Annotated in this window: 44 protein-coding genes and 1 tRNA gene; 42 read left to right on the top strand and 3 right to left on the bottom strand. The window is 64.5% G+C overall.

Annotated features, from left to right (window positions below):
- Nucleotides 1–401, bottom strand: a 401-nt coding sequence (locus tag H5T73_11820) for a helix-turn-helix domain containing protein (GenBank protein MBC7248446.1), incomplete at its 3' end; no start/stop codon positions are given.
- A gap of 253 nt (nt 402–654) precedes the next feature.
- Here H5T73_11820 and lepA point away from each other — a divergent pair.
- The 19 genes from lepA to H5T73_11915 all read left to right on the top strand — a co-directional run bounded on the left by lepA (nt 655) and on the right by H5T73_11915 (nt 18,262).
- Nucleotides 655–2,469, top strand: coding sequence for an elongation factor 4 (gene lepA, locus H5T73_11825; protein MBC7248447.1), 1,815 nt, complete (start codon nt 655–657; stop codon nt 2,467–2,469).
- Complete coding sequence (gene hemW, locus H5T73_11830) at nt 2,466–3,569, top strand: radical SAM family heme chaperone HemW (protein ID MBC7248448.1); 1,104 nt, start codon at nt 2,466–2,468, stop codon at nt 3,567–3,569. Before lepA ends, hemW begins: the two co-directional genes overlap by 4 nt.
- A 78-nt stretch (nt 3,570–3,647) precedes the next feature.
- Complete coding sequence (hrcA, locus tag H5T73_11835; protein ID MBC7248449.1) at nt 3,648–4,676, top strand: heat-inducible transcription repressor HrcA; 1,029 nt, start codon at nt 3,648–3,650, stop codon at nt 4,674–4,676.
- A gap of 21 nt (nt 4,677–4,697) precedes the next feature.
- A complete protein-coding gene (gene dnaJ / locus H5T73_11840) occupies nt 4,698–5,807 on the top strand; it encodes a molecular chaperone DnaJ (GenBank protein MBC7248450.1) in 1,110 nt (369 codons plus the stop codon).
- A complete protein-coding gene (locus H5T73_11845; protein ID MBC7248451.1) occupies nt 5,804–6,526 on the top strand; it encodes a 16S rRNA (uracil(1498)-N(3))-methyltransferase in 723 nt (240 codons plus the stop codon). Before dnaJ ends, H5T73_11845 begins: the two co-directional genes overlap by 4 nt.
- Nucleotides 6,527–6,535: 9 nt before the next feature.
- Nucleotides 6,536–7,816 carry a MiaB/RimO family radical SAM methylthiotransferase gene (locus H5T73_11850; protein ID MBC7248452.1) on the top strand — a complete coding sequence of 427 codons (1,281 nt, stop codon included), beginning with the start codon at nt 6,536–6,538 and terminating at the stop codon, nt 7,814–7,816.
- A gap of 41 nt (nt 7,817–7,857) precedes the next feature.
- Nucleotides 7,858–8,202 carry a histidine triad nucleotide-binding protein gene (locus tag H5T73_11855; protein ID MBC7248453.1) on the top strand — a complete coding sequence of 115 codons (345 nt, stop codon included), beginning with the start codon at nt 7,858–7,860 and terminating at the stop codon, nt 8,200–8,202.
- A gap of 96 nt (nt 8,203–8,298) precedes the next feature.
- The gene (locus H5T73_11860; protein ID MBC7248454.1) at nt 8,299–9,261 is read left to right on the top strand and encodes a PhoH family protein; all 963 of its coding nucleotides are present in this window, start codon (nt 8,299–8,301) and stop codon (nt 9,259–9,261) included.
- 96 nt (nt 9,262–9,357) lie between these two features.
- Nucleotides 9,358–11,466: an HDIG domain-containing protein gene (locus H5T73_11865; protein MBC7248455.1), complete on the top strand. Its 2,109-nt coding sequence runs from the start codon at nt 9,358–9,360 to the stop codon at nt 11,464–11,466.
- A complete protein-coding gene (ybeY, locus tag H5T73_11870; GenBank protein ID MBC7248456.1) occupies nt 11,466–11,891 on the top strand; it encodes an rRNA maturation RNase YbeY in 426 nt (141 codons plus the stop codon). The genes H5T73_11865 and ybeY overlap by 1 nt, the downstream gene beginning before the upstream one ends.
- A 7-nt stretch (nt 11,892–11,898) precedes the next feature.
- The gene (locus tag H5T73_11875) at nt 11,899–13,215 is read left to right on the top strand and encodes an HlyC/CorC family transporter (GenBank protein MBC7248457.1); all 1,317 of its coding nucleotides are present in this window, start codon (nt 11,899–11,901) and stop codon (nt 13,213–13,215) included.
- Nucleotides 13,199–14,026 (top strand): peptidoglycan editing factor PgeF, encoded by an 828-nt coding sequence (gene pgeF / locus H5T73_11880; GenBank protein ID MBC7248458.1) that lies wholly within the window; start codon nt 13,199–13,201, stop codon nt 14,024–14,026. The genes H5T73_11875 and pgeF overlap by 17 nt, the downstream gene beginning before the upstream one ends.
- Nucleotides 14,023–14,304 (top strand): acylphosphatase, encoded by a 282-nt coding sequence (locus H5T73_11885; GenBank protein ID MBC7248459.1) that lies wholly within the window; start codon nt 14,023–14,025, stop codon nt 14,302–14,304. The genes pgeF and H5T73_11885 overlap by 4 nt, the downstream gene beginning before the upstream one ends.
- Before the next feature lie 9 nt (nt 14,305–14,313).
- Entirely contained in the window at nt 14,314–14,973 is a 660-nt protein-coding gene (locus H5T73_11890) for an MgtC/SapB family protein (GenBank protein MBC7248460.1), read from the top strand.
- Nucleotides 14,974–14,991: 18 nt separating this feature from the next.
- A complete protein-coding gene (locus H5T73_11895; GenBank protein ID MBC7248461.1) occupies nt 14,992–15,669 on the top strand; it encodes a YggS family pyridoxal phosphate-dependent enzyme in 678 nt (225 codons plus the stop codon).
- Nucleotides 15,670–15,688: 19 nt separating this feature from the next.
- Nucleotides 15,689–16,135: a cell division protein SepF gene (locus H5T73_11900; protein ID MBC7248462.1), complete on the top strand. Its 447-nt coding sequence runs from the start codon at nt 15,689–15,691 to the stop codon at nt 16,133–16,135.
- A gap of 33 nt (nt 16,136–16,168) precedes the next feature.
- Nucleotides 16,169–16,966 (top strand): pyrroline-5-carboxylate reductase, encoded by a 798-nt coding sequence (proC, locus tag H5T73_11905; protein ID MBC7248463.1) that lies wholly within the window; start codon nt 16,169–16,171, stop codon nt 16,964–16,966.
- A gap of 46 nt (nt 16,967–17,012) precedes the next feature.
- Nucleotides 17,013–17,246, top strand: coding sequence for a YggT family protein (locus H5T73_11910; protein MBC7248464.1), 234 nt, complete (start codon nt 17,013–17,015; stop codon nt 17,244–17,246).
- A 107-nt stretch (nt 17,247–17,353) separates the two neighbouring features.
- Nucleotides 17,354–18,262, top strand: coding sequence for a DivIVA domain-containing protein (locus tag H5T73_11915; protein MBC7248465.1), 909 nt, complete (start codon nt 17,354–17,356; stop codon nt 18,260–18,262).
- Nucleotides 18,263–18,622: 360 nt separating this feature from the next.
- Here H5T73_11915 and H5T73_11920 read toward each other — a convergent pair whose 3' ends face one another.
- Nucleotides 18,623–18,961: a YggU family protein gene (locus tag H5T73_11920; GenBank protein ID MBC7248466.1), complete on the bottom strand. Its 339-nt coding sequence runs from the start codon at nt 18,959–18,961 to the stop codon at nt 18,623–18,625.
- A 320-nt stretch (nt 18,962–19,281) separates the two neighbouring features.
- On the opposite strand from H5T73_11920, the gene ileS reads away from it, so the two are divergent.
- The 6 genes from ileS (at nt 19,282) to H5T73_11950 (ending at nt 25,417) form a co-directional block, all read left to right on the top strand.
- Complete coding sequence (gene ileS, locus H5T73_11925) at nt 19,282–22,056, top strand: isoleucine--tRNA ligase (GenBank protein MBC7248467.1); 2,775 nt, start codon at nt 19,282–19,284, stop codon at nt 22,054–22,056.
- Between the two features lie 311 nt (nt 22,057–22,367).
- Nucleotides 22,368–22,742, top strand: a complete 375-nt coding sequence (locus tag H5T73_11930) for a TraR/DksA C4-type zinc finger protein (protein ID MBC7248468.1) — start codon at nt 22,368–22,370, stop codon at nt 22,740–22,742.
- The gene (gene lspA, locus H5T73_11935) at nt 22,709–23,203 is read left to right on the top strand and encodes a signal peptidase II (GenBank protein MBC7248469.1); all 495 of its coding nucleotides are present in this window, start codon (nt 22,709–22,711) and stop codon (nt 23,201–23,203) included. Before H5T73_11930 ends, lspA begins: the two co-directional genes overlap by 34 nt.
- A gap of 61 nt (nt 23,204–23,264) precedes the next feature.
- The gene (lgt, locus tag H5T73_11940; GenBank protein MBC7248470.1) at nt 23,265–24,032 is read left to right on the top strand and encodes a prolipoprotein diacylglyceryl transferase; all 768 of its coding nucleotides are present in this window, start codon (nt 23,265–23,267) and stop codon (nt 24,030–24,032) included.
- Between the two features lie 43 nt (nt 24,033–24,075).
- Entirely contained in the window at nt 24,076–24,960 is an 885-nt protein-coding gene (locus H5T73_11945; GenBank protein MBC7248471.1) for an RluA family pseudouridine synthase, read from the top strand.
- A 196-nt stretch (nt 24,961–25,156) separates the two neighbouring features.
- A complete protein-coding gene (locus tag H5T73_11950; protein MBC7248472.1) occupies nt 25,157–25,417 on the top strand; it encodes a hypothetical protein in 261 nt (86 codons plus the stop codon).
- A gap of 127 nt (nt 25,418–25,544) precedes the next feature.
- Here H5T73_11950 and H5T73_11955 read toward each other — a convergent pair whose 3' ends face one another.
- Nucleotides 25,545–26,414 carry a PD-(D/E)XK nuclease family protein gene (locus H5T73_11955; protein MBC7248473.1) on the bottom strand — a complete coding sequence of 290 codons (870 nt, stop codon included), beginning with the start codon at nt 26,412–26,414 and terminating at the stop codon, nt 25,545–25,547.
- A 275-nt stretch (nt 26,415–26,689) separates the two neighbouring features.
- Between H5T73_11955 and H5T73_11960 the strand changes: the two genes are divergently transcribed.
- The 17 genes from H5T73_11960 to H5T73_12040 form a co-directional block, all read left to right on the top strand.
- Nucleotides 26,690–30,124 (top strand): DNA polymerase III subunit alpha, encoded by a 3,435-nt coding sequence (locus H5T73_11960; protein MBC7248474.1) that lies wholly within the window; start codon nt 26,690–26,692, stop codon nt 30,122–30,124.
- Nucleotides 30,125–30,398: 274 nt separating this feature from the next.
- Nucleotides 30,399–31,685 (top strand): histidinol dehydrogenase, encoded by a 1,287-nt coding sequence (hisD, locus tag H5T73_11965; GenBank protein ID MBC7248475.1) that lies wholly within the window; start codon nt 30,399–30,401, stop codon nt 31,683–31,685.
- Nucleotides 31,686–31,756: 71 nt separating this feature from the next.
- Complete coding sequence (gene hisB / locus H5T73_11970) at nt 31,757–32,347, top strand: imidazoleglycerol-phosphate dehydratase HisB (protein MBC7248476.1); 591 nt, start codon at nt 31,757–31,759, stop codon at nt 32,345–32,347.
- Nucleotides 32,348–32,383: 36 nt separating this feature from the next.
- Entirely contained in the window at nt 32,384–32,995 is a 612-nt protein-coding gene (gene hisH, locus H5T73_11975; protein ID MBC7248477.1) for an imidazole glycerol phosphate synthase subunit HisH, read from the top strand.
- 15 nt (nt 32,996–33,010) lie between these two features.
- Entirely contained in the window at nt 33,011–33,727 is a 717-nt protein-coding gene (hisA, locus tag H5T73_11980) for a 1-(5-phosphoribosyl)-5-[(5-phosphoribosylamino)methylideneamino]imidazole-4-carboxamide isomerase (protein ID MBC7248478.1), read from the top strand.
- A 57-nt stretch (nt 33,728–33,784) separates the two neighbouring features.
- Entirely contained in the window at nt 33,785–34,543 is a 759-nt protein-coding gene (hisF, locus tag H5T73_11985; GenBank protein ID MBC7248479.1) for an imidazole glycerol phosphate synthase subunit HisF, read from the top strand.
- Between the two features lie 132 nt (nt 34,544–34,675).
- On the top strand, nt 34,676–35,866 hold the full coding sequence (locus tag H5T73_11990) for an ABC transporter substrate-binding protein (protein ID MBC7248480.1): 1,191 nt from the start codon (nt 34,676–34,678) through the stop codon (nt 35,864–35,866).
- A 269-nt stretch (nt 35,867–36,135) separates the two neighbouring features.
- Nucleotides 36,136–37,032, top strand: a complete 897-nt coding sequence (locus H5T73_11995) for a branched-chain amino acid ABC transporter permease (GenBank protein MBC7248481.1) — start codon at nt 36,136–36,138, stop codon at nt 37,030–37,032.
- A gap of 6 nt (nt 37,033–37,038) precedes the next feature.
- A complete protein-coding gene (locus tag H5T73_12000; protein ID MBC7248482.1) occupies nt 37,039–38,166 on the top strand; it encodes a branched-chain amino acid ABC transporter permease in 1,128 nt (375 codons plus the stop codon).
- Nucleotides 38,167–38,275: 109 nt separating this feature from the next.
- Nucleotides 38,276–39,100, top strand: coding sequence for an ABC transporter ATP-binding protein (locus H5T73_12005; GenBank protein MBC7248483.1), 825 nt, complete (start codon nt 38,276–38,278; stop codon nt 39,098–39,100).
- Nucleotides 39,101–39,175: 75 nt separating this feature from the next.
- Nucleotides 39,176–39,907 (top strand): ABC transporter ATP-binding protein, encoded by a 732-nt coding sequence (locus H5T73_12010; GenBank protein ID MBC7248484.1) that lies wholly within the window; start codon nt 39,176–39,178, stop codon nt 39,905–39,907.
- Nucleotides 39,908–39,962: 55 nt separating this feature from the next.
- The gene (gene hisI / locus H5T73_12015) at nt 39,963–40,310 is read left to right on the top strand and encodes a phosphoribosyl-AMP cyclohydrolase (GenBank protein ID MBC7248485.1); all 348 of its coding nucleotides are present in this window, start codon (nt 39,963–39,965) and stop codon (nt 40,308–40,310) included.
- Between the two features lie 163 nt (nt 40,311–40,473).
- Entirely contained in the window at nt 40,474–41,247 is a 774-nt protein-coding gene (locus H5T73_12020; protein MBC7248486.1) for a zinc ribbon domain-containing protein, read from the top strand.
- A gap of 30 nt (nt 41,248–41,277) precedes the next feature.
- Nucleotides 41,278–41,922 carry a zinc ribbon domain-containing protein gene (locus H5T73_12025; GenBank protein ID MBC7248487.1) on the top strand — a complete coding sequence of 215 codons (645 nt, stop codon included), beginning with the start codon at nt 41,278–41,280 and terminating at the stop codon, nt 41,920–41,922.
- Between the two features lie 150 nt (nt 41,923–42,072).
- A tRNA-Leu gene (locus tag H5T73_12030) sits at nt 42,073–42,159 on the top strand.
- 255 nt (nt 42,160–42,414) lie between these two features.
- Nucleotides 42,415–45,114 carry a DNA polymerase I gene (gene polA, locus H5T73_12035; protein ID MBC7248488.1) on the top strand — a complete coding sequence of 900 codons (2,700 nt, stop codon included), beginning with the start codon at nt 42,415–42,417 and terminating at the stop codon, nt 45,112–45,114.
- A gap of 420 nt (nt 45,115–45,534) precedes the next feature.
- Nucleotides 45,535–45,935 (top strand): helix-turn-helix domain containing protein (locus H5T73_12040; GenBank protein ID MBC7248489.1); only part of this gene is annotated, 401 nt, incomplete at its 3' end.

Here is a 45,935-nt window from a genome sequence, read left to right on the forward strand (position 1 = left end):
ACGCTGGAGGAAGAAAGGCGGATGCCGTAGTCCCTCTTGAGGATCACCGCTATCTTGTGCTTGGACCAGGCGGGGTGCTCTCTCCTTAAGTCGCAGATGAGCTGGATCGTCTGCCAGGGGATCTCCGAGACCCTTTTCCTTTTCGGGGTGCGGGGGAGGTCCTCCAGTCCCCTGAGGCCCCGTTTCAGGTACCTCTTCAGCCACTTGTAGAAGGTGGTGGGGGAGATGGCGAAGTGGCGGCAGGTCATCCTGGCATTTCCGCAGCGGCGAAAGTGCTCTATCCAGCGCAGCCTCCTTCTGGCCTCCTTGGAGAGGACCTCGCCCATCATTCTCTCCAACTCCCATTGATGGGGAAGCCTGGTGTGGTAGATACTAGTAGTGGTTCCAACTGAACCCTTCATTTGGACACCTCCTTGCTCTGCTTCGTTTATCACAAAGCAAGTATAGGGGGTGTCCACCATGTTTATGAACCTGGGCACGACGGGTAGCGCGGGAGTAACCGGGGTTCCACGGTGCACGCGTCATCGAACGCGCCGCCTTTTCCTTGTCGCCCGGGAGCATGGGTAAGCCGTCAACGCAGCGCAGCAGAGGCGCGAGAGGGCATGTTCCTCTGTTGCCATCACGTCGCTGCTATAATGAGACGGGTGCATCTTGATGGACAGGAACAGGATCAGGAACTTCTGCATAATCGCCCATATCGACCACGGTAAGTCGACCCTTGCGGACAGGTTCCTGGAGATAACCGAAACGGTGCCGCGCCAGAAGATGGCCGACCAGTACCTGGACCGCATGGAGCTGGAGAGGGAGAGGGGCATAACCATCAAGGCGCAGGCGGTGCGCATGCACTACGCGCCTGGGCCGGGTGATGCCTACCGGTTGAACCTCATAGACACGCCGGGACATGTGGATTTCTCCTACGAGGTCTCCCGCAGCCTTGCCGCCTGCGAGGGGGCCATCCTACTGGTGGACGCCGCCCAGGGGGTGGAGGCCCAGACTGTGGGAAACGCCTACCTGGCGGTGGAGGCCGGGCTGGCGGTCATCCCCGCGGTGAACAAGATAGACCTGCCGGCGGCCGACGTGGAGGGCACGGTCATGGAGGTGGCGGACCTCCTGGGCATAGATCCGGGGGAAGTGGCGACCGTATCGGCGAAGACGGGAGAGGGGGTCGAGGGGCTCCTGCGCCTGGTCATAGAGAAGGTCCCTCCCCCCGGCGGCGGTAGCGACATGCCCCTGCGGGCGCTCGTCTTCGATTCCTCCTACGACGTCTACCGCGGCGTGGTGGCGTTCATCCGGGTGATGGAGGGCAGCGTGAGCAGGGGGACGCCCATCGTCTTCATGGCCAACGGGAGCGAGGCGGAGGTGGACGAGGTGGGCTACTTCTCGCCGGAGATGACGTCCTGCGAGAGCCTCGTGGCCGGCGAGGTGGGGTATATCATCACCGGCATCAAGGACGTCAGCCTGGTGAAGGTGGGAGATACCGTGACCACCAGGAGGAACGGGGCGCGGGAACCCCTCCCGGGGTACCGCGAGCCCAAGCCCATGGTCTTCGCCGGCATCTACCCGGTGGACTCCGACGACTTCCAGGACCTGGAAGACGCCCTTCAGAAGCTGAAGCTGAACGACGCGGCGCTCACCTTTACGCGGGAGAGCTCGCAGGCGCTCGGGTTCGGGTTCCGTTGCGGTTTTCTCGGCCTGCTGCACATGGAGATCGTGCAGGAGCGCCTGGAGCGCGAGTACGGCCTCGACCTGGTCATCACCGCGCCCAACGTGGTCTACGAGGTGGTGAAGAGGGGAGGCGAGGTAATGCGCATAAACAACCCCTCGGAGATGCCGGACCCGGGAACGGTGGAGGAGGTGCGCGAGCCCTACGTGCAGGCCACCATACTGCTCCCCCCGGATCACGTGGGACCCATCCTGGAGCTGGTGAAGGAGAGGCGCGGCGTTTTCCGGGACATGGTGTACCTCTCGGGGCGCCGCGTGGAACTGCGCTGCAGACTGCCCCTGGCCGAGATGGTCATCGATTTCTACGACCAGTTGAAATCGCGCAGCAGGGGATACGCCTCGCTCGATTACGAGCACGTGGGTTTCCTACCCGGCGACCTGGTCAAGCTGGATATCCTCATCAACGGCGAGCCGGTGGACGCCTTCTCCTCGGTGGTGGAGAGGGGAAGGGCGTACGAGCACGGCAAACGCATCACGCAGCGTCTGCGCGAGCTCATCCCCCGGCAGCTGTTCGACGTCCCGGTGCAGGCCGCCGTGGGCAGCAGGGTGGTGGCGAGGGAGACCATAAAGGCGAAGCGCAAGGACGTGTTGGCCAAGTGTTACGGCGGCGACGTCACCAGGAAGAAGAAGCTGCTGGAGAAGCAGAAGGAGGGCAAGAAGCGCATGAAGATGGTGGGCAAGGTGGAGATACCCCAGGAAGCCTTCATCTCCGCCCTGCGCGTGAGCCGGGAGGAGAGGGGGCGTTGAGGCTCTACGTGCACTGGCCTTTCTGCGTTTCCCGCTGCGCGTACTGCGATTTCAACGCCAGGACGGCGGGAAGCCGCACCGTTTCAGCATACGCGGCGTCGCTGCGCCGCGAACTGACGCTGTGGTCGGCGATGCTGCCCCGCGACGGCGGCCTGCGCTCCCTCTACCTGGGAGGAGGGACACCTTCCACCATGCGCGGCGACGAGGTGGCCGACCTGATCGCCTTCTGCCGGAGGCTATTCCCGCTGCGCGAGGGGGCGGAGGTGACCGTGGAGGTCAACCCAGCCACCTGGAAGGAGAGGGATTTCGCAGCGGCGCTGGAGGGCGGAGTCAACCGGGTCAGCATCGGCGTACAGTCGCTTCGGGACTGCATCCTGCTCCTGCTGGGAAGGGCGCACGATGCGCGCGACGCGGCTGCGGCGGTGCGGGCCGCGGGCAGGGCGGGATTCAGGAACATCTCGCTGGACCTCATGTTCGGGTTGCCCCTGGAATGCGGGCACCGTCTCGGTCGCGACCTGGAAGCTGCGCTGCGATTGCGCCCGCAGCACGTGAGCCTTTACGCGCTCGAGGTTTCCGCCCGGAGCCGCCTGGGCAGGGCCGTCATGCGCGGGGAGCTGCACCTGCCGGAGGATGACCGCGTCGCGGACGAGTACCGGGAGGGAGCGCGCACGTTAAAGTTGGCCGGTTACGAACGTTACGAGATCTCCAACTTCTGCCTTCCCGGTCACGAGTGCCGCCACAACCTCGCCTACTGGCGGCGCGAGGCCTACCTGGGAGCGGGAGCAGGCGCCCACTCGCTGCTCGGGGGATGGCGCTTCCACAATCTGGAAAGCGTGTTGTCCTACAACCGCAGCCTGCGTGAAGACAGGATGCCCGTTGCCGGCGGGAGCAGGCTCACGGAACGCGATGCGAGGTCGGAACGCATAATGCTGGGGTTGCGCACCTCGCGCGGCGTTCCCGCGGCACTCCTCGCGGGGGCGAAAGCCCTTTCTGACCTGGAGAGATACGGACTGGTCAGGCGCGAGGGGAGCAGGATAAGCCTCACCGAGAGGGGAATGCTCCTCTCGAACCCCGTCATAGCGGAGGTTCTGCCGGCTTGACTGCCGTCGTCGCCTGCGGTTAATTTATTCTTAGGTAGCACTCTAAGGAGGAGAGTGCTAATGAGGTAAGCGAGGAAGATGCTGGACAAGAGGCAACAGAAGATACTGAAGGCGGTGGTTTACCGCTACATCATGACCGGAATACCGGTGGGCTCCAAGTCCCTGGCGGAGACCCTCAACCTGGGCATAAGCTCGGCAACCATCAGGAACGAGCTGAACAAGCTCGAGGGGTTGGGTTACCTGTACCAGCCCCACGTATCCGCCGGAAGGGTGCCCACGGACCTCGGTTACCGCTTCTACGTGGACAGCCTCATGGGGCGCACGCGCCTGCGCGAGGAGGAGAAGGAGGCCATCCTCACCCTCTTCTCCAACAAGACCAAGGAGCTGGAGAACCTCCTGCAGGAGACGAGCAATCTCCTCTCCAGGCTCACCAGCACGGCCGCCATGATCATCGCGCCCAGCCTGCGTCGCAACCTCATCAAGCACGTGGACCTGGTGAAGCTGAGCGGGAGCATGATCCTGCTGGTCATCATCACGGACACCGGCAGGGTGGAGAAGAAACTCATCGACGCCGGCGAGGGATTCACGGAGGCGAACCTGGAATCGGTCCAGGCCTTCCTCAACCGCAGGCTTCACGGCAAGGGGACGGACGACCTGGCGAATTTCGCTGACGAAAAGAGGCTCAGGGACGAGAAGACCTCCCGCCTGGCGCGCAAGGTCGTAGGCGTGATAAAGGACATACTCACGCAGGAGCAGTACGAGAAGGTCTACGTGGGCGGCACGGTGAACCTGCTGCGCTACCTCGACGAGGAGGGGGTCAAGCGCATAGAGTCGCTGCTGAAACACTTCGAGGAGCAGTACTTCCTGCTAAACCTGATGAGCGAGGCCATACGGGCGAAGGAGCTCACGGTACGCATAGGCGACGAGAACATACTCAAGGAACTGCAGTATTTCAGCCTAGTGGCCACGCCCTATGCCATCGGCGAGGAGATGATGGGCACGGTGAGCGTCCTCGGGCCCACGCGCATGGATTACGCGCGTGTCATACCCACCGTCGATTTCATCGCCAAGTCCCTCAGCCGGACGCTGGAGATGCTCAAGGGTTGAAGGGGGTGATCCCGGGCCGACATGAAGGATTACTATGCCCTGCTCGGCGTCTCCCGCGACGCGGACCAGGAGGAGATAAAGAAGGCCTACCGGCGTCTCGCACGCCGCTACCACCCGGATGTCAACAAGGAGGACGAAGAGGCCGCGGAGCGTTTCAAGGAGATCACGCGGGCTTATGAGGTGCTGGGAGACCCCGAGAAACGCAGGCGCTACGACATGTTCGGGGACGAGGGGGAGGCGGCCTCTTTCCTCAGCCGCGATTTCGGCGGCATGAGGGACCCCTTCGGAGACATTTTCAGCTTCTTTTTCGGCGGCGAGCGCGCGCGCTCCGCGCACGTACCCCGACGGGGCAGCGATCTCCTCGCCGTGGAGGAGATAAGCCTGGCCGAGGCCTACAGGGGCGTGACACGCACCGTCGAGGTGCCGCGCCACGAGACCTGCACGGAATGCGGCGGCGACGGGCTGCAGGAAGGCTTCGCATTCGACCTCTGCCCCGATTGCGGAGGGGACGGCAGGATCACCCGCACGCGCCGCAGTTCCTTCGGCACCTTCACCTCCAGCACCACCTGCCGGCGCTGCGGGGGGAGGGGGGAGATAAACACCCATCCGTGCCGTGCCTGCGGGGGTGCGGGGGTGCGGGAGGTCCTGGACCCCGTGGAGGTGCACGTGCCGCCCGGGGTGGAGGACGGCGACCGTATCCGCATCGCCGCAAGGGGAGAGCCGGGGACTCTCGGGGGACCCCCGGGGGACCTTTACGTGGAGATCAGGGTCAAGGAGCACGACACCTTCGAGCGCGCGGGCAGCGACCTGCGCGCGGTGGTCACCGTGAGCATGGTGGAGGCTGCCCTGGGCACCGACGTCGTCATACCCACCTTCGACGGTGAAGAGAACCTGCACATCCCGCCGGGAAGCCAGCCGGGACAGGTTTTCAGACTACGGGGCAAGGGCATGCCGAAGCTGCACTCGCGGGGGTCCGGGGATCTCTACCTCGTGCTCGAGGTCGACGTACCCAGGGACCTAACGGCTCAACAGCGGGAACTGCTGCGGGAGTTCCAGCGGCTCGAGAACGAAAAACGCGCGCCGCGCGGTTTCGTGCAACGGTTGAGAAAGGCGATGAGAACGCAATCTTGACGACCGCCAGGTTTTACGTCGAGGAACTGCCACCCCCGGGGGATCGCCTCTCCCTGGAAGAAGAGGACCACCATCATGCCAGCCGCGTGTTACGCCTGAAACCAGGCCACGAGGTGATACTCCTTGACGGCAGGGGGACGGTGTGCCGGGCCCGCGTGGTGGACGTGGACGCGCGACGCACCCGCGTTGAGATAACTGAAAGGCGGTGCGCGGAGCGGGAGAGGCCGCGTCTCCTTCTCTGCCAGGCCCTTCTCAGGGACAACAGGATGGGCGAGGTTGTGCAGAGGAACGTCGAACTCGGCGTCGCCGCCATCCTCCCCTTTTGCTCGCGGCGATCGCAGCGCTCGCTGGAAGAGCATCGCCTGCAGAGGTTGCGGCGCATCGCCCTGGAGGCGTCGCGGGTGGCGTGCAGGCCTTACCTTCCCCGCGTGGAAGGGCTTCTATCCTGGGAAGAGCTCCTGGCATACGTCGCCGGGCGCGAAAAGGTCCTCTACGCCGACGAGCGGGGAGGCGCATCCCCCGCCGTGGAGCTGCGTGGCGTCGCGTGGGAGGAGCTCGACTTGGTGATCGGCCCGGAGGGAGGTTTCACGGACGGCGAGAGGGCTTCCCTACAGGATGCGGGCGCCGTCCCCGTCACCCTGGGACCCTACAACCTGAGGGCGGAATCCGCGGGAGCGGTCCTGGCCTGCGCGGTGCGCGCCCACTGCGGGCTGTTGTGAGGTACGGCGATGGGAAGAGTAGCCATATTCACGCTGGGATGCAAGGTCAACCAGGCCGAATGCGAGGAGCTAGCCCTCGCCCTGGTGGAGGCCGGACACGAGGTGGTGCGTGAGCCGGGCCTAGCCGACCTCTGCGTGGTGAACACCTGCACGGTGACCGCGGAGAGCGACCGCAAGTGCCGCAAGCTCGTCCGCCGGCTCGCCAGAGACGGAGCCCGCCGCATCGCGGTGGCGGGGTGCCTGGTCCAGGTGCACCCGCAGGCCGTGCGAGACCTTCCCGGGGTGGCCCTGATGCTGGACAACGGGATGAAGGAAGGATGGCTGGAGCACGTGGAGTCTCTTATCCCTCCTGCAGACGAGGGGGAGCGCAGGAGGCCTTCCCTGCGCAGCCGCGCCTTCGTGAAGGTCCAGGACGGTTGCGAACGGGGTTGCTCCTACTGCATAGTCCCGCGGGCGCGGGGGGCGGAGAGGTCGCGGCCGCCGCGGGAGGTCATGGAAACGGCCCTCAGGAGGCTGGAGGAGGGATGCCGCGAGCTGGTTCTCTGCGGGGTCAACCTGGGGAGGTACCGCTGGGGGGACGGGTACGACCTCGCCTCACTGGTGAGCGACCTGCTCGGCCTCGCGGATGGTTTACGCGTGCGCCTCAGCTCCATAGAGCTCGAGGACCTGCAGGAGAGATGGCTGCTCGCGTGGAGCGGGGAGAACAGGGTATGCCCGCACCTGCACCTACCACTGCAGAGCGGGGACGAGGGGATACTGCGCGAGATGGGACGCGGCTACGGCCCGGGGGATTTCCTGGCGGTTGCGGAGATGATGAGGGACTGCTGGCCACATGCGGCGTTGACCAGCGAGGTGATCGTGGGTTACCCGGGCGAGAGCGAAACCGCCTTCGCGCGTACCGTAGACGTCCTCCGGCGCGCCGGCGTCTCGCGTCTGCACGTCTTCAGGTTTTCACCGCGGCCCGGCACCAGGGACTGGCAGAGGCGCGGGGAGGCGGACCGGGAGGCGGCCGGCAGGAGGTCCGCCGCGCTGAGACGGCTGGCGGAGAGCTGGCGTTTAGGATACATTGAGAGGCATACGGGCGAAAGGCGCACCATGCTGGTGGAGAGGGTGTCCCCGCGGGGAGGGGAAGGCGTGGTCCTTGGAACCACCGAGGACTATATCAAGGCGGTCATGCCATGTTCCTCCCCGGACATATCGCCGGGCATGCTGTTGGAGGTGCGCATCGAGGGGGTGAGGGGCGCGAGGGCCGAGGTCTCCGCCGTCATGGGCGGCGCTCGCTCGGGATAGACCGGGCGCAGAGGCGGAACGTGGATGGCAAGGAGGTCGCCATGGAGGACTGCATATTCTGCCGCATTGCATCGGGGGAGATGGAGGCGGACGTGGTCTACGAGGACGACAGCGTGCTCGCCTTCCGCGACATAAACCCGCAGGCGCCGGTGCACGTGCTGGTCATACCGCGCAGGCACCTGCGCAGCGTGTTCGATATAACCCCACAGGACGGCGAACTTCTCTCCAGGTTATTCCAGGCGATCAGGAAGGTGTCCGAGGACGAGGGAATAGCGGGCAGGGGAGTGCGCGTGCTCACCAACGTGGAGAGAGAGGCCGGGCAGAGCGTCTTTCACCTCCACTTCCACGTGCTGGGAGGGAGGCCCATGCTCTGGCCTCCCGGCTGACAGGCATTGAAAACGCGGGAAAGGCGGTAATCGACGTTGAACGCAGGAAGCGGAGCGAGCAGGGAGCTGAAGATCCTGGTGCCGGGAAACCAGCCCATGGTCAATCTCCTGGGTGAGAGGGACGAGCTCCTGAAGATCGTGGAGAGATCGTTCCGCAGCTCCATACTGGTACGCGGCAACGAGATAACGGTCCGCGGCGACGAGGAGGAGGAGCTGGAGGCCATCGCCAAGCTCTTCGAGGAGTTGATCATGCTCCTCTCCTCGGGCATGGACCTCACTCCGGAGAGCGTCGAGCGCGCCATCGAGATGGTTCTGGCGGAAGGTGAGCTCAAGCCCAGCGAGGTCTTCACGGACATCATCATCTCGCGGCGCGGCAAGGCGATACGCCCCAAGACGCCCAACCAGAAGCGCTACGTCGAGGCCATCCGCAGGAACACCATCGTCTTTTCCGTCGGCCCCGCGGGCACCGGCAAGACCTACCTCGCGATGGCCATGGCGGTGAAGGCGCTGCTCTCCAAGGAGGTCGGCCGCATCATACTCACCCGCCCCGCGGTGGAAGCCGGGGAGAAGCTGGGGTTCCTCCCGGGGGACATGTACCAGAAAGTGGACCCCTACCTGCGACCCCTGTACGACTGCCTGTACGAGATGCTCGAGGTGGAAAAGTTCACCAGGTACATGGAACAGGGCGTTATCGAGGTGGCGCCGCTCGCCTACATGAGGGGACGCACCCTCAACGATTCCTTCATCGTCCTGGACGAGGCGCAGAACACATCCCCCGAACAGATGAAGATGTTCCTCACCCGCCTCGGTTTCGGCTCCAAGGCGGTGGTGACCGGTGACATAACGCAGATAGACCTGCCCGGGGGCCAGCTCTCGGGCATGAACGTCGTGCGCGAGATACTGGTGGGCATAGAAGGGATAGAATTCGTCTACCTTGACGAGCGCGACGTGGTCCGCCACAAGATAGTGCAGGATATCGTGCGGGCTTACCGCCTTTTCGACGCGCGTTCCAGCGGGGAGGGCGGCGCGGTCGACGGCGAATTCGGCGAGGAGGGCTGATCGTGCACGTGGCGCCTCCACGGCGCGGCGGGTGCGGCCGGACGGGAAGGAGCCTTAAAGCAGCGCGCGCACTCGTACGAGGTATATTGGTGTATAATGCGCATCGATAAGGTCATGGACGACAAGGAAGGCTCAAGACGCAGGCGGCCGCGGATAAGCGGTCTGCTTCCCGCCGGCGGGAAGGGTAGATCGCTGCTGGTGTCCGCGGCTGCATTCGCGGTCATACTCTCTCTGCTCGTCTTGGAATATCTTCCCAGGAAATCCCGGTACGAGCTCGGCGAGGCGAGCATGGAGACGGTCATCTCCTCGCGCGCTTTCGAGGTGCTTGACGAGGAGAGCACGGAAAGGCTGCGCCAGGAAGAGCGCGAGAGGACGAAAGACCTCTTCGTGAGCCGGGAAGCACGCGACGAGGCCGTGGAACGCCTGGACGGGTTCTTCGCGCGCGCCGAGTCCCTGCACGGCGTGGAGGGAACGGAGGATAAGAAGCTCGCCTCGCTGCGGGAAGGCGCGCCGGGCGAGCTGGAGGAGGAAACGCTGCGCGCGTTGCTGGCGGCGTCAGCGGAGGACACGCGACTCCTTTACACCTCCGTGACACAGCTCCTCAACGCTGCCATGACCCAGCCGGTGGGCTACGACAACCTGGAACAGGTGCGGGAACAGGTGCGTTCCCGGGCACGCGACCTCCCGCTCACCCCGGGTTTCCAGGAGGCAGCGGCAGACCTCGCGGAGGCCTTCCTGGATATCAACACCAACTATTCCGCCGCGGCCGTCCTGAGCGACATGGAGGAGGCCGCGAACAGGGTGCAGCCGGTCTACGCGCACTACGTAGCGGGGCAGAAGATCGTGGGGAAGGGAGAGGTCATCACCCCGCTCGTCCTCGACTCCCTGGAGGCGGCGGGGGCGCTTTCCCCCATGGGAAGCTACCAGCAGGTGGTGGGGGTGGCCCTCTTCTCGCTGCTCCTTTACCTCCTGGGGCTGTTCTTCTTCGCCCGCTTCCGCGGCGAGTGGGCCGCCGAACCGCGGGTGGTGGCCTCCCTGTGCATCGTCATCCTTGTCTTCGCCTTCCTGGCAAGGCTCTTCTCGGTGTTCGCGGACGAGAACCCGCTGTGGGGTTACCTGGTGCCCCTCGCCGTGGTGGGGCTGACCCTTGTCGCCCTGCTGGATAGGCTGACGGCCCTCTTCGCGGTCACGCTGTGCGGGATGGCGGCGGGGATCTTCTTGAAAGGGAACTTCCCGCTCACACTCGCCGCGATAACGGGCGGCACGATCTCGGTGTTCCTGCTGGGCAGGCTGAGCAGGCGGGAGGTGATGATAAGGGCGGGGGCCGTCCTTTCCCTCTGCCTGGCGGCCGTCTTCGCGGCCACCGCCTCGCTCTTCCAGGACCTGCGGTCGGTTTTCCTGGCGGGGGCGCTGGGAGTGGGCAACGGCGTGTTCTGTACCCTGCTCACCCTGGGTATGATACCGGTCATGGAGAGGCTCTCGGGGATCATCACCCCCATGCACCTCCTGGAGCTCGCCTCGCCCGACCACCCGCTGATGAGGATGCTCATGAACGAGGCGCCGGGAACCTACGGCCACAGCACAGTGGTGGGCAACCTCGCGGAGGCGGCGGCGCAGGCGGTGGGCGCCGATTCCTTGCTGGCCCGCGTGGGTGCCTTCTACCACGACGTGGGCAAGTTGAGGAGACCCGCATTTTTCGTGGAGAACAGGCCCAACGGGCACGACGGCCTCAAGCCCAACCTGAGCGCGCTGGTGATCACCGCGCACGTCAAGGAGGGCGTGGAGCTGGCCCGCGAATACGGCCTGCCCCGCGAGGTCGTGGACATCATCCGCCAGCATCACGGCACCTCCCTCGTCCGCTATTTCTACGCCCAGGCGCTGAAGGAGAAGAAGCCTTCCGAGGAGGTGAGCGAGAGCCGCTTCCGTTACCCCGGGGAGAAGCCCCGGAGCAAGGAGGCGGCGATAGTGATGCTCGCCGACGCGGTGGAAGCGGTGGCGAAGGCCGCGGACAGGCCGACACCCATCAAGCTGGAGCAGCTCACGCGCAACATGATCAGGGAGAGGCTGGACGACGGGCAGCTGAGCGAGTGCGGCCTCACCCTCGGGGACCTGGAGAAAATAACCATGGCCTTCACCCGCGTCCTCTGCGGTATGTATCATGAACGCGTGGAATATCCCTCTCTGGTCAAGGGGGAAGGGGCCTGATGCGGGTGCTGATAAACCGGAAGACGCGCTCTTCCATCGATGAAGCGAGGCTGCGGCGCGCCTGCCTGAGGGCGCTGCGGGAAGAGGGAGCGAGGCAGGACGCAATGGTGTCGGTGACGGCGCTGAGCGAGAGGGAGATGCGGGAGTTGAACCGACGTTACCTGGGCAGGGACGGTGCGACCGACGTCCTCGCCTTCCCCATGCTGGAGCTGGGCGGCGACGGATTCCTGTTGGGGGATGTCATCATCTGCCCGGCATACGTGCGCCGGCACCGCGCGCGGTATGCGACCGAGGAGGGGAGGGAGCTGGAGATGGTGACGGTGCACGGCATCCTCCACCTCCTGGGATACGAAGACGACGACGCGGAGGGCGCGGAGGCCATGGACCGCAGGGTGCGGGAGATACTGCGCCTGGGGGAAAGGTAAGGAGGCGATGATGCATACTGGCGTGCCGCTTTCCGCGGCTGTCATAAGCGGCGGGGAACTTGCCTGGAGGCTCTCTTCCCTTGTCGCCCTCCTGGTGGTGGCCGCCTTCCTGGCCATGGCCGAGATATCGCTGGTGAGCGTGAACCGCCTGCGCGTGCGCGTCCTCGGCGAGGAGGGCGACAAAAGAGCCCAGAGGCTGGAGAAGCTCTTGGCCCAGCCTCACCGCTTCCTTTCCACCATCCTCATGCTCACGCTTCTCGTGCAGGTCGGCGCGTCGTCCATTGCGGCGGGCCTGGCCCTCGAGCTGGGACTCCCCGTGGCCACGGCGGTCGCCACGGGGGTGATGACCTTCCTCATCTTCATCTTCTCGGAGATGGCGCCCAAGACCTACGCCACCACGCATCCCGAGGCCGTGGCCCTCGCCGTGGCTCCCGCCATAAGGACGCTTTCCATCGTCTTCTATCCCCTCGTACGCGTCCTCATCCTCCTCTCCAACGGCGTCATACGCGCCCTGGGGGGGGAGACCACGGGGGAGGGGCCCTTCGTAACGGAAAAGGACATCAAGGCCATGGTGACCGCGGCGCAGGAACAGGACATGATAGAGGAACAGGAGGAAAAGCTCATACATTCCATATTCGAGTTCGGCGATACCCTGGTCAGGGAGGTCATGATCCCGCGCACGGACATGGTCATGCTGGAAGAGGGCGCCAGCATGGAGGAGGCGCTCGAGGTCATCTTGGGATCGGGTTATTCGCGCATCCCCGTGTACCGCGGCGATTTCGACCACATCGTCGGCGTGCTCTACGCCAAGGACCTGCTTCCCTACCTCAAGCGGGGGGAGAGCGACGCCCGCATCAGGGACCTGCTTAGGGAGGCCTACTTCGTGCCCGAGACGAAGAGGGTGAGCGAGCTCCTCAACGAACTGCGCAGCCTCACCATCCACATGGCCATCGTCCTGGACGAGTACGGCGGCACATCGGGCCTGGTGACCATCGAGGACGTGCTGGAGGAGATAGTGGGGGAGATTTTCGACGAGTACGACCGAGCCGTCGAGCTCTACGAGAGGCTAGGGGACGGCAAGTATTCCATCGACGCGCGCATCTCCATCGACGACCTCAACGATCTCTTGGGCACCAAGCTGCCCGCCCACGAGTGGGATACCCTGGGGGGCCTCATGTACAACCTCATGGGAAAGATCCCAAAGCAGGGGGAGAGCGTGGACTTCGAAGGCCTGCGCCTCACGGCGCAGAAGGTGGTGGGGAGGCGCATATACAAGGTCCTCCTGGAGGTCCTGGCGACGGGGGAAGATGAAGGGGAAGGATGAGACCGCGTGCGACGCACGCGGGGGCTGGACGGAAGCCGGGCGACTCCTGGGCGAGGGCATCAGGCTGCTTTTCACCGACCGCAGCGGCGGCGTGAGCCGCCCTCCTTACGACACGCTAAACCTCTCACGTCGCAGCGGCGATGACCCGCGCGCCGTGGAGGCCAACCGCAGGTCGGTGGCCTCGGTGCTGGGACTAGAGCCGAGGAGGCTGGTCTTCATGCGCCAGGTGCACGGCCTGCGGGTGCGCAGGGTGAGGCGTGGGGGCGGCGGGAAGCCGCGCACCGTGCCCGGCTGCGACGGACTTTACACCACGGAGGAAGGGCTGGCGCTCGCCGTTCTAACGGCGGACTGCGTGCCCCTGGCGGTCGCATTTCCCGCCGTACCCCTGGTGGCCGTCCTCCATGCCGGCTGGCGGGGCACCCTCGGAGATATAGCGGGTTCCTTCCTGGCGCGGCTGCGCGAGGAGCTCGGGCTGTCCCCGCTGGACGCGAGGGTGGTCATGGGGCCCGCCATCGGGCCCTGCTGCTACCTGGTGGAGGAAGGCAGGGCGCGTCTGTTCGTCGAAAAATACGGAGAGGAGAGCGGCGTGGTGAGGGAAGACGGCGGCTTTCGCGTCGATCTTCCGCGCGCCAACCGCCTGAACCTGGCGCGGGCCGGCGTAAGTGAAGAGAACGTACACCTGGCGGGAGGGTGCACCGCCTGCGAAGCGAGGTACTTCTCCTTCCGCAGGGACGGAGAGACCGGCCGCCAGGGTGCCTTCATCCTATTGGAAAGGAAGGAGAGTCGACCGACGGGGGTGCCCGCGCGATGAAGGCAAGAGCGCGCGTGACTTTGAGCGGAAGGGTACAGGGTGTATACTACCGTTCCTACGCTCGGGACGAGGCAAGGCGGTTGGGCCTCAAGGGGTGGGTGCGCAATAACCCAGACGGCCGCGTGGAACTGGTCTGCGAGGGGGAGGAGGACGCCGTTCTGGCCATGATCGACTGGTGCTGGAAGGGTTCCCCGTCTTCCCGCGTGAGCGACGTGGAGGTGGCCTGGGAGGAATACCGGGGTGAGTTCGACGACTTCCGCGTGACCTACGGTTTTTAGGGTGAGGACATGAGCGAGGCGGAAATACTCCTAAGGCTGGTCATCGCCGCCCTGTGTGGAGGGCTCATCGGCATGGAACGCGAAAGGGGCGACAGGCCGGCGGGCTTCCGCACCTATATCCTGGTGTCGCTGGGGGCCGCGCTCTTCACCATCCTCTCCCTCGTCGCCTTCCCGCGATCGGATACCGCACGCGTGGCCGCCCAGATAGTGGTGGGAATGGGTTTCCTGGGAGCGGGGGTCATCGTGGTCTACGGGGGGACCCACGTGGTGGGCATAACCACGGCCGCCACCATGTGGGCCACTGCGGCGGTGGGCATGGCGTCCGGGGCGGGATACCTGGTCACGGCGGCGTACTGCACCGGGATAATACTCGTCGTCCTGGTCGCGTTGCCCTGGATCGAGAGCAGCATCATAGCCCGCTTTCAGAAGCGCAGGCTCTATTTCACCGTACAGGCGGCACACCGCGAGGGCCTGGTGGAGGAGGTGCAGGACACGCTCGCCGCCTACCGCATCCCCTTTCTCCTCCTGCGCTTTCAGGATTGCGCCGAGGGTGAGGGTTTGTGCTCGCTGCTGCTGCGGGCGAACGTGTCAGGGAAGGTGGACCTCATGGAACTGATGGAGAAACTGCGGGGCATCCCCGGGGTAACCTCGGTGGCTTTCGAGGAGTAAGCTGGAACGGGGCCGGTGATGGGGATAGCGGAGAACCTGCAGGCGGTAAGGGAGCGCATTGCCGCTGCGGCGATGCGCGCGGGCAGGGAAACGGATTCCGTCAGGCTGGTGGCGGTGAGCAAGGGGAGGAGCCTGGAGGCGATCAGGGAGGCGATGCGCGCAGGACAGAAGGCCTTCGGGGAGAACCGCGCGCAGGAGCTGCGCGAGAAAGCGCTGCTTCTGGGAGAGGACGTGGAGTGGCATTTCGTTGGCCATCTGCAGAGGAATAAGGTTAATATGGTAGTGGGAAAGGCCGCCCTCATCCATTCCCTGGACAGCCGGAGGCTGGCGGCGGCCATATCGGCACGGGCCCTCGCCCTGGGCACGGTACAGGACGTCCTCGTGCAGGTGAACGTCTCCGGCGAGGAGACCAAGTCCGGGGTGGAGGAGAGCGGGGCCGCGGACCTGGTGGGGGAGATACTTTCCCTGCCCGGCCTGAGGGTGAGGGGGTTGATGACCATCGCCCCCGTGTGGGCGGAAGGGGAGAAGTCCCGCCCCTTCTTCCGCGCATTGCGCGAGTTGAGGGATACGCTGCGGGAAGCCTACCCGCGAGCGGACCTCTCCCTTCTCAGCATGGGCATGACGCAGGATTTCGAGGTGGCCGTGGAGGAAGGAGCGGACTTAGTCCGCGTGGGCACGGCCATATTCGCGGATTAGATGCGAGGGAGGTAATGCCATGGCAGGGTTTTTCCGCAAGGCGCTCATCTACCTGGGCCTGGTCGAGGACGACGAGTTCGAGGAGTTGATCGATTATGACGAGGCGGAGGCGCCGGAGCCGCACGTGAGCCGCCGCGCCATGCGCGAAGAGGCCCGCGTGGCATCGCTGCAGGCGGTGCCAAGCAGGCAGGTGCGCGTGCACATGGTGGAACCTAAATCCTTCAACGACGCCGAGCAGATCGGCCAGAAGTTCAAGGCCGACATACCCGTCATAATAAACCTGCAGCAGGCCGATCCCGAGCTCTCCAAGAGGCTAATCGACTTCGCAAGCGGGCTCACCTATGGCCTGGAAGGCGGCATCCAGCGCGTGGCGGACAGGGTGTTCCTGCTCACGCCGCACAACGTCGAAGTCTCCGCCGAGGACAAGAGGTGGCTGCGCGAGAAGGGTTTTTTCAACCAGTTCTGAGGTCCCGGCATCCGCTGAAAAAGGGGGAAGGGCATGAAGAAGTTGGCCTTCCTCGGTGGAGGGAAGATGGCGGAGGCCATCATCAAGGGCCTGCTCGCAGCGGGCTGGGCCGCCGCCGAGGAGATGGTGGTATCCGATATCGACCGATCGCGCCTGGAGGCGCTGGCGAGGGAATACAAGGTCAACACCTCGGTGTCCAACCGGGAGGCGGCGTCGCAGGCCGAGGTGGTCCTTCTCGCGGTTAAACCCCAGAACGTGGAGGAAGTGATGGGGGAGGTGGCGGAAACGCTCCACCCCGGGCAGGTCCTCATCTCCATAGCCATGGGAAAGAGCACCGCTCTCCTGGAGAGCCTCGCGGCGGGAGAGACGGCGGTGGTGAGGGTCATGCCCAACAACCCGGCCATGGTGGGCCGCGCGGTTTCCGTGATCAGCTACGGCCGCTTCGCGGACGACAGGGCGCGCGAATCGGCCCTCGGCATCTTCCGCTGCCTCGGAGAGGTGCTAGAGATCGAGGAGCGCCACCAGGACGCCGCCATGGCCATATCCGGCTGCGGGCCCGCCTATTTCTACCTCATAGCCGAGGCCATCGCCGACGCGGGGGTCAAGCTTGGACTGCAGCGCGACCTGGCCCTGCAGCTGGCCGTCGGCACCATGTTCGGAGCGGCTTCCATGATGAGGGAGAGCGGGCTTGAGCCCGCGCGACTGAGGGGGATGGTCGCTTCCCCGGCGGGATCGACCATCATGGCCCTGGAGGCGCTGGAGGAGTCGGGGATACGCGCCGCCTTCTTCCGGGCCCTGGAGGCAGCCTACCGCCGTGCCAGGGAGGTATGAGTTGCGGCTCCTCGGGGAGGTCATATGGTGGGCTCTCGCCGTGTACATGTGGATGATCGTGGCCCGCGCCATCATAACGTGGCTTCCCGTGAGATGGCCGCGCGGCGTGCGTTCCGTGGTGGTCCTCATCTACGACCTCACGGAACCCGTCCTCTCGCCACTGCGCAGGATAGTGCCCACGGTCCCGGTGGGCTCGGGCATGGGACTGGACCTGACCCCCATGGTCGTCATCGTCCTGATACTCTTCCTGCAATGGCTGGTGAGGGGCTTATTCGGTTAGCGGCGACGGCCGAAAATACTTATACTATGGTTGTGCCCGGGGGAGCGCCGGTAGTCTCCCCATGCGGGACAGGAGCGGTGTGAACGTGCGTAAAGGAGGCGGTTAAGTTGGCTATCGGCCCCATGGATATCCACCACAAGGAATTCAGCACCGTGCGCGTCGGGGGATACAACAAGGAGGAGGTGGACTCCTTCCTGGACATCGTCGCGGACGAGCTGGACAGGCTGCTCCACCGCAACCAGGAGCAGGCGGAGCTCATCGAATCCATGCGCGAGAAGGCATCCCAGTACGACTCCATGCAGCAGACCCTGCAGAACGCGCTCATAAACGCCCAGAAGAGCGCGGATAACATCGTCCAGGAGGCGAGGGCGCAGGCGGAGGCCCAGATAAGGGAGGCCCAGGAGCAGAGCCTGCGCATCCTCGAGGAGGCCAAGACCGAGAGGTCGCGCATCCTCGAGACCTATGCAGGGATAAGGGAGCAGGTGCTGCGCTACGTCGCGACCATACGCGACATGCTCGAGAAGAACCAGGTGCTGATCAGGGAATACGAAAGCCGCCTCGCGGCGGCCGAGTTGAGGGAGGAGGCGGCGGGAACGGCGGCCGCAAGGACGGGGGGCGAGGCGTTCTCCGTCCCCACGGAGGCCGCTTTTGCGCCTGCTCAGCCCGCTCCTTCCGTGCAGGCGGAAGAAGTCCCACCCGCGCAGGCTCAGCAGGCACCCCAGCGGCCAACGGCGCAACCGGCATTCGTTCCCGAACCGGAGACACGCGCTGCGGGCGCGCCGGAACCACCGCCGCAGGCGATGCCCGAGCCCGCGCTGTTCCCTCCCGAGGGCGCACCGGCAGCGCCCGCAGCCGAGCCGGCTCCGCAGGCGCCGCGACAGCCGGTCACCCCGGAGCAGGAGATGGAGATAATGCAGGGTGTCCTACGGGAGGAACGGGAGAGCGCGAGGCCTCCCGCGCCCCCGGCGGAACCCGCGCCCGCCGAGGAGAAGGAGAAGCATTTCTTCTGGGAGTAGACGGCGGGGCTCCCGTCCTGGGCGCGTCTGCATGTCGCTTTGGAATGAACGCGATGATCGTTATCGAGACGGCGCAGCTCTGCCGCGTATGTTCGTGGTCAATGCGCCGCATCATGATCGCAGCCGTTGATGATGCGACGTTGATGATGCCGTGTCGCGTGCACGGATTCCCGGTGCCGTGAAGGCGTATCCCCGCTCGGACAGCCGCGGACGGAGCATAAGGAGATACAAAGGGGTTCCGCCTGCGACGCGCTGCGTTTGAAACCGCGTGACGTACCAGTGCGCATGCATATAGTTAATGGTTAAATAGTAACTGGTTAAATATATACTGCCCGATTCCCGGTCCCCTTTGGGATAATATCAACGTCGATCCCCGGAAGGATGCGGATCGGCCCCCTCGAGCAGGGAGGAAAGCATGGCGATCTCGCTCTCACTCACTCCGCGTACAAGCACCGTCTTGTTGCGGGAGTTTTGACCCGAGGTTATCTCCATGCGGGAGGGAGGCACGCGCACGAGGCGCGAGAGCAGCCGCAGGGCCTCGCGGTTGGCCCTTCCCTGCTGCGGAGGGGAATGCACGGCGATGACCAGCCTCCCGTCCTGCACGCCCAACAAGGCGCTGCGCGATGAACCCGGCCGCAGGCGCACGTCGAGCAGGGCACCATCCGGGCTCCAGCGCAGGAAACCCTCGCCTTCCGCCAAGCCTTCGCCTCCTTTTCGTCCCCGTCAGCCGCGTTACGGCACCGCCGCGGGAGAGGCCTGAGCGCGTGTGCCGCGGCGCGGCGCAACCGCTCCCTCACGATATGCGCCCGCAACACATGATAGCAGTTTCCACGGGTCTTGAGCGCACGAACGGCGTGACGGACATCGTACGCCGCCGGCGGAGACGGCGCCGCACGAGCGGAGGCGCCCGGACGCCTTCCCCCGTCATTCTTTCCAATACAGGCAGGGTCCCTGTTGCGCCGAACATGGCTGCGTGCTAATAATGGAGCAAAATGGCATGTAAACGGAGTGACCACGGTATGGACTATCGCCGAACGCTGAATCTCCCCAGGACCGATTTCGCCATGAAGGCCGACCTGCCGGTGCGGGAACCGGAGATCCAGCGCTTCTGGAAGGAGACGGATCTGTACGGGCGCGTCCTGGAGAAGACGCGGGGCCGCCCGTCCTTCATACTCCACGACGGCCCCCCGTATGCCAACGGCGATATACACCTGGGGACGGCCCTGAACAAGATCCTCAAGGACATCATCGTCAAGTACAAGAGCATGCGCGGCTTTCACTGCCCGTACGTCCCGGGATGGGACTGCCACGGGCAACCCATCGAGCACGAGGTGGAAAAGAGGCTGGGCGAGGAGAGGGGGAAGCTGGACCTCATGGAGGTGCGCAGGCGCTGCCGCGAATACGCCCTCCATTACGTGGAGCGCCAGTCGCAACAGTTCCAGAGGCTGGGGGTCTGCGGGGATTTTGCCGATCCCTACCTCACCCTGAAGCCGTCGTACGAGGCGGCCAACATCCGTATCCTGGCCGAGCTGGTGCGGCGGGGGCTCGTTTACCGCAGCCGCAAGCCCATCCACTGGTGCCCGCGCTGCGTCACCGCCCTGGCGGAGGCTGAGCTGGAGTACGGCGACAAGAGATCCCCCTCCATCTACGTGGCCTTTCCCCTTCTGGAGGGGCTGCCGGGAAGGAAAGGGGAGGAGGCCGCCGTGGTCATCTGGACCACGACGCCGTGGACCCTGCCGGCAAACGTGGCCGTCGCCCTCCATCCGGACATGGAATACGCGCTCGTGGACGGCGGGAATGGCCGCTTTCTCATAGGAAGGCCCCTGCTGGAGAGCGCCGCGCGCGAGATGGGCCTCGCTTCCTGGAAAGAACTGGCATCCTTCAGGGGGAGCGAGCTCGAGGGCCTCCACGCGCGCCATCCCTGGCGAGAAAGGGCCTCCCTTATCGTCAACTCGCATTACGTGACCACGGAGCAGGGAACGGGAGCCGTGCACATCGCCCCGGGGCACGGGGAGGAGGACTATTACGTGGGGCTGGAATACGACCTCCCCATGCCCATGCCGGTGGACGACCTCGGCCGCTTCACCGACGAGGCCCCAGAGTTCGAGGGCCTCTTCATAGAGGACGCAAATGCGCGCATACTGGACGACCTGCGCGACAGGGGACTGCTGCTGGGAAGCGGCGAGCTCGTGCACCCCTACCCGCACTGCTGGCGCTGCAAGGGGCCGGTGATCTTCCGCGCGACACCCCAATGGTTCATCGGGGTGGACCGCGAGTACGACGGCTCCACCCTGAGGGGCAGGTGTCTTGAGGCGGTATCCGAGGTTACGTGGATCCCCTCCTGGAGCATCCGCCGCATGAAGGGCATGCTGGAAACGAGGCCCGACTGGTGCATATCGCGGCAGCGGGCGTGGGGGGTTCCCATCCCCGCCTTCTACTGCACCTCCTGCGGCCGGGAGCTGCTAACGCCGCAATCCCTGCACAGGGTGGAAGAGCTCGTAGCCGCCGAGGGCTCTGACGCATGGTTCCTGAGGGACGCGCGGGAGATCCTCGGCGGGGAGTTCGCCTGCCCCGGCTGCGGCGGCGGCGACTTCCGCAAGGAGACCGACATCCTCGACGTCTGGTTCGAGTCCGGGGTTAGCCACGAGGCGGTCCTCCTCACATGGGAGGGACTCACCTGGCCCTGCGACATGTACCTGGAGGGGAGCGACCAGCACCGCGGCTGGTTCCAGACCTCGCTGCTCACGGCCGTGGGGGCCAGGGATGCACCCCCCTACCGCTCCGTGCTCACCCACGGTTTCGTGGTGGACGGGGAGGGGAGGAAGATGTCCAAGTCCCTGGGGAACGTCATCAGCCCCCTGGACATCTGCGAGCGACTGGGCGCCGATATCCTGCGACTCTGGGTGGCAGCCGCGGATTACACGGTGGACATCCCCGCCTCACGCGAGATCTTCGACCGCCTGGTTGAGGCCTACCGGCGCATTCGTAACACCATCCGCTTCCTCCTGGGCAACCTCTACGATTACCAACCGGAGAAGGACGCCCTCCCCGTGGAGGAGATGGAGGAGCTGGACCGCTGGATACTCTCCCGCCTGCAGGGACTGGTACGGCGGTGTACCCAGGCGATGGAACGCTACCAGCTTCACGTGGTCTACCATTCCCTGCACAATTTCTGCGCCGTGGACCTTAGCGCCCTCTACCTCGACATGCGCAAGGACTGCCTCTACACCTTCGCGCACGACGACCCGGCGCGCCGTTCGGCGCAGGTAGCCATCCACCGCGTCCTGACCACCATGACCAGGTTGATGGCCCCAGTACTCTGCCACACCGCGGAGGAGGCCTGGCAGGCCATGGGTGGAGGAGAGACGAAGGACAGCGTGCACCTCCAGGACTGGCCCGAGGTGGAGGAGGACCTCGTCGACCCGCGCCTCGAAAGCGACTTCGAGCGGCTTCTGCAGCTGCGCGAGATGGTCACCAGGTCCATCGAGGAGCTGCGGGCCGCCAAGGAGATCGGGACCTCCCTGGAAGCGGCGGTGGAGCTGACGGTGCCGGAATCCATGCGGGAGTTGCTCGCGGGCAGGGAATCCCTGCTGCCCACCCTCTTCATCGTCTCCGCGGTCACGGTGCGCTATGGAGAAGACGACGAGACGAGGGTGGCGGTCGGCAGGGCCGCGGGTACCAAGTGCGCCCGCTGCTGGAATTTCCGGACCTCGGTCGGAGAAAGCGAGGAGTACCCCGACCTCTGCGACCGTTGCCTGCCGGTCGTGCGCGAACAGCGAGTGGAACCGCGGTGAGCGCTGCCGCGGAGACGTAGCGCCCGAGCACCGGAAATAACGCACTTGGACCATTCCCCATCCCGCGGGCGGCTCGAACCTGTCTGCATGAAGATCCAAAGATTGTGGGGATGGCAATAGCCATGCCTGCTTCCGATCCCGAGCGGCCCGAACGGGCGGCCGGTAGCGGCGGCAGGAAAAGGTGAGGGTCGAGGGAGAAGTCGAGGGACAAGAAAACCGGGGAGGGGAAAACCGCTCTTGTCTAGGCGTTCGAATCGTGCATAATAATAGGGATAAACGCCGGAGGTTACGGCAGAAGGACAAGAGGCATCATGAACAAGAGGAAACTGGCGGCTTTCAAGAAGATCCTCCTGCAGGAGAAGGCGGTGCTGGAGAAACAGTACCGCGATCTCGAGCAGGGGAACCTCATGGCCTCCCAGTCGGATTTCACGGGCGAGATGCCCTTCGAAGAGGAGTACGCAGCCAGCGGCACCAGCACTTTCGAACGCGAACGTGACCTCTCCCTCTCGGAGAACGTCAAGGACCTCCTGCAGAGGGTGAACGAGGCCCTGGCCCGCATCGACGAGGGCACCTACGGCATCTGCGAGATATGCGGCGAGAAGATACCCGAGGAGCGCCTTGAGGCGCTGCCCTACGCCAACCTCTGCATACTGTGCAAACAGAAAGAAGAAAAAGCGCTCCACTGACCCTGCTCGTCTCCACCCTCTTGGTCCTCGGGCTTGACCAGGCAAGCAAGGCGCTGGTGAGGAAGTTCCTTCCCGCGGGAGAGAGCGTCGACCTCAAGCTCCTGCTCCTGCGCCAGGTGCGCAATCCCGGGACGGCGTTCGGCCTGCTCCACGGCAGGTCCACGGCGCTCTTCCTGGCCAGCATAGCCGTGCTAGCGGTCTTCCTTTTCGTCCTCTGGTGGTGGGGAAGGGCGCGCGGCGGCCTTTTCCAGGTCGCCCTGGGCTTGATAATAGGGGGGGCGCTGGGTAACATCATCGACAGGATCTTCCTCGGCGCGGTGGTGGACTTCATCGACCTGAGGTTCTGGCCGGTCTTCAACCTCGCGGACGCGGCCATCGTCGCCGGGGTGGTCTATGCCATCGCCGTGATCCTTGCGGACATATGGAAGGGACACGAGGTAGCTTCCCGGGAGCGGTCGTGAAAGGAAGCCGGCGCGCGACCGGCGGCCGCTTCGGAGCGGCAGCGGAAAAGGGGGTCCACCGTTGAGGCCTGAACTGTTCAAGATAGGTCCCTTGACCGTGCATTCCTACGGCTTTTTCCTCGCCCTGGCCTTCATCGTGGGCATGATGGTCAGCTTCTGGTACCTGCGTAGACGCTTCGTGGACGCCTACGTCGTCTTCGAGCTGGTGCTGGCCGCCGCGGTGGGCGGGATAATCGGCGCCAGGCTTTTCTACGTGATCGGCCACTGGAGCGAGTTCTCCGGAAAATGGTGGGAGGCGCTGAAGTTCTGGAACGTGCAGGGCCTGGTCTTCTACGGGGGGTTCATCTTCGGCGTGCTTGCGGCCGCCGGCGTGGTGAAGCTTCGCGGCCTCTCCGTGGGCGAGGTGCTCGATTCGGGAGGTCTGGCCGTCCCCGCGGCCATGGCCGTGGCCAGGGTGGGCTGTTACCTCAACGGCTGCTGCTTCGGGAAGAGCTCCGACCTTCCCTGGGCGGTTACCTTCCCCGTCAAGACGCAGTGGAACATGGGGATGCCCGCCAATCCCGTGCATCCCACACAGATCTACGAGCTCCTCATGGACCTCGGGATATTCGTGCTGCTCCTCGCGGTACACCGCAGGTTCCGCTACCGCGGCGAGCTGATGGCGTCATTTGTCCTCCTCTACGCAGTGGCGCGCTTTGTCAACGAGTTCTTCCGCTACCATACAAACCCGAACTCCAACCTCTTCTTCCAGCTCCTCAGCGTGGGAGCCTTCCTCCTCGCGGGAGCCCTGCTGGTCTTCCGCAAGAGGCTTCTGCCGGAGGCCAGGTAGGTTGGGAACGCTGAGGTTCATCGTCTCAGACGACGACAAGGGCATGCGTCTCGACAGTTTCCTTGTGGCCAGGACGGGCCTGACCAGGAGCAAGGCGCAGCAACTCATCGCCCGGGGGGCGGTGCTGGTGGACGGGGCGGCGAGTCCCAAGAACCACCGCCTGCGCCCCGGCGAAGTGGTGGAGGCGGAGGTGCCGCCCCAGCAACCCGCGGCACCGCTGCCCCAGAACCTTCCGTTACGCCTCCTCTACCGGGACGAGGACCTGGTGGTGGTCTCCAAGCCCGCGGGCATGGTAGTGCATCCTTCCGCGGGTCACCCCGACGGAACACTGGTCAACGCCCTCCTGGGAAGCGTGGGGGACCTTTCCGGCGGGGGCGACGCCATAAGGCCGGGGATCGTGCACCGCCTGGACAGGGATACCTCGGGGCTCATGGTGGTCGCCAGAAGCGACCGCGCCCAACTGGCCCTGCAGGAAATGATCCGTGACCGCCGCCTGAGCAGGTCTTACCTGGCGCTGGTACACGGTACCCCCGCATCGCGGCGGGGCACGGTGGAAGCCCCGGTGGGCAGGGACCCTCGAGACCGCAAGCGCATGGCCGTAACCTCCAGCGGGAGGCCGGCCGTCACGCATTTCGAGGTCCTGGAGGAATGGGAGAGGGCCAGCCTCCTCCACGTCGACCTGGTCACCGGGCGCACGCACCAGATCAGGGTGCACCTATCCTACATAGGCCATGCAGTGGTGGGAGACCGCGTGTACGGCAAGGCGACGTCCCTGGAGCGCGAGCTGGGGCTCGCGCGCCAGTTCCTGCACGCTTACCGCATGCGGTTCACGCATCCCGTATCGGGCGAGGAGATGTCCTTCGAGGACCCTTTGCCATCGGACCTGGAAGATGCGCTGGGGAGGCTGCGCGCGGGCGCCGTGGGTTGAGGAAGGCGCCCTACCACGGGATGCAAAGGCCGGCGCCGGGTGGTCCCTTTCCACCCACGGTAGCGACCTTTCAACCCCCAAAAACGCTCGCTTTCCGGAAAGGTGTCAAAGAAAGAAGATAATCTGCTGATATTTTATATGGAGAGAACGGCGAGAGAAGGATACGAAACAACGGAGGCAAAAGGGAGAAAGTGCCTTGAACGGTAATGTGTGCTCCGAAGGTCTGCTGAGGATCGAGCTGCTGACCATATTCCACCGCAACCCCGGTCTCGTGTGCAGCTGCTCTTTCCTGGCTGAGGCGACGGGCAGGGACATGGAGCTGGTCCGGGAGCAGGCGGAGAAGCTCCTCGACCTGCGCATTCTGGAGGCGGAGGAGAGGGAAGGGGAACGGCGCTATCGCTATCTGCCGCCCCGCCTCATCTCGCGCGAAGGCGGTGACGAGGAGAAAGCGGGGTAAACGGGATAACACCTGCCGGGAGCTCGTCCCAGCGCAGCCTTCGACCAGCCTGACTTTTCGCCCAAGCGTGTGACATGAGGCCCTGCAGCCGGGAACACCCGTACGGGCTACGGCCTTACCAGCGGGGTCACGGCTCTTCCTGAGAGCCGCCCCTGTTGCCCCCCTCAAGGTCCTCCATTTCCGCCTCCAGCTCGGCGATGAGGACTTCCAGGCGCTCCTTCCTCTTTAACAGGGCCGCGTGGCGGGCGCGTAATCCCTGCGGGATGTCATCCGCGGAGACACGCGTCGGGCAGACATCCCGGAAGGAGCACCAGGGGCAGAGCCTGTTGGGGTTGGCGGGGAACCGCCCGGAGGATATCCCCTCAGCGACCTGCCGCAGCCTGTCCCGCACCCTCGTAAGGCCTTCGTCGTCAAGGGGACGTGTGCTGTACCTCTGGTTGATGAGCAGGTAATAGAAGGTGAGCTTGGAGGGGGATATACCCCAGAGCTCGCGGCTGGCCAGCTGGTAAATGGGGAGCTGCAGGTCGTCGCGGAGCCTTGCGAGCTCCGGAAGGCGCCGGTTGGTCTTGTAGTCGATGATCTCGTATGAACCGTCGGGATGCCTGTCCACACGGTCGACGACCCCCGTCAAAAGGTAGCCTTCCATGGGGATCTCGAAACGTTGCTCCACGGCCACCGGCAGGCGGAAATCCTTCACGTTCAGCCGGTAGTAATCGCTCAGGACATCCCTGGCGTGCCGCAGGAAAGAAAGCTCCTCCTCGGGGTCCTCGAAGCCCTCGCCGTCCCAGCATGCCTCGAGATGGGTGAGGAGTTCCTCGAGGGAGGGAGCGACCGGCACGTCCCGGGCATAGAGCCACTGCAGGGCGGCGTGCAGGCTTCTTCCGAAGGAGAGGTGGGGCGAAGGTGCGACCTCAAGGCCGTCCACGTACTGGTAGCGATAGGAGAGGGGGCACCTCTCGTACGCGCAGACCGCGCTGTAGCTGAGCCTTATCTCCATGTCCTTATCCTCTCGGCTTTCCCGCGAAGGTGAGTCGATGTCCTCAACGAAAGTTATAATAGCCTAAACCGACAAGTCGAGAACGGGGGACCCCTTGCGAGGGAGGTCCCGTATGGGTCGTCGCCGGTAGCCGGCGCGCGGGGGACGGGCCCGTCGGCTGGTGCATGCGGGCCGCAGGAAGCCGACGTGAGTGCGCCGGCAAACGGAGGCGGGGAGGCGAGGACCTTGAGGCGGAGCCGGTCGCGCCTGCTCCGCGAGGACTTCGGAGGTGGAAAGTGGCGGTACCTTTCGTGCACCTGCACAACCACACGGAATATTCCCTGCTGGACGGCGCCGCCCGGATACCGGCGCTGGTCACCGCGGCCAGGGAAGCGGGCTTCGAGGCGCTGGCCATAACGGATCACGGTGCGATGTACGGCGTCATCCCCTTTTACAAGGAGGCGGTCAAGGAGGGGCTGAAGCCCATCATAGGGGTGGAGGCCTACGTAACACCGGGCTCGCGCTTCGAACGCAGACCCGTGAAGGAAGAGCCCAACTACCACCTCCTGCTCCTCGCCGAGGACGAGACCGGATACCGCAATCTCATGAAGCTCGTCACCCTCTCCTACATGGAGGGCTACTATTACAAGCCGCGCATGGACAAGGAGATCCTGCGGGAATACGGGAAGGGGATAATCGCCCTTTCCGCGTGCGTGAAAGGGGAGCTGGCCAGCTATCTCCTGGCAGACGATTACGAGGGGGCGAAACGCGCCGCCTCGGAATACCTCGCCATCTTCGGTGATGGTAATTTTTACCTCGAGATCATGGACCATTCCCTTCCCGAGGAGAAGAAGGTCAATCCCGGCCTGGTGCAGATCGGGAAGGAGCTCGGGATAGGGCTGGCGGCCTCCAACGACCTCCACTACGTGCGCAGGGACGACCACATCCACCATGACGTCCTGCTGTGCATCCAGACCAACTCCACCCTGGACCAGGAGGACCGCCTGCGCTTCTCCAACGACCAGTTCTACCTCAAGAGCTACGACGAGATGAGCCGGCTCTTCCGCGAATACCCGGAGGCCCTGTCCAACACGGCGGAGATCGCCGCCCGCTGCAACGTGGAGCTGGAGTTCGGGAGGTACCTGCTCCCGAAGTACCAGGTACCGGAGGGCTACGACCTCGACGCTTACCTGGAGAAGCTGGCGTGGGAAGGGCTGCGCCGCAGGTACGGGGAGGTCACCCCGGAGCTGGAGGAACGCCTGCGCAAGGAGCTCGCCGTCATCCGCGACATGGGCTTCTCCGGCTATTTCCTCATCGTGTGGGACTTCATCAAGTTCGCCAAGGAGGCCGGGATCATCGTGGGGCCAGGGCGGGGTTCCGCCGCCGGTTCCCTGGTCTCGTACTGCCTGGGCATCACCACCGTCGACCCCATCCGCTACGGCCTCCTCTTCGAGCGCTTCCTCAATCCCTCGCGGCGCACCATGCCGGACATCGACATAGACTTCTGTTACAAGCGCCGCCCCGAGGTCATCGACTACGTGAGCGGCAAGTACGGCAAGGACCGCGTCGCGCAGATCGTCACCTTCTCCACCATGGCGGCGCGCGCCGCCATCCGCGACGCCGGCAGGGTCTACAACCTCGAATACGGAAAGGTGGACCGCCTGGCGAAGATGGTCCCGGAAAAACTCAACATCACCCTGGACGAGGCGCTGGAGACATCCCCGGAGCTGCGCGACGCCTACGAAACGGACGAGCTCGCGCGCAGGATCATAGATACCGCGCGCAACCTGGAGGGCATCATCCGCCAGGATTCCATCCACGCAGCCGGGGTGGTCATCGCCGACGACGAGCTATGCAATTACACGCCCCTGCAGCGCCGCGGGGCAGAGGAAGAGGTGGTGACGCAGTACGACATGGCGGCGGTGCAGGCCATAGGCCTCCTGAAGATGGACTTCCTCGGCCTGCGCACCCTCACCGTCATAGGCGACACCCTCGAGAACCTGCGCCGCACGCGGGGCATCGAGCTCGACATCGACGGGATCCCGCTGGAAGACCCTAATACCTTCGACCTCCTGCAGCGCGGCGACACGGTGGGCGTCTTCCAGCTCGAGAGCCCCGGCATGCGCTCCCTCCTGCAGGACCTCCGCCCGGAGCGCTTCGAGGACCTCATAGCGGTGCTCGCCCTCTACCGCCCCGGGCCCCTGCGCAGCGGCATGGTCAAGGATTACGTGGATCACCGCCATGAACGCAGGGCCCTGAAATACCTCCACCCCGACCTGGAGCCCATACTGAACCAGACGAGGGGGATCATCCTTTACCAGGAACAGATCATGCAACTCGCGGTGGAGCTGGCGGGTTACTCCCTTTCCGAGGCCGACGGCCTGCGCGCCGTGGTGGCGAAGAGCAAGGCCGAGGAGATGAAAGTACACCGCGACAAGTTCGTCGAGGGCATGGTGGCAAAGGGTTACCAGCGCGGCCTGGCGGAGAAGCTCTTCGGCCTCATCGAGCATTTCGGAGAATACGGCTTCAACAAGAGTCACTCCACCGCCTACGCGTTCATCTCCTACCAGACGGCGTACCTCAAGGCGCACTATCCCAAGGAGTTCATGGCCGCGCTGCTCTCCAGCGTGACCGGGAACAAGGACAAGGTACAGGTCTTCGTCAACGAGGCGCGCAAGATGGGCATCAAGGTGCTCCCGCCGGACATCAACGAGAGCTTCAAGGAATTCACCCCGGTGGAGGAGGGCATCCGCTTCGGGCTGTCGGCGGTGCGCAATCTCGGGGAGAGCGCCGCCGACAGGATCATCGCCGCGCGCCGCGAGGGCGGCCCCTACCGGTCCCTTTACGACTTCTGCCGCCGTATAGGCCAGGGCGTGGTCAACAAGCGGTCCCTGGAGAGCCTGATCAAGAGCGGTGCCTTCGATTACCTCGGCTACACGAGGAACCACCTCCTCAAGGTATACGAGAAGACGGCGGACCTGGCAGCGGAGAGACAGCGCCTTTACGAGGAGGGACAGCACTCCCTCTTCGGCGAGGAAGATGAGGAGACGGATCTCATGGAAGCGCAGCCGGCGGCGGAAGAGCTGCCCAAGGACAAGCTGCTGGCCTACGAGAAGGAGATGCTGGGCATTTACGTCAGCGATCACCCCCTGATGCAGGTGAAGGAGGCCCTGGAGAAACACGTTGAGAGCGAAATAGCGGACCTGGCGGAGCTGGGAGACGGCGCGGTGAAATGGATAGGGGGCATAATCACCAAGAAGACCCAGCGCATAACGCGCAAGGGCGAGCTCATGGCCTCCCTGGCCCTGGAAGACCTCAGCGGCAGGGTGGAGGTTACGGTCTTCCCCGCCCTGTACAACCAGTACAGGGAATTGCTGGAGGAGGACCGCGTGATCTGCGTCAAGGCGAAGGTGGAGCTGGGGGAGCGCGAGGAAGAGGTCACCGCCGTACGGGTGGTGGCGCTGGACCTGGCGGAGCCACGGCTCAAGCGCAGCGAGGACTGCGATCTCTATATCCGCCTCGAGGCAGAGCAGGCGGAAAAGGAGATGATGGACCGCCTGAAAGACATACTGGTGAGGCATCCCGGGGAAACCGCCGTGCGCATCGAGCTGAGGAGCGACGACGCCATCAGGGTCTTCCTTCTGCCGCAGGAATTCCGCGTGAACCCCGACGGCTCCCTTTACGCGGAGGTGCTCTCCCTCCTGGGCGACGACTGCATAGCGCTGCGCTGAGGCCGCTCCCGCGCGGAAAAACAGATACGCGGAAGGCCGCCTCATAGTACGTGACGAACGAGGCGCAGACCCTGCGCGACGAATACTTTCATGTCGGTGGGCGGACCGCGCAAAGAGGCGGGAGCCGTATCGGCTCGTGATGCGGGGTTTCGTCGGGGTGAGCGGTGTAGCGTTCCTAAGAGAAGCGGCGCAAGGTACAATATGGTTGAAAAAACGGCGCAAGAACGGACGTCGCGGACGTTGACGGCAGGGCGAGAGCTTGTGAGGATAGGTGATGATGAAGGTTTTACGCAGCGAGGACTACGAGGACCTGCAAAGCCTGCGCAGGGACATGGGCTGGGATTTCTGGGCCGATGGGGGCCCGGTGCAGGAAGTGCGGGACATAATCTCGCAGGTGGAGAGGGACGGAGACCGCGCGCTGCGTGAGCTCACGAAGCGCCTGGACGGCATCGATCTCCCCGCCGGCGGCCTGCGCGTGGGGGAAAGCGAGATGCGGCAGGCGAGGGAGAAGGTGGACCCCTCTTTCATAGACGCCCTGCGCGGCGCCGCCAGGTCCATCACCTCCTTTCACCGCAGGCAGTCCTGGGAATCACTCTTCTGGGACACGGAAGAGGGAGCGCGCATAGGGCAGATGATCAGGCCCCTGAAAAGGGTGGGGGTGTATATCCCGGGAGGCAGGGCTTCCTATCCCAGCACGGCCCTCATGACCATCATCCCCGCCAAGGTGGCGGGGGTGCATGAGATAGCGGTTTGCGTTCCTCCCGGCCGGGGCGGGGAGGTGAACCCCTACACACTCCTCACCCTCGATCACCTTGGCGTGAAGGAGGTCTACAGGGTAGGGGGCGCACAGGCGATAGCCGCGCTGGCGTTGGGCACGGAGACCATCGCGCCCGTGGAGAAGGTTGTGGGGCCGGGAAACATCTACGTCACCCTGGCCAAGAAGGAGGTCTTCGGACGGGTGGGCATAGATATGCTGGCAGGACCCAGCGAACTGGTCGTGCTGGCGGACGGAAAGGCGGAGGCGGATCTGCTCGCGTGGGAGATGGCCGCCCAGCTCGAACACGGGGGCGGGGCTAGGGCCTGCCTGATCACGGACAGCGAAGGGATCGTCACGCGCGTGCAGAAGGCGCTCGTACGCCGGATTGAAGCTGAGGCTGGCGGACCCGCGGATGTAACGGCCGTGATGGTCAGGGACATGGCTGAGGGGGCACGATTGGTGGACGTGCTGGCGCCGGAGCACCTGGTCATCGACACCGAGGACATGACGGGGACCCTTTCGGCCATACACAACGCGGGCGCTATTTTCCTGGGCTCGGAATCGCCGGTAGCGCTGGGGGATTACGCGGTGGGCGTGAACCACGTCCTGCCCACCAAGGGAGGCGCGCGCTATGCCTCCCCCCTTGGGGTATACGATTTTCTCAAGCGCACCAACATCGTGCTCTCCAATCCCAGGGCAAACCGTCACCTCGGCCCCCTGGTGGAGACGCTGGCCAGGGTGGAGGGCCTCGTGAACCACGCCGAGGCCATGCGCCATCGCCTATACGGCCAGGAAGAGGAGTAGGGGCCGGACGACGGGCGGGTGATGAGAACCGCTTACTGCAGGGCAGCGAACGAGGGGCAGAGGTGAGAGAGATGAACGCGCGCAAGGCGGCGCGTCGGAGAAAGACCAGGGAGACCGAGATAAGCGTGGCCCTTTGCCTGGACGGGAAGGGCGAAACACGGGTGTCCACGGGCATCGCTTTCTTCGACCACATGCTGACGCTGCTCGCCTACCACGCCGCTTTCGATCTCACGCTCGAGGCCGCGGGCGACCTGGAGGTCGACCAGCACCACACGGTGGAGGACGTGGGTTTGTGCCTGGGCTCCGCCATCGGGGAAGCGCTCGGTGACAAGGCGGGGATAAGGCGTTACGGTTGGAGCCTGCTTCCCATGGACGAGGCCCTGTGCATGGTGGCGCTGGACCTTAGCGGCAGGCCTCACCTGACCTACGAGGTGTCCTTGCCCGTCGAGCTCATCTCGGATTTCGATCCCACCACCGTGCGGGAGTTCCTGCAGGCGTTGTCCAACCAGGCGGGGCTCACCCTCCATGTGCGCGGCATCAGCGGCGACAACCCCCACCACATCCTGGAAGCCGTCTTCAAGGGGCTCGGCAAGGCTTTCCGTGAGGCGGTGAGCCTGGAGCCGGGCCGCGGGGATATCCCATCCACGAAGGGAAGCCTCTGAGGACGCGGCTTCCGACAAGAGCACGAGGTGATGAGCTTGATAATCGTCGTCGATTACGGCATGGGCAATCTCCGCAGCGTGGAGAAGGCCTTCTCCTTCCTCGGCCACGAGGTTGCGGTGAGCGGCGACCCCGAGGAGGTCGCGGCGGCCGCGGGTGTCGTCCTCCCTGGCGTGGGGTCTTTCGGGGACGCCATGAAGGAATTGCGGAGGCGGCGCCTCCTGGCTTGTGTAGAGGAGGCCGTGCGGGGCGGCCGGCCCTTCCTCGGGATCTGCCTGGGTTACCAGTTGCTGTGCGAGGAGAGCGAGGAGAGCCCGGGCGTGAGCGGACTGGGCGTGCTCCCGGGTCGCGTGCTCCGGTTCCCGCCGAGCGTCAAGGTGCCGCACATGGGCTGGAACGACGTCAGGGCGACCAGGGATCATCCCGTCCTTGCGGGAGTGGAGGACGGCTCCTTCTTCTACTTCGTCCACTCCTTCTACGTGGTGCCTGAACGGCGGGAAGACGTGCTCACCACCACCGAGTACGGCCCGACCTTCGCCTCCGGGGCCGCCTTCGGGAAGGTGGTCGCTTTCCAGTTCCACCCGGAGAAGAGCTCGCAGGCAGGTCTGCGCATCCTGGACAACTTCGCACGCTGGTGCACCGGGGGGTGACGAGACGTGTTCCGCATCTATCCCGCGGTGGACATCAAGGAGGGGAGGTGCGTGCGCCTTCTGCGGGGCGAAATGGACAGCGAGACCGTATACGGCGAGCGGCCGTGGGAGATGGCCCTGCGCTGGCAGGCGGAAGGCGCCTCCTACCTGCACGTCGTGGACCTGGACGGCGCGGTTAGCGGCAGACCGGTGAACCTGCGCTCCGTGAGGGAGATACTGGAGAGGGTGAGGATCCCGGTGCAGGTAGGAGGGGGAGTGCGCACAAGGGAGGACGTGGAACGCCTCCTCGATATGGGCGCCAGCCGTGTCATACTGGGCACCCGCGCCCTTGCCGAACCCGCCTTCCTCGCGGAAATGGTGGACTCGTTCGGGGAGAGGGTCATCCCCAGCCTCGACACCCGCGGCCGGGAGGTGGCGGTGAGCGGCTGGACCGCCTCCCTGCGGGTGCCCTTCGCCACGCTGCTGCGGGAACTGGTGGATTGCGGCGTCAAGAGGCTCATACATACCGATATCCGCAAGGACGGCACCCTCGCCGGTCACGGCGCAGGAATCCCCGGCGAGCTGCTGGGCCTCGGCGTGGGCATCATCGCCGCGGGGGGCATAAGCAGCCTGGAAGACCTGCAGGCGTTGAAGCGGCTTTCCGCGCAAGGCGTGGAGGGCGCCGTGGTGGGAAAGGCGCTTTACGCTGGGGTGCTTTCCCTCCCGGATATACTGGGACTCGAGGAGGCATGAGGTGTGGCCATCCATACAGTTCATGACGGACACACGGAAGCGAGGTAAGGAGGACTCATGCATACCAAGCGTATCATCCCCTGCCTGGACGTGGACAAGGGACGGGTGGTGAAGGGCATAAACTTCGTGCGCCTGAGGGACGCGGGCGATCCGGTCGAGCTGGCATCCGTTTACGACAGGGAAGGCGCCGACGAACTCGTCTTCCTGGACATCACCGCTTCACACGAGGGCAGGGAGCTGGTCTTCGACATGGCCGCGAGGGTGGCGGAAAAGGTCTTCATCCCCTTCACGGTTGGGGGCGGCATACGCGGCAAGGACGACATCAGGCGCATGTTGGCCACCGGCGCCGACAAGGTGTCCCTGAACACGGCGGCGGTGGAGGATCCCTCCCTCGTCTCGGCGGCCGCCGGGAAATTCGGTTCACAGTGCGTGGTGGTGGCCATAGATGCCAGGCGCAGGTCGCGGAACTCGTGGGAGGTCTACACGCACGGGGGAAGGAAGGCCACCGGCCTTGACGCGGTGGAGTGGGCCCGGCGCGTGGAATCGCTGGGAGCGGGGGAGATACTCCTAACCAGCATGGACAGGGACGGGACCCGTGACGGCTACGATATAGAACTCACCGGAGCCGTGGCGGACGCGGTGAACCTCCCGGTGATCGCCTCGGGAGGAGCGGGAAGCCTGGAACACCTCGCGGAGGTCATCCTCGAGGCCGGCGCCGACGCGGTGCTCGCGGCATCCATATTCCATTTCGGCGAATACAGCATCAGGGAGGCCAAGGAGTACCTGAGGAGCAGGGGCATCCCCGTGCGCCTATGAGAAAGGCGGGATTTTACCCGCTGTTTACAGGATGACACGTCTTGTGATAGAAATAATGCCTATAGCGGGAGCTTGCATCCATGTGATGTAATTGGTAAGCCGGAAAACGGAAAGGTAAGGGGGGTTGAGGAGTTGAAAAAAACAAGCAGACTCGCGATCCTGGTCGTGGCCGCAATGCTCGTCGTCTCGCTCCTGTCCGTCACGGGGTGCGGCGCCAAGGAGGAGGCAGAGAAGAAGCCCATTAAGATAGGGGTGGTACTCTCCGAGAGCGGCGCCAACGAGCCCCTGGGCAAGCCGGAACGCAACGCCATCGAGCTCTACGTGAAAAGGCTCAACGCTAACGGCGGCATCAACGGCCACCCGGTGGAGGTGATCATCAAGGACGACCAGAGCGATTCGAACAAGGCCCAGCAGGCGGCCATTGAGCTCCTGGAGCAGGAGGAAGTGGTGGCGCTCATCGGATCGAGCGGCACGGGACCCACCCTGGCCATGAAACAGGAGGCGACCAAGAGAGGAGTGCCACTCGTATGCATGGCTGCCGGCGCCAACATCATGGAGGGCGATTTCACCTGGGTCTTCCGCACCCCTCCCACGGCGACGGAGGCGGGCAAGAAAGCCCTCGCCTACATAGCCGAGGACCTGGGCGTCAAGAAGGTGGGGCTGCTCTACGACACGAATCCTTTCGGTACGGACGGCAAGGCGGTGGTTGAAGCCGAAGCCGGCAGATTCGGGCTGGAGGTGGTGGCCTCCGAGGGCTACGGGACCAACGACTCGGAGGACACCATGGACACCCATCTCACCAACATCATGACGGCCAAGCCCGAGATCATACTGGTCTGGGGCACCAACCCCGGGCCGGCCATCATAGCCAAGCGCATGAAGGATAAGGGTATAAAGGTTCCTTACGTGGGCAGCCACGGTATCGCGAACCAGCAGTTCATCCAGCTTGCCGGAGAGGCCGCCAACGGCGTCGTGTTCCCGGCGGGCAAGATGCTCATCTACGATAAGGTCCTCGAGCCCGGCTCCGAGGAATACGAATTCATCAAGGACTTCGACCAGGCTTACCAGGAGGAGTACGGCCAGCCCATCAACACCTTCGCGGGACACGGGTGGGACGCCATCCTCATCATCACCGAGGCCTTGAAGAGGGCGGGCGCCGACGCCACTCCCGCGGAGCTGAGGGACGAGATCGAGAAGACGCAGGGACTGGTGGGCACGGCCGGGATATTCAACTACTCTTCCAAGGACCATAACGGCCTCTCTCCGGATGACCTGGTGATGGTGGAAATAATCGGCTCCAAATGGGAGCCGGTGAAGAAGTAACACCCGCGCTTCTTTTACAACGGCAGGGAGGCTGGACCCACTCCAGCCTCCTTTTCCGTTGCGGCGAGAGAAAGTTGGGGACGGGAGCTTGGTAAAACGGTATATTTATGGCATGCGCCACGGCCGCGGGTCGCCCACGAGACGGACCCGTGACGAGGTCACTGCGAGCGAGCGGCAGGAAAGGAGAAACCCGGCGGCGGCAGCGATCACGGACTGCCCTCGAAGTACCTTTTCCAGGAGCCGGGTTCGGACGGAGGGAGCAAGACGGTATGCTGGATTTCCTGCGTAACTGCCCCCAGTACCTGGCCAACGGCATGGCCAACGGGTGCATCTATATCCTGGTGGCCATGGGCTTCAACATCATCTACAACTCCACGGGGATCATCAATTTTGCCCAGGGAGAATTTTCCATGTTCGGAGGCCTCTTCGCCTACGCCTTTGCCGTTTCCGCCGGACTGCCGTTGCCCCTGGCGTTGTTGCTGGCAATCGCCGGGGCGGCCTTCATCGGCGCATGCATGGAGAGGTTGATGATATACCCGCTGCGCAGGGCGAGCGTGCTCACCGCCATCATCGCCACCATAGGGGCGTCCATATTCTTCAAGTCACTGGGAAGGGTGCTGTGGCCCAACGAGGCTTACAAGGTGCCGGAATTCACTCCCGGTAATATAACCCTTCCGGGGGCGACGGTACCCCGCCAGTTTTTCTGGGTGCTGGGACTGACTGCGGTTGCCGTCGCGCTGGTCTATTTCTTCTTCAGCCGCACCAAGGCAGGAAGGGCCATGCGCGCCTGTTCCGTCAACCGCCAGGCCGCCTCCCTGGTAGGCATCGACGTCTCCCGCATGTCCTTCTATTCCTTTCTCCTTGCCGCCGCCCTGGGGGGGACGGCTGGACTTGCCAACGCTCCCTACGCCAGCTATTCCATAGGCCTGGAGTTGGGAGTGAAGGGCTTTACGGCCGCAGTGGTGGGAGGCCTGGGCAACACCTTCGGGGCCGTCACCGGAGGCCTGGTCCTCGGCCTGCTCGAGGAACTCATCCCCGGCTTCCTGACCGTGGTCCTCGGGGTCTCCACCGGCTACAAGGGGGCGGTGGCATCCGTAATGCTCATCCTGGTGCTCCTCCTTCGCCCCCAGGGGATCCTGGGGAAGGGTATGGTGGAAAAGGTGTGAGCCGGCATGGGGGAAATGCGCAACGAGAAGCGGGGCGATGAGACCGACGGGGGACCTCGTCTTAAGACTTCCCTCATACGCAGCGCGCTGTCGCTCGCCCGTCGTCACCTTGTATTCCTCTCCCTCATGTTGTTCATCATCGTGATGCCCTTCTGGGCCAAGCCCCTCTCCAGGCCGCTGGGCATCCCCCTGGTGATGGTCATGCGCATGGTGGGCATATATACCATCGTGGCCGTGGGCCTCAACATGCTCATGGGCTACGCGGGCCAGGTCTCCCTGGGTCACGGGGCTTTCTTCGGCATCGGCGCCTATACCAGCGCCATCCTTACCGTAAAGGCACACTTCCCGCCCTGGCTTGGTATCGTCATGGCCGTGCTGGTGACCATCGTATTCGGTTTCCTGGTGGCACCTGTGCTGCGCCTGAAAGGACATTACCTGGCCATGGCCACACTGGGGGTGGGCATCGTCGCCTTCGTGTTCATGCGCGAGATGACCTGGCTCACGGGAGGCAATGACGGCATCCGCAACATCCCCGCCCTTTCGCTGCCGGGTATAAGGATCGGGGAGGCCAGGGATTACCTGCGGGCGGAATACTATTTCATTTGGGTGATCGCACTCCTTGTGCTGTTGCTCTCCTCCAACCTGGTGCGCTCTCGCCTCGGGAGGGCCATGCGCGCCCTGCACCAGTCCGAGGTCGCTGCGGAGGTGATGGGGGTCGACGTATCCTGGGAGAAGATAAAGGTCTTCGTGCTCTCCACCGCCCTCGCCGGCCTGGCGGGCGGCATATTCGCCCACGTACAGGGATACATCGACCCCAACCTCTTCACCATCGTCCTCTCCATCCAGCTGGTGACCATGGTGGTGGTGGGGGGGATGGAGAGCATCTGGGGTGCCGTGGCGGGGGCGGGCGTGATAACCTTCATTCCCAAGATCGTGGAAGCCCTGCCCAAGTGGCTTGGCGAGGTACCCAGGTGGGTTGAGAAATACAGCAACTACGAGGGCATGGTCTTCGGCTTCATCCTCATAGTGACCATGGTCTTCATGCCGGCGGGCATCACGCGGGGCCTGTCGGACATGGTGCGATACCGGCGCAGCCCCTTCGTCAACCCCTTCCGCAGGAAGGCGATGGGGTAGGGTATGCGACAGGGAGAGGCGGAGGACTCCGCGACGGCACGGGTGCGTGAAAGGAATCGCCGGCGTGCGTACGTTGGCTGGGTGACAGAGGCGAGCGGAAGGCGGGTACATGGGTAGAGCCGATCTCAAGGTGAACCGTACGGGCGAGGCCGACGCCGGTCCGCCCTTCAAGGACCTGCTGGTGGCGGAGGGTCTTACCAAGACCTTCGGCGGGCTGGCGGCGGTAAAAGACGTCTCCTTCACGGTGCGGAGAGGGGCCATCAAGGCCATCATAGGTCCCAACGGTGCGGGAAAGACGACCCTCTACGACCTCCTGACGGGCATATATGCCCCGGACAGCGGAAGCGCCTTCTTCGAGGGGCGCTCCATCCTGGGGTTGCCGCCTCACGCCGTAAGCGCCATGGGCATCGCGCGCACCTTCCAGACCGTGCGCATCTTCCCTCAGATGACGGTGCAGGAGAACGTCATGGTGGGCCTGCACCAGCGCACGAGGTCGGGCCTGCTGGGCTGTTCCCTGCGCCTGCCGGGGGCAAAGCGCGAGGAAGCCTGGATCGTGGAGGAGGCTTGGCGCCGTCTCGCACTGGTGGGCCTGGAGATGCAGGCCGACAGCATCGCCGGCTCGCTCCCCTATGGCCAGCAGCGCGTACTGGAGCTGGCCCGCGCGCTGGCTACCGAGCCCAAGCTCCTTCTCCTGGATGAACCGGCATCGGGACTCAATGCCTACGAGACGAGGGAGTTGGGAGAGCTCATATACCGCGTGAGGGACATGGGGATCACCGTTATCCTGGTGGAGCACGATATGGGTCTGGTCATGAGGATATCTGACGAAGTGCTGGTCCTGGACTACGGCGAGGTTATCGCCGAGGGAACACCGGAGGAGGTGCGCAACGACCCCAGGGTGATCGAGGCCTACCTGGGAACGGAGCTTGATTGAGGACGGGCTCTCACGATGCCGTCGCGCGGAGGCGCGGATGGTTCGGCGGCCCCCGAGAGAAGGAGACGCTTGGAGTTGCTGGAGATAAACAACCTCTCCGCCTTTTACGGGAACATAGAAGCCCTGCGCGCCGTGGACCTGTGGGTGCGGGCAGGCAGGATAACCACCATAATCGGCGCCAACGGGGCCGGCAAGACGACCCTCCTGCGGGCCATCTCCGGCCTCATCCCCACCCGCTACGGGGAGATACGTTACGTGGGCACCGATATCGCCAACATGGATCCCCACCGCATAGTGCGCATGGGTATATCACACGTGCCGGAGGGCAGGCAGGTCTTCGCCACCATGTCCGTGGAAGAGAACCTCCTGCTCGGTGCCTACGTGCGCTCCACGCGCCGCCAGGCGAAGGAGATAAGGCGGGACCTCGACTTCGTCTGCGAGCTTTTCCCCCGCCTGGCGCAACGCATGAACCAGACGGCGGGGACCCTGTCGGGGGGGGAACAGCAGATGCTTGCCATCGGGAGGGCACTCATGTCCCGCCCCCGCATCCTCCTTCTTGACGAACCGTCGATGGGCCTCGCGCCCCTGGTCATCAAGGATATCTTCGCCTGTCTCAAGCGCCTGCACGAGGAGGGCCTGACCATACTCCTGGTAGAACAGGACGCCAAGATAGCGCTCAGCGTGTCCCATTACGGGTACGTCATGCGTGCCGGCAAGATCAGGCTGGAGGGTGAGGCCAGGGAGCTCTTGCGCAACGAGGACATCAGGAACATCTACCTGGGCGAGGATACCGTGACGGAAGGGTGAGGGGTGCGTCGGCGGGCATCGCTAGCATCCCGGCCCCGTAGTGCCAGCGAGGTGCATGAAAGTGGAGGAACCGGAGATCAAGTTCGATGAGAACGGCCTCGTCACCGCCGTGGTCCAGGACGTGGAAAGCGGCGAGGTGCTCATGGTCGCCTACATGAACGAGGAATCGCTGCGCCGCACACTGCAGAGCGGGAGGACCTGGTTCTGGAGCCGTAGCCGCCGCGAGCTCTGGTGCAAGGGCGAGACGTCCGGCAACCGCCAGTACGTGCGCGAGATACGCTACGACTGTGATGGCGACGCGCTCCTCGTCAAGGTTCTCCAGGTGGGTCCCGCATGCCACACGGGAGAGCGCTCATGCTTCTACCGACTTCTCCCGGGGGCACGCGTGGACGTGCAACCGTAAAACGGCAACGGGAAGATTAAAGGGCCGCCGACACGAACAACCGGCTGCGTTGCAGGCATGCTACAGTCCCTTTGCGCCCGCGTCGATAACTCTTTCGTCGGCATCACTGAAACGGCCCTGACCTGCCGCCTTGATACAGGCGATGGCGGGCAAAGGAGGGAACATGCCGGGTTGTCCGTATTGCGGGGCTGATAATCCGCCGGGAGCGGACTTCTGTTCCTTGTGCCTGGCAAGACTTTCCGCTCCGGTCGCCGGCGCCGGCTCCATGGTGCAGGCGGACACCACGCCGCTCCCCACCGGAAGGCCACCCGCGGTTCCCCCGGCTTCCGCAACCCCCGCGTCCCCCGCAGCCCCCTCCTATGTATCGCCGGCCGATTTCCATGCCGTGGCCAGGGAGGCGAACGCGGGCGGCCGGGTGGCGGCGGGGGGAAAAGCCGTCGCGCACGGAGGCCGCGTCACGGACGCGAGGACGCTTGCCGCGGCGCCTCTCCCCCGGGCGCTCTCCAGGAGGAGCACTACCGACATAGTGCTCCTGGTGCTGAAGAACTCGCTTCTCGTCTTCGTCCTCCTCTTCGTGGCGAGCTTCTGCATCTCCCTTTTTCTCGTGGGGGCGATCTTCAGCGGCAGCGAGTCCGGGTTCTATATAGGTTTGGGGCTGCAGTTCGCTGCCGAAGCCCTGCTAATCATATGGGGAGGCTACCGTACGTCCATGGAGGCTATGGAGAGAAACAGGGGGTGGATGTACGGGGTGGGCTGCGTGGCGGGAGTGGTCTTCTTCTGGCAACCCCTGGTAGCCTTCATCCTGAGCCTCTTCCTCACCGGGAGGCCCATCCTCCCCCAGACCTTCAGCCTGGTAGGGATCATGGTGGTGATCTTACTCCTGCTTCCCCTGGGGGCGTTGGGGGGATGGCTGGCGGAAAAGAGGTATATGGGCTGAACCGTCGAAATATCCGTTGGAGGTTTGGCCATGGATTGCCCGCGGTGCGGTGCGGAAAACCCTGACAGCGCGGAGTTCTGCTCGCTTTGTATGCAACGCCTCGGTTACCCGCGGGGCGGCGGAATCGCCACGGGTGCCGGCGAAGGTATCTCCGGGACGCGGAGGAGTGCATCTCCCGCCGAATGGAGGCCAGACGTCGTGGGCTCCAGGCGCCGCGAGAGCGGTATAGTGGCGGAAAAGATAAAGAAATACCGCGTGAGCATGGCGGTATACGGCGTGCTGCTCCTGGCTTTCATCCTCTGGCTGGTACTCAGCTTCACTGTCTGGGGTAACCCCTCGCCGGGCAAGAGGGCTTCCCAGATCATAAGCGCCGTCAACAACCGGGACAGTGAGGCCTTCGCCTCGCTTTTCGCAGCGCAGGAGAGATCGTCCGCGGAATCCCTGTACGCAAGGATAACCGATTACATCGGGACGACGGGAGAGTTCCGGGACATCAGGTTCCGCGTGGAGGGGAAGGACTCCTACACCGCCTATGCTCACGTGAAGAGCGGGACGGTGGTGCTTTCCGGCGGAGCCTCGCGGGAGATCACGGGTGAGGACGGGCTGATGGTGAGTTTCGAAAAACGTGACGGCAAATGGGTCGCAAAAGTGGGGGGCACGAAACTCATCCCCTGACGGGACATTCTACATCACCGTGCACTCTACCTGCCTTTCCATGCGGGCACGAAAGCAACCTGGACCCGTGGTTGTTTCCTGCATGGCACGTCGCGATTCACCGCCGCACGGACCGGTGCTAAAATATGCTTCGTACGGCAAGCGATCCATGCCGAAGTGGCGGAACGGGTAGACGCGCTGGTCTCAAAAACCAGTGGGGGAGACCCCGTGCCGGTTCGAGTCCGGCCTTCGGCACCACCATCGAGGCCCCGCGGGACGGGGCCTTTTAAGGGGCGGGCACGGAATTGCGAGCGTCCCGGGAACCGCATGGGGGCTCGCCGGTTCCTGCGCACCCGGGTGTGGGCCCGGGACAAGTCGTGTCACTGCCGGGGTTTATCATTACCTTACGTTCTCCTTGGGTGAGGGGGCGGAGTCGTAAGGCTCCGTCCCCGAGCCTCGCCGCGGAGGTCCTTCGCCTGCGTGGGACGGAATGAAAGGGGGTCGCACCGCCCTTTGACCGAGAGATACGTGCTCATCGACGGGCATAGCCTGGCCTACCGCGCTTTTTTCGCCCTTCCCGCGGAGCTGGCCACCTCCTCGGGACAGACGACCAACGCGGTCTACGGGTTCGTTTCCATGCTCATAAAGGTGATGGAGGACTTCAAGCCGGACGCGATGGCCGTAGCCTTCGACCGGGGAAGGCCGCACTTCCGCCTCGAGCGCTTCGAGGAATACAAGGCACATCGCAAGCCCATGCCGGATACCCTGCGCGAGCAGATAGACATCATCCGCGCCGTACTGGGGGCCATGGGGATAACCTACCTGGAGGAAGAGGGCTTCGAGGCCGACGATGTGCTGGCCACCCTCGCCGCAAGGCTGACGGGGGCGGACGAGATATACATCGTGACGGGGGACCGCGATGCATTACAACTGGTCGGCGACAGGGTAAGGGTGGTGGCCAACCGCCGTGGGCTCACGGACATCCTGGTTTACGACGAGCAGAAGGTGGAGGAGAGGCTGGGCGTCAAGCCGCGGCAGGTGGTGGACTACCTGGCGCTGAAGGGCGACACGTCCGACAACATCCCCGGCATCCCCGGCTTCGGCGAAAAGACCGCGGCAGCCCTCATCTCGCGGTACGGGTCCCTGGACGAGGTCTATGCGCACCTGCAGGAGATAGAGAACGCGAAGTGGCGCAGGTTGCTCGAGGAGCACCGCGAAAGCGCCTACCTCAGCCGCGAGCTCGCTTCCCTGCGCTGCGACGTCCCCCTCTCCATGCCCGACCCTTCCGCGCTGCGCCTCCGTCCGTGGGACGAGGAGGCCGTCCGCGACATCTTCTCGTCCCTCGAGTTCCGCAAGCTGTACGAGAGGCTGCAAGCGCTGCGAGAGGAGCTCTTCGGCGCGGACAATGAGGCCGTCGCGCCAGCCCCATCCGTTGCCGCGCGGGAGAGGGAGGGAGGAGAGGCGGAGGAGGTGGACTGGCGGGAGCTCCTGCGGGAAGCGGAAGTCAGGGGCGAGGTCTTCCTTTACCCGCGGCTCACGGGAGAGGGCTTTACCAGGGGCCGGATGGAGGCACTGACGCTGGCTGCCGGCGACCGCGTATGCCGCATGCGCGCGCGCTCACGGGCGGAGGACGCGGCGTTGCGCGACCTCCTGGAGAGGCTCTCGTCCCTGCGCGAGTTACGCGTGGTCTCCTACCGCGGCAAGGACTTCATGGTGCAATCACGCAAGGCCTGCGGCAGGATGCCGACTTGCGATTTCGACGTGCAGCTCGCCTCGTATCTTTTGAACCCATCGGGAGTGACGCATGACCTCGATGCCATCGCGGGCCGTTACGCGGCCTGGAGCGAGAGGCGGGCGGCGGGCGGGCAACTGGGTCTTCTCCGCGACGAGGCGGATGAAGGTAAGGAGGAGGCGGACGAGGACGTGGCCTACGCCCTGCTCCTCCCCCGCCTCGCGGAGACTCTTGCGGCGGAGATGAACCTGCGCGGACTGCTCTCCCTCTTCGAGGAGGTGGAGATGCCCCTGCAGGAGGTCCTGGCGGAGATGGAGGTATGCGGAGTGCGCCTGGACCGCGAGGTGCTGGAGGCCATGGAGGCGGAGCTGCAGGAGGAGCTGCGCGTGCTGGAAAGGCAGGCCCACGATATAGCGGGAGAGGCCTTCAACCTCAACTCGCCCCAGCAGCTCTCCCGCATCCTCTTCGAGGTCCTGGGGCTGCCTCCCGTGAAGCGCACGAAGACGGGATACGCCACGGACGTCAGCGTGCTCACGGCGCTGCGTGACAGGCACCCCCTCCCGGACCTGCTCCTTCGCCACCGGGAGCTCTCCAAGCTCCTGAACACCTACGTGAGCGCGCTTCCCAGGATGTTGGACCCGCGCACGGGAAGGCTGCATGCCTGTTTCAACCAGACGGTAACGGCCACCGGAAGGCTGTCCTCCAGCAACCCCAACCTTCAGAACATACCGGTACGCACGCCGCTGGGAAAGAGCATACGCCGGGCCTTCGTGCCCACCTCCACCGACGGGTGCATACTCGCCGCCGATTATTCGCAGATAGAGCTGAGGGTCCTCGCCCACCTCTCGGGAGACGAGAACCTGATGCGCGCCTTCAGGGAGGGCCTGGATATCCACGCCGCCACCGCCTCGGAGGTCTTCTCCATACCCCTCGACGAGGTGGACGACGAGCACCGCCGCCTGGCCAAGGTCATAAACTTCGGCATCATCTACGGGATGAGCCCTTACGGCCTGGCGGAACAGCTCGCCATCAGCGGCGAGGAGGCGGAACGTTACATAGAGGCGTACTTCCGCAGGTATCCCGCCGTACGGGGCTACCTCGACCGCACCGTGCAGGAGGCTTCGCGGCAGGGTTACGTGACCACGGTGCTAGGCCGCAGGCGCGAGATACCCGAGCTTCTGCAGGGAAACGTGCGCCTGCGCAAGCTGGGCGAGAGGCTGGCGTTCAACACCCCCATCCAGGGCAGCGCTGCGGACATCATCAAGCTGGCCATGTTGCGCGTCCACAGGCGGCTGCGCGAGGAGAGGCTGCGGTCCCGCATGGTACTCCAGGTCCACGACGAACTCATCTTCGACGTGGAGGCCGGGGAAGCCGACGTTCTCCCGGAGCTGGTGCGGGAGGAGATGGAAAACGCGTTCTCCCTGCGGGTCCCCCTGGTGGTGGAAACGGGGATGGGCGCCTCCTGGTACGAAGCCAAGTAGGCGTCGCCGCAGCCGGCGGCTCGACCGTCGGTAGCGGAGCCTTTCCCGGGCCGGGTCTCCGCCGCGGCGTATCCGCAACCCCGCACACCGCCCTACCGTCCCGGCAGGCGCTTCCAAAGAGGGTGCGAGATAAGACCACGCATGGTAAATTATGTATAGTGTGGACATGCGACGGCCTCGTGAGCGTGCGGATAGAGCGATAGGAAGCAGGGCGGGCGGAAAGGTGTGTGCGTGGCGGTAACAAGGTTGACGGGTCTGCCCGTGAGCGGGGAGAACGTCTCCGGCGGGCGGGCTCCCGGAAGCGGCGCCCTGAACGCCCTGCAGGGTTGCGCCCTGAGAGGTTTGCCCAGGTTCATAAACATGGTGGACACCCCCTATACTTGCTTTGTGATAAACGAAGCAGAGCAAGGAGGTGTCCAAATGAAGGGTTCAGTTGGAACCACTACTAGTATCTACCACACCAGGCTTCCCCATCAATGGGAGTTGGAGAGAATGATGGGCGAGGTCCTCTCCAAGGAGGCCAGAAGGAGGCTGCGCTGGATAGAGCACTTTCGCCGCTGCGGAAATGCCAGGATGACCTGCCGCCACTTCGCCATCTCCCCCACCACCTTCTACAAGTGGCTGAAGAGGTACCTGAAACGGGGCCTCAGGGGACTGGAGGACCTCCCCCGCACCCCGAAAAGGAAAAGGGTCTCGGAGATCCCCTGGCAGACGATCCAGCTCATCTGCGACTTAAGGAGAGAGCACCCCGCCTGGTCCAAGCACAAGATAGCGGTGATCCTCAAGAGGGACTACGGCATCCGCCTTTCTTCCTCCAGCGT

The organism is Actinomycetota bacterium, assembly GCA_014360655.1.
Taxonomy (GTDB): domain Bacteria; phylum Actinomycetota; class Geothermincolia; order Geothermincolales; family RBG-13-55-18; genus JACIXC01.

What these genes read in the sequence shown, in the direction of transcription:
- H5T73_12025 (MBC7248487.1), top strand. Translation starts at nt 41,278, where the DNA reads ATGGATTGCCCGCGGTGCGGTGCGGAAAACCCTGACAGCGCGGAGTTC.
- H5T73_11995 (MBC7248481.1), top strand. Translation starts at nt 36,136, where the DNA reads ATGCTGGATTTCCTGCGTAACTGCCCCCAGTACCTGGCCAACGGCATG.
- ybeY (MBC7248456.1), top strand. Translation starts at nt 11,466, where the DNA reads ATGCGGGTGCTGATAAACCGGAAGACGCGCTCTTCCATCGATGAAGCG.
- dnaJ (MBC7248450.1), top strand. Translation starts at nt 4,698, where the DNA reads ATGAAGGATTACTATGCCCTGCTCGGCGTCTCCCGCGACGCGGACCAG.
- ileS (MBC7248467.1), top strand. Translation starts at nt 19,282, where the DNA reads ATGGACTATCGCCGAACGCTGAATCTCCCCAGGACCGATTTCGCCATG.
- H5T73_12005 (MBC7248483.1), top strand. Translation starts at nt 38,276, where the DNA reads ATGGGTAGAGCCGATCTCAAGGTGAACCGTACGGGCGAGGCCGACGCC.
- pgeF (MBC7248458.1), top strand. Translation starts at nt 13,199, where the DNA reads ATGAAGGGGAAGGATGAGACCGCGTGCGACGCACGCGGGGGCTGGACG.
- H5T73_11855 (MBC7248453.1), top strand. Translation starts at nt 7,858, where the DNA reads ATGGAGGACTGCATATTCTGCCGCATTGCATCGGGGGAGATGGAGGCG.
- H5T73_11875 (MBC7248457.1), top strand. Translation starts at nt 11,899, where the DNA reads ATGATGCATACTGGCGTGCCGCTTTCCGCGGCTGTCATAAGCGGCGGG.
- H5T73_11865 (MBC7248455.1), top strand. Translation starts at nt 9,358, where the DNA reads ATGCGCATCGATAAGGTCATGGACGACAAGGAAGGCTCAAGACGCAGG.
- H5T73_12000 (MBC7248482.1), top strand. Translation starts at nt 37,039, where the DNA reads ATGGGGGAAATGCGCAACGAGAAGCGGGGCGATGAGACCGACGGGGGA.
- hisB (MBC7248476.1), top strand. Translation starts at nt 31,757, where the DNA reads ATGAACGCGCGCAAGGCGGCGCGTCGGAGAAAGACCAGGGAGACCGAG.
- hisD (MBC7248475.1), top strand. Translation starts at nt 30,399, where the DNA reads ATGATGAAGGTTTTACGCAGCGAGGACTACGAGGACCTGCAAAGCCTG.
- H5T73_12020 (MBC7248486.1), top strand. Translation starts at nt 40,474, where the DNA reads ATGCCGGGTTGTCCGTATTGCGGGGCTGATAATCCGCCGGGAGCGGAC.
- H5T73_11955 (MBC7248473.1), bottom strand. Translation starts at nt 26,414, where the DNA reads ATGGAGATAAGGCTCAGCTACAGCGCGGTCTGCGCGTACGAGAGGTGC.
- H5T73_11850 (MBC7248452.1), top strand. Translation starts at nt 6,536, where the DNA reads ATGGGAAGAGTAGCCATATTCACGCTGGGATGCAAGGTCAACCAGGCC.
- H5T73_11860 (MBC7248454.1), top strand. Translation starts at nt 8,299, where the DNA reads ATGGTCAATCTCCTGGGTGAGAGGGACGAGCTCCTGAAGATCGTGGAG.
- H5T73_11890 (MBC7248460.1), top strand. Translation starts at nt 14,314, where the DNA reads ATGAGCGAGGCGGAAATACTCCTAAGGCTGGTCATCGCCGCCCTGTGT.
- H5T73_11900 (MBC7248462.1), top strand. Translation starts at nt 15,689, where the DNA reads ATGGCAGGGTTTTTCCGCAAGGCGCTCATCTACCTGGGCCTGGTCGAG.
- hisF (MBC7248479.1), top strand. Translation starts at nt 33,785, where the DNA reads ATGCATACCAAGCGTATCATCCCCTGCCTGGACGTGGACAAGGGACGG.
- lepA (MBC7248447.1), top strand. Translation starts at nt 655, where the DNA reads ATGGACAGGAACAGGATCAGGAACTTCTGCATAATCGCCCATATCGAC.
- H5T73_11885 (MBC7248459.1), top strand. Translation starts at nt 14,023, where the DNA reads ATGAAGGCAAGAGCGCGCGTGACTTTGAGCGGAAGGGTACAGGGTGTA.
- H5T73_11895 (MBC7248461.1), top strand. Translation starts at nt 14,992, where the DNA reads ATGGGGATAGCGGAGAACCTGCAGGCGGTAAGGGAGCGCATTGCCGCT.
- H5T73_11945 (MBC7248471.1), top strand. Translation starts at nt 24,076, where the DNA reads ATGCGTCTCGACAGTTTCCTTGTGGCCAGGACGGGCCTGACCAGGAGC.
- H5T73_11930 (MBC7248468.1), top strand. Translation starts at nt 22,368, where the DNA reads ATGAACAAGAGGAAACTGGCGGCTTTCAAGAAGATCCTCCTGCAGGAG.
- hrcA (MBC7248449.1), top strand. Translation starts at nt 3,648, where the DNA reads ATGCTGGACAAGAGGCAACAGAAGATACTGAAGGCGGTGGTTTACCGC.
- H5T73_11910 (MBC7248464.1), top strand. Translation starts at nt 17,013, where the DNA reads ATGTGGATGATCGTGGCCCGCGCCATCATAACGTGGCTTCCCGTGAGA.
- hisI (MBC7248485.1), top strand. Translation starts at nt 39,963, where the DNA reads ATGAAAGTGGAGGAACCGGAGATCAAGTTCGATGAGAACGGCCTCGTC.
- proC (MBC7248463.1), top strand. Translation starts at nt 16,169, where the DNA reads ATGAAGAAGTTGGCCTTCCTCGGTGGAGGGAAGATGGCGGAGGCCATC.